This window comes from Streptomyces sp. NPDC090083, from assembly GCF_044747445.1.
Classification (GTDB): Bacteria; Actinomycetota; Actinomycetes; order Streptomycetales; family Streptomycetaceae; genus Streptomyces.
This window is the reverse complement of record NZ_JBIVED010000007.1, coordinates 1-56,027: the sequence shown is the minus strand read 5'-3', so window position 1 is coordinate 56,027 and position 56,027 is coordinate 1. Positions and strand designations below refer to the sequence as shown.

At 71.1% G+C, this 56,027-nt stretch carries 55 protein-coding genes and 2 riboswitches (1 of these 57 running past the window's edge); of the genes, 19 read left to right on the top strand and 36 right to left on the bottom strand.

The features are described 5' to 3' along the window. From ACIPTO_RS24580 to ACIPTO_RS24565, 4 genes are all read left to right on the top strand, one after another. Nucleotides 1-976, top strand: the final stretch of a protein-coding gene (locus ACIPTO_RS24580; protein ID WP_401195595.1) for a YhgE/Pip family protein. Its footprint begins 1,109 nt before the window's first position; 976 of the gene's 2,085 nt are visible here — the last part of the coding sequence; its start codon lies beyond the left edge, outside the window; it ends in the stop codon at nt 974-976. Nucleotides 977-1,038: 62 nt separating this feature from the next. Continuing rightward, entirely contained in the window at nt 1,039-1,668 is a 630-nt protein-coding gene (locus ACIPTO_RS24575; RefSeq protein WP_401195592.1) for a TetR/AcrR family transcriptional regulator, read from the top strand. Nucleotides 1,669-2,036: 368 nt separating this feature from the next. Next, a complete protein-coding gene (locus ACIPTO_RS24570; RefSeq protein ID WP_401195589.1) occupies nt 2,037-2,675 on the top strand; it encodes a DUF4126 domain-containing protein in 639 nt (212 codons plus the stop codon). A 45-nt stretch (nt 2,676-2,720) separates the two neighbouring features. Beyond that, a complete protein-coding gene (locus tag ACIPTO_RS24565; RefSeq protein ID WP_401195587.1) occupies nt 2,721-4,232 on the top strand; it encodes a phytoene desaturase family protein in 1,512 nt (503 codons plus the stop codon). A gap of 58 nt (nt 4,233-4,290) precedes the next feature. On the opposite strand, the gene ACIPTO_RS24560 is transcribed toward ACIPTO_RS24565, so the two are convergent. From ACIPTO_RS24560 to ACIPTO_RS24535, 6 genes are all read right to left on the bottom strand, one after another. Then, nucleotides 4,291-5,292 carry a hypothetical protein gene (locus tag ACIPTO_RS24560; protein WP_401195584.1) on the bottom strand — a complete coding sequence of 334 codons (1,002 nt, stop codon included), beginning with the start codon at nt 5,290-5,292 and terminating at the stop codon, nt 4,291-4,293. A 56-nt stretch (nt 5,293-5,348) separates the two neighbouring features. Then, nucleotides 5,349-6,272: a methylenetetrahydrofolate reductase [NAD(P)H] gene (gene metF / locus ACIPTO_RS24555; RefSeq protein ID WP_401195581.1), complete on the bottom strand. Its 924-nt coding sequence runs from the start codon at nt 6,270-6,272 to the stop codon at nt 5,349-5,351. 110 nt (nt 6,273-6,382) lie between these two features. Further along, a complete protein-coding gene (thiE, locus tag ACIPTO_RS24550; RefSeq protein WP_366319892.1) occupies nt 6,383-7,042 on the bottom strand; it encodes a thiamine phosphate synthase in 660 nt (219 codons plus the stop codon). 91 nt (nt 7,043-7,133) lie between these two features. Beyond that, complete coding sequence (locus ACIPTO_RS24545) at nt 7,134-7,505, bottom strand: Rv2175c family DNA-binding protein (protein ID WP_366319894.1); 372 nt, start codon at nt 7,503-7,505, stop codon at nt 7,134-7,136. Nucleotides 7,506-7,569: 64 nt separating this feature from the next. Beyond that, nucleotides 7,570-8,799 (bottom strand): NAD(P)/FAD-dependent oxidoreductase, encoded by a 1,230-nt coding sequence (locus tag ACIPTO_RS24540; protein WP_401195578.1) that lies wholly within the window; start codon nt 8,797-8,799, stop codon nt 7,570-7,572. Nucleotides 8,800-8,843: 44 nt separating this feature from the next. Then, nucleotides 8,844-9,182, bottom strand: coding sequence for a hypothetical protein (locus ACIPTO_RS24535; protein WP_401195575.1), 339 nt, complete (start codon nt 9,180-9,182; stop codon nt 8,844-8,846). A gap of 50 nt (nt 9,183-9,232) precedes the next feature. Continuing rightward, nucleotides 9,233-9,344: riboswitch (TPP riboswitch) on the top strand. Between ACIPTO_RS24535 and thiO the strand changes: the two genes are divergently transcribed. The 5 genes from thiO (at nt 9,342) to ACIPTO_RS24510 (ending at nt 14,566) form a co-directional block, all read left to right on the top strand. Continuing rightward, a complete protein-coding gene (gene thiO, locus ACIPTO_RS24530) occupies nt 9,342-10,505 on the top strand; it encodes a glycine oxidase ThiO (protein WP_401195573.1) in 1,164 nt (387 codons plus the stop codon). (Overlaps the previous riboswitch by 3 nt.) Next, a complete protein-coding gene (gene thiS / locus ACIPTO_RS24525; protein WP_366319902.1) occupies nt 10,502-10,702 on the top strand; it encodes a sulfur carrier protein ThiS in 201 nt (66 codons plus the stop codon). The genes thiO and thiS overlap by 4 nt, the downstream gene beginning before the upstream one ends. Nucleotides 10,703-10,705: 3 nt before the next feature. Continuing rightward, entirely contained in the window at nt 10,706-11,500 is a 795-nt protein-coding gene (locus tag ACIPTO_RS24520) for a thiazole synthase (protein ID WP_401195571.1), read from the top strand. 158 nt (nt 11,501-11,658) lie between these two features. Further along, on the top strand, nt 11,659-13,629 hold the full coding sequence (gene pknB, locus ACIPTO_RS24515) for a Stk1 family PASTA domain-containing Ser/Thr kinase (RefSeq protein ID WP_401195569.1): 1,971 nt from the start codon (nt 11,659-11,661) through the stop codon (nt 13,627-13,629). Between the two features lie 34 nt (nt 13,630-13,663). Then, entirely contained in the window at nt 13,664-14,566 is a 903-nt protein-coding gene (locus ACIPTO_RS24510; RefSeq protein ID WP_401195566.1) for a deoxyribonuclease IV, read from the top strand. A gap of 3 nt (nt 14,567-14,569) precedes the next feature. On the opposite strand, the gene ACIPTO_RS24505 is transcribed toward ACIPTO_RS24510, so the two are convergent. After that, entirely contained in the window at nt 14,570-15,184 is a 615-nt protein-coding gene (locus tag ACIPTO_RS24505; protein ID WP_366319910.1) for a sulfite oxidase-like oxidoreductase, read from the bottom strand. Between the two features lie 159 nt (nt 15,185-15,343). Here ACIPTO_RS24505 and bfr point away from each other — a divergent pair, with 159 nt between their 5' ends. Further along, the gene (bfr, locus tag ACIPTO_RS24500; RefSeq protein WP_019062355.1) at nt 15,344-15,820 is read left to right on the top strand and encodes a bacterioferritin; all 477 of its coding nucleotides are present in this window, start codon (nt 15,344-15,346) and stop codon (nt 15,818-15,820) included. Nucleotides 15,821-15,823: 3 nt separating this feature from the next. Here bfr and ACIPTO_RS24495 read toward each other — a convergent pair whose 3' ends face one another. Further along, nucleotides 15,824-16,066: a (2Fe-2S)-binding protein gene (locus ACIPTO_RS24495; RefSeq protein WP_366319912.1), complete on the bottom strand. Its 243-nt coding sequence runs from the start codon at nt 16,064-16,066 to the stop codon at nt 15,824-15,826. 135 nt (nt 16,067-16,201) lie between these two features. Then, nucleotides 16,202-17,554, bottom strand: coding sequence for a class II 3-deoxy-7-phosphoheptulonate synthase (locus ACIPTO_RS24490; RefSeq protein ID WP_366319914.1), 1,353 nt, complete (start codon nt 17,552-17,554; stop codon nt 16,202-16,204). 96 nt (nt 17,555-17,650) lie between these two features. On the opposite strand from ACIPTO_RS24490, the gene ACIPTO_RS24485 reads away from it, so the two are divergent. Beyond that, the gene (locus ACIPTO_RS24485) at nt 17,651-17,707 is read left to right on the top strand and encodes a trp operon leader peptide (RefSeq protein WP_073735655.1); all 57 of its coding nucleotides are present in this window, start codon (nt 17,651-17,653) and stop codon (nt 17,705-17,707) included. 105 nt (nt 17,708-17,812) lie between these two features. Beyond that, nucleotides 17,813-19,708, top strand: coding sequence for an anthranilate synthase family protein (locus ACIPTO_RS24480; RefSeq protein WP_401195561.1), 1,896 nt, complete (start codon nt 17,813-17,815; stop codon nt 19,706-19,708). Here the strand turns inward: ACIPTO_RS24480 and ACIPTO_RS24475 are convergent. The 5 genes from ACIPTO_RS24475 to ACIPTO_RS24455 form a co-directional block, all read right to left on the bottom strand. Further along, nucleotides 19,660-20,655, bottom strand: a complete 996-nt coding sequence (locus ACIPTO_RS24475; protein ID WP_366319918.1) for a 2-hydroxyacid dehydrogenase — start codon at nt 20,653-20,655, stop codon at nt 19,660-19,662. The genes ACIPTO_RS24480 and ACIPTO_RS24475 overlap by 49 nt on opposite strands. A 71-nt stretch (nt 20,656-20,726) precedes the next feature. Continuing rightward, on the bottom strand, nt 20,727-21,755 hold the full coding sequence (locus ACIPTO_RS24470) for a 6-phosphofructokinase (RefSeq protein WP_366319920.1): 1,029 nt from the start codon (nt 21,753-21,755) through the stop codon (nt 20,727-20,729). Nucleotides 21,756-21,876: 121 nt separating this feature from the next. After that, nucleotides 21,877-22,554, bottom strand: coding sequence for a response regulator transcription factor (locus tag ACIPTO_RS24465; RefSeq protein WP_366319922.1), 678 nt, complete (start codon nt 22,552-22,554; stop codon nt 21,877-21,879). Further along, entirely contained in the window at nt 22,551-23,777 is a 1,227-nt protein-coding gene (gene macS / locus ACIPTO_RS24460; RefSeq protein ID WP_401195557.1) for a MacS family sensor histidine kinase, read from the bottom strand. Before macS ends, ACIPTO_RS24465 begins: the two co-directional genes overlap by 4 nt. Before the next feature lie 32 nt (nt 23,778-23,809). After that, nucleotides 23,810-24,595 (bottom strand): lysophospholipid acyltransferase family protein, encoded by a 786-nt coding sequence (locus ACIPTO_RS24455; RefSeq protein ID WP_401195555.1) that lies wholly within the window; start codon nt 24,593-24,595, stop codon nt 23,810-23,812. A gap of 220 nt (nt 24,596-24,815) precedes the next feature. Here ACIPTO_RS24455 and ACIPTO_RS24450 point away from each other — a divergent pair, with 220 nt between their 5' ends. Then, nucleotides 24,816-25,628, top strand: a complete 813-nt coding sequence (locus ACIPTO_RS24450) for an alpha/beta fold hydrolase (RefSeq protein ID WP_366320003.1) — start codon at nt 24,816-24,818, stop codon at nt 25,626-25,628. Further along, nucleotides 25,621-26,247, top strand: a complete 627-nt coding sequence (locus ACIPTO_RS24445) for a hypothetical protein (RefSeq protein WP_366319928.1) — start codon at nt 25,621-25,623, stop codon at nt 26,245-26,247. Before ACIPTO_RS24450 ends, ACIPTO_RS24445 begins: the two co-directional genes overlap by 8 nt. Nucleotides 26,248-26,297: 50 nt before the next feature. Here the strand turns inward: ACIPTO_RS24445 and ACIPTO_RS24440 are convergent, their stop codons facing one another. The 6 genes from ACIPTO_RS24440 to ACIPTO_RS24415 all read right to left on the bottom strand — a co-directional run bounded on the left by ACIPTO_RS24440 (nt 26,298) and on the right by ACIPTO_RS24415 (nt 31,947). After that, nucleotides 26,298-27,044: an endonuclease/exonuclease/phosphatase family protein gene (locus ACIPTO_RS24440; protein ID WP_401195552.1), complete on the bottom strand. Its 747-nt coding sequence runs from the start codon at nt 27,042-27,044 to the stop codon at nt 26,298-26,300. A gap of 513 nt (nt 27,045-27,557) precedes the next feature. Next, a complete protein-coding gene (locus ACIPTO_RS24435) occupies nt 27,558-28,511 on the bottom strand; it encodes an ROK family glucokinase (RefSeq protein ID WP_366319932.1) in 954 nt (317 codons plus the stop codon). A 163-nt stretch (nt 28,512-28,674) separates the two neighbouring features. Next, on the bottom strand, nt 28,675-29,193 hold the full coding sequence (locus ACIPTO_RS24430; RefSeq protein ID WP_366319934.1) for a DUF5304 family protein: 519 nt from the start codon (nt 29,191-29,193) through the stop codon (nt 28,675-28,677). A gap of 115 nt (nt 29,194-29,308) precedes the next feature. Next, nucleotides 29,309-30,478: an ArsA family ATPase gene (locus ACIPTO_RS24425; protein ID WP_401195548.1), complete on the bottom strand. Its 1,170-nt coding sequence runs from the start codon at nt 30,476-30,478 to the stop codon at nt 29,309-29,311. Nucleotides 30,479-30,625: 147 nt separating this feature from the next. Then, nucleotides 30,626-31,069 (bottom strand): SRPBCC family protein, encoded by a 444-nt coding sequence (locus tag ACIPTO_RS24420; RefSeq protein ID WP_366319938.1) that lies wholly within the window; start codon nt 31,067-31,069, stop codon nt 30,626-30,628. 122 nt (nt 31,070-31,191) lie between these two features. Further along, the gene (locus ACIPTO_RS24415) at nt 31,192-31,947 is read right to left on the bottom strand and encodes a metallophosphoesterase (RefSeq protein ID WP_366320005.1); all 756 of its coding nucleotides are present in this window, start codon (nt 31,945-31,947) and stop codon (nt 31,192-31,194) included. Nucleotides 31,948-32,285: 338 nt separating this feature from the next. Here ACIPTO_RS24415 and ACIPTO_RS24410 point away from each other — a divergent pair, with 338 nt between their 5' ends. After that, entirely contained in the window at nt 32,286-34,082 is a 1,797-nt protein-coding gene (locus ACIPTO_RS24410) for an AMP-dependent synthetase/ligase (RefSeq protein WP_401195546.1), read from the top strand. A 37-nt stretch (nt 34,083-34,119) separates the two neighbouring features. Here ACIPTO_RS24410 and ACIPTO_RS24405 read toward each other — a convergent pair whose 3' ends face one another. Both ACIPTO_RS24405 and ACIPTO_RS24400 read right to left on the bottom strand, forming a co-directional pair. Next, nucleotides 34,120-35,715, bottom strand: a complete 1,596-nt coding sequence (locus ACIPTO_RS24405) for a GMC oxidoreductase (RefSeq protein ID WP_401196136.1) — start codon at nt 35,713-35,715, stop codon at nt 34,120-34,122. A 517-nt stretch (nt 35,716-36,232) separates the two neighbouring features. Continuing rightward, nucleotides 36,233-37,393: a glycosyltransferase family 4 protein gene (locus ACIPTO_RS24400; protein ID WP_401195543.1), complete on the bottom strand. Its 1,161-nt coding sequence runs from the start codon at nt 37,391-37,393 to the stop codon at nt 36,233-36,235. A gap of 131 nt (nt 37,394-37,524) precedes the next feature. On the opposite strand from ACIPTO_RS24400, the gene ACIPTO_RS24395 reads away from it, so the two are divergent. Beyond that, complete coding sequence (locus ACIPTO_RS24395) at nt 37,525-38,760, top strand: glycosyltransferase 87 family protein (protein WP_401195541.1); 1,236 nt, start codon at nt 37,525-37,527, stop codon at nt 38,758-38,760. A gap of 17 nt (nt 38,761-38,777) precedes the next feature. Here ACIPTO_RS24395 and ACIPTO_RS24390 read toward each other — a convergent pair whose 3' ends face one another. From ACIPTO_RS24390 to ACIPTO_RS24370, 5 genes are all read right to left on the bottom strand, one after another. After that, the gene (locus ACIPTO_RS24390) at nt 38,778-39,968 is read right to left on the bottom strand and encodes a hypothetical protein (protein WP_401195539.1); all 1,191 of its coding nucleotides are present in this window, start codon (nt 39,966-39,968) and stop codon (nt 38,778-38,780) included. 30 nt (nt 39,969-39,998) lie between these two features. After that, on the bottom strand, nt 39,999-41,021 hold the full coding sequence (locus tag ACIPTO_RS24385) for an NlpC/P60 family protein (protein WP_401195536.1): 1,023 nt from the start codon (nt 41,019-41,021) through the stop codon (nt 39,999-40,001). Between the two features lie 241 nt (nt 41,022-41,262). Beyond that, nucleotides 41,263-42,297, bottom strand: a complete 1,035-nt coding sequence (locus ACIPTO_RS24380) for an NlpC/P60 family protein (protein ID WP_366319950.1) — start codon at nt 42,295-42,297, stop codon at nt 41,263-41,265. 210 nt (nt 42,298-42,507) lie between these two features. After that, nucleotides 42,508-43,851: an NYN domain-containing protein gene (locus ACIPTO_RS24375; protein WP_401195533.1), complete on the bottom strand. Its 1,344-nt coding sequence runs from the start codon at nt 43,849-43,851 to the stop codon at nt 42,508-42,510. Between the two features lie 38 nt (nt 43,852-43,889). Next, nucleotides 43,890-44,129, bottom strand: coding sequence for a hypothetical protein (locus ACIPTO_RS24370; protein ID WP_019067815.1), 240 nt, complete (start codon nt 44,127-44,129; stop codon nt 43,890-43,892). Nucleotides 44,130-44,288: 159 nt separating this feature from the next. On the opposite strand from ACIPTO_RS24370, the gene ACIPTO_RS24365 reads away from it, so the two are divergent. Together ACIPTO_RS24365 and ACIPTO_RS24360 are read left to right on the top strand one after the other, a co-directional pair. Beyond that, a complete protein-coding gene (locus ACIPTO_RS24365; RefSeq protein ID WP_366319953.1) occupies nt 44,289-45,023 on the top strand; it encodes a rhomboid family intramembrane serine protease in 735 nt (244 codons plus the stop codon). Continuing rightward, complete coding sequence (locus ACIPTO_RS24360; protein WP_366319955.1) at nt 45,020-45,301, top strand: Lrp/AsnC ligand binding domain-containing protein; 282 nt, start codon at nt 45,020-45,022, stop codon at nt 45,299-45,301. Before ACIPTO_RS24365 ends, ACIPTO_RS24360 begins: the two co-directional genes overlap by 4 nt. 54 nt (nt 45,302-45,355) lie before the next feature. On the opposite strand, the gene ACIPTO_RS24355 is transcribed toward ACIPTO_RS24360, so the two are convergent. The 6 genes from ACIPTO_RS24355 to ACIPTO_RS24330 all read right to left on the bottom strand — a co-directional run bounded on the left by ACIPTO_RS24355 (nt 45,356) and on the right by ACIPTO_RS24330 (nt 52,468). Then, nucleotides 45,356-46,717 carry an aminotransferase class V-fold PLP-dependent enzyme gene (locus ACIPTO_RS24355; RefSeq protein WP_401195529.1) on the bottom strand — a complete coding sequence of 454 codons (1,362 nt, stop codon included), beginning with the start codon at nt 46,715-46,717 and terminating at the stop codon, nt 45,356-45,358. Nucleotides 46,718-46,881: 164 nt separating this feature from the next. Next, nucleotides 46,882-46,998: riboswitch (SAM riboswitch) on the bottom strand. 74 nt (nt 46,999-47,072) lie between these two features. After that, nucleotides 47,073-48,137, bottom strand: a complete 1,065-nt coding sequence (trpD, locus tag ACIPTO_RS24350) for an anthranilate phosphoribosyltransferase (protein WP_401195526.1) — start codon at nt 48,135-48,137, stop codon at nt 47,073-47,075. 134 nt (nt 48,138-48,271) lie between these two features. Beyond that, nucleotides 48,272-49,909 (bottom strand): cytochrome bc complex cytochrome b subunit, encoded by a 1,638-nt coding sequence (locus ACIPTO_RS24345; RefSeq protein WP_366319961.1) that lies wholly within the window; start codon nt 49,907-49,909, stop codon nt 48,272-48,274. Further along, a complete protein-coding gene (locus ACIPTO_RS24340; RefSeq protein ID WP_366319963.1) occupies nt 49,906-50,961 on the bottom strand; it encodes a Rieske 2Fe-2S domain-containing protein in 1,056 nt (351 codons plus the stop codon). Before ACIPTO_RS24340 ends, ACIPTO_RS24345 begins: the two co-directional genes overlap by 4 nt. Further along, nucleotides 50,958-51,767, bottom strand: coding sequence for a c-type cytochrome (locus ACIPTO_RS24335; RefSeq protein ID WP_366319965.1), 810 nt, complete (start codon nt 51,765-51,767; stop codon nt 50,958-50,960). The genes ACIPTO_RS24340 and ACIPTO_RS24335 overlap by 4 nt, the downstream gene beginning before the upstream one ends. 80 nt (nt 51,768-51,847) lie before the next feature. Further along, nucleotides 51,848-52,468 (bottom strand): heme-copper oxidase subunit III, encoded by a 621-nt coding sequence (locus ACIPTO_RS24330; RefSeq protein WP_019067823.1) that lies wholly within the window; start codon nt 52,466-52,468, stop codon nt 51,848-51,850. Nucleotides 52,469-52,661: 193 nt separating this feature from the next. On the opposite strand from ACIPTO_RS24330, the gene ACIPTO_RS24325 reads away from it, so the two are divergent. Beyond that, nucleotides 52,662-53,063 (top strand): hypothetical protein, encoded by a 402-nt coding sequence (locus ACIPTO_RS24325; protein ID WP_366319967.1) that lies wholly within the window; start codon nt 52,662-52,664, stop codon nt 53,061-53,063. Between the two features lie 329 nt (nt 53,064-53,392). Here ACIPTO_RS24325 and ACIPTO_RS24320 read toward each other — a convergent pair whose 3' ends face one another. From ACIPTO_RS24320 to ACIPTO_RS24310, 3 genes are all read right to left on the bottom strand, one after another. Then, nucleotides 53,393-54,658 (bottom strand): Ig-like domain-containing protein, encoded by a 1,266-nt coding sequence (locus ACIPTO_RS24320; RefSeq protein WP_366319969.1) that lies wholly within the window; start codon nt 54,656-54,658, stop codon nt 53,393-53,395. A 130-nt stretch (nt 54,659-54,788) separates the two neighbouring features. After that, a complete protein-coding gene (locus ACIPTO_RS24315) occupies nt 54,789-55,187 on the bottom strand; it encodes a cytochrome c oxidase subunit 4 (RefSeq protein ID WP_366319971.1) in 399 nt (132 codons plus the stop codon). Beyond that, nucleotides 55,184-56,027 (bottom strand): cbb3-type cytochrome c oxidase subunit I (locus tag ACIPTO_RS24310; RefSeq protein WP_401195521.1); only part of this gene is annotated, 844 nt, incomplete at its 5' end. The genes ACIPTO_RS24310 and ACIPTO_RS24315, both read right to left, overlap by 4 nt.

Genomic DNA, 56,027 nt, shown 5'->3' with positions numbered 1-56,027 from the left:
ACAGGCCCAGGCGCTCGCCGACCGCGCGCCGCACCTCTCCGAGGACCTCGACGACGCGGTCGCCAAGGTCAACAAACTCAACGACGGGGCCGGGAAGGTCGCCTCCGGCGCCAGGACCCTGCACGCCGGGCTCGGCACGGCCAGCTCCGGCGCCACCGGCCTGGACACCGGCATAGGCAGGCTGCGGACCGGCGCGGTGGACCTCAGCGGCGGCCTGTACAAGCTCGCCGACGGCTCGGGGAAGCTCGCCGGCGGCCTGCACGACGGGGCCGCGCAGATCCCGGACTACGACAAGCGGGACCGCGACCGGCGCACCGGGGTCATGGCCGACCCGGTCCACCTGGCCTCCCAGGACCTGCACAAGGCGCCCAACTACGGCACCGGGTTCGCCCCGTACTTCATCCCGCTGTCCCTGTGGGTGGGCGCGATGGTGGCCTACATGCTGATCGCGCCGATGAACCGGCGCGCCCTCGCCGCGGGCGCCCCGGCCTGGCGGATCGCCCTCGCGGGCTGGCTGCCCGTGGTCGCGGTCGGGGTGCTCCAGACGGTGGCCCTGATGGCCGTGCTGCACTGGGCGATCGGCCTGGAGATGGTGCGGGCGGCCGGCACGATCGGCTTCCTGTTCCTGGTGACGGCGTGCTTCGCGGCCCTCGTGCAGTGGCTGAACGCCCGCTTCGGGGCGGCCGGCAGGATCCTCGTACTCGCCCTGCTGATGCTCCAGTTGACGTCGGCGGGCGGCACCTACCCGGTGCAGACGAGCCCGGGCTTCTTCAACGCGATCCACCCCTTCCTGCCGATGAGCTATGTCGTCGAGGCCCTGCGGAGGCTCATCACGGGCGGTGGCCTCGGACCCGTGTGGCACGCGTGCGTGGTGCTCACCGCGTTCACCGCGGGCGCTCTCGCGCTGACCGCGCTGTCGGCCCGCCGCCGCCAGGTGTGGACGCTGGACCGGCTGCATCCTGAGCTGACCCTGTGAGCGCGCGCAGGACGGCGGCACCCGTGCCCGCGGCGCAGGCCGGGCCTGTGACAATCAGGCCCATGGAAAGCAGCAGCACCCCGTCGGGCGGCAGCACGCGCCGCGAGGCCACCCGGCAGAAGCTCTACGAGGCGGCCGTCACGCTCATCGCCGAACAGGGCTTCTCCGCCACCACGGTGGACGAGATCGCCGAGCGTGCCGGGGTCGCGAAGGGCACCGTCTACTACAACTTCGCGAGCAAGTCCGTCCTCTTCGAGGAGCTGCTGCGACACGGCGTGGGCGTCCTGACCGCCTCCCTGAGAGAGGCCGCCGAGCAGACGGCCCGGGACGGCGGCAGCAAGGTGGACGCCCTGGACGCGATGATCCGCGCGGGCCTCGGCTTCATCGCCCGCTACCCGTCCTTCACCCAGCTCTACGTGGCCGAGCTGTGGCGCACCAACCGCTCCTGGCAGCCCACGCTGATGGTCGTGCGCCAGCAGGTGAACGCGGCCATCGAGGACGTGCTGCACGCGGGCGTGGCGGGCGGTGAGTTCAGCCCCGAGATCGATGTCCGGCTGACCGCCGCCGCACTGGTGGGCATGGTCCTGGTGGCCGCCCTGGATTGGCAGTCGTTCCAGCCGGAGCGCTCCCTGGACGACGTCCACTCGGCGCTGTCCCGGCTGCTCCAGGGGCGGGTCAGCGGCGGGCGCTGACGACGGCACGGACACAGGAGCGCCGGTCCGCCGTGGCCGCGTCCCCCGCGGGCCACCTCGAACCGGCGCTCCCTTGTGCTCCCCGTACGTTCCCCCGTCGGAACCCTGGTCGGCCGGGTTCCCGGGTTCCCCCGTGCCTCGCTCCCGCCGGGACATCCGGCGGAAGGAGCGGCCAAGGGCGCGGGCTCCGTTCCGCCGCCCCGTGCCGGCGGTTCCGGAGCCGCGCCCCTTTCCGTGCCCCTACTCTCTCGTTCGCGCAGGTGGCACCCCATCCGCGCGCGTACTCATCTCACTCCCTAGGTACGGATACTCAGCCGTACGCACTCAGGCCCAGGACGCCGAGTTGCCGAGTGGCTACTATCGCCTCCGTGTCCGTACTCCCCCTGGTCTTCACCAGCGGCTGGGCCAGCGGCATCAACGCGTACGCGGTGGTGCTGCTGCTCGGGATCTTCGGCGCGACCGGGGTGACCGACGCGGTCCCCGAGTCGCTGCAACGCCCTGAGGTCCTCGTCACGGCGGGCGTCCTGTTCCTGTGCGAGGCGGTCGCCGACAAGATCCCCTACGTCGACTCCCTGTGGGACTCCGTGCACACGGTGATCCGGCCGGCCGCGGGGGCGTGGGTCGGCGCGGTGCTCGCCGGGCACAGCGGTTCCCTGAACGACGTGGCGGCGGGACTGATCGGCGGTTCGTCGGCACTGGCCAGCCACGCGGTCAAGAGCGGGACGCGGATGGCGATCAACACCTCGCCCGAGCCGTTCAGCAACGTGATCATGAGCTTCGCCGAGGATCTCGGGGTCGGCGGGATCGTCTCGTTCGCGATGTTCCATCCCGAGGCGGCGGCGATCATCGCGGCCGTCCTGCTGGCGGCCGGGCTCACGGTCCTGCTCTTCCTGGTCTCCCGGATCCGCCGCTTCCTGCGCCGCCGGGCCCAGCGCCGCGAGGAGAAACGCCTCGCCGCCCAGGTGGGAGCGGCCCCCGGACACCCGCCCGACCACGACCCCTGGTGACGCCCCCGGCCGTGACTGTCAGTGGCGGCCGATAGGGTCGCAGGCATGGCACGGATTGCGGTGATCGGCGCCGGCATGGGCGCGATGGCGGCCGCTGCCCGGCTGGCCGTCGCGGGCCACCGGGTGACGGTGTACGAGCGTACGGAGACGTACGGCGGCGCGGTGCGCCGCTTCGAGCGGGACGGGTTCGGCTTCGACACCGGCCCGGGGCTGCTGCCCGTGCCCGCGGTCCACCGCGACCTGTTCATCAAGACCGGCAAGGAGCCGCTGGAGGACCTGGTCGAGCTGGTCCAGGTCGACCCGTCCTCCCGGCACCTCTTCGCGGACGGCACGGCGGTGTCGTTGCCGAACGCCTCCCGCGCGGGCGTCGTCACCGCCCTGGACGAGGCGCTGGGTGACGGCGCGGGCCGGCGCTGGGGCGACTTCCTGGTCCGGGCCCGCGAGGCCTGGGACCGCACCCGCAGGCCCCTCCTGGAGGAACCCCTGTGGCCGAACTGGCCGGTGCTGGCCGGCCAGGAGCCCTATCCCGCGGTCCCGCACAAGAAGCTGCTGCGCACCCGGCGCGCGAGCACCCTCGCCGAGATCGGCACCTGGGAGCTGCGCGACGAGCGCCTGGCCGCCCTCCTGGAGAGCCACGCCCTGGCGTACGGCCTCGATCCCCGCACCGCTCCGGCGAGCGCGGCGGTGCTGCCGTACATGGAGCACGCCTTCGGCACCTGGTATGTGCGGGGCGGCATGCGGGAGTTGGCGCGCGCGGTGTACGAGCGGTGTGTGGCCAGGCGGGTCGAGTTCGTCTTCGGAGCCGAGGTGATCCGGGTCCTGGAGAAGGACGGGCGGGCGGCCGGGGTCGAGCTCGCCGGGGGCACGGTGGCCGACGCCGACCATGTCGTCGCGGACGTGGACCCGGTGCGGCTGCGGGCCCTGACGGACCGTCCACTGGACCAGGACGGCGACGTACAGGCCGACGTGGGCTCATCTCGGCCGGTGCGCTGCACGCTGCTGCTGGCCCTGCGCGGCGCGCGCGAGGCGGGGGCCGCGCACCGTACGGTCGTCCACGCGCCGGACCGCGAGGCCGAGTTGGACCTCCTGGCCTCCCCCGGTGGCGACCCGCCCGCCTGTCCCACGGTGACGGTGCTGCGCCCCGACGACCCCGCGCTGCGGCCGGACGACGCGCACGAGTCCGTGGTGGTGTCGGCCGTGCTGTCGGGCGACGCGGGCTGGGCGGACGCGGAGACGGTCCGGCGGTACACGGACTTCCTCCTCGAAGCCGCCGGACGGGCCGTACCGCGGCTCCGGGAGCGCCTGCTCTGGCACGAGGTGCGTACGCCCGAGCAGACGGAGGGCGAGACGGGCACCCGCTTCGGCGCCGTGCCCGCGCCGTCGCTCGCCGCCGGGCGGGGCCGTTTCCTGCACCCGGCGAACACCACGCGCGTGCCCGGCCTCTACCGGGTCGGCGGCTGGTCGCACCCAGGCGGGGGGCTGCCGCACGCCGGGATGTCGGGGGCGCTGGTCGCCGGACTGATCGTGGAGGGGCCGCAGTTCAGGGGGTCCCAGTAGGCAGGCCCCGGCGGACGACTCCCCGTGAGCGGGCCCGGTGGACGGACCTCAGCAGGCTTCAGAAACGGTACTGCTCGTCGTAGCCGGTGCCCGACTGCGGCTGCTGCCGGGGCTGTTGCTGGCCGTCGCCCTGGTAGGGGTACTGCTGGTCCGGGAGTTCGCCGCCGTAGGTCTCGTCGTTGCGCTGCTGCGGGACCCACACACCGCCGGCCGGGGTCTCGCCGCCGTAGCCGCCGTTGCCGTACTGGTCCTGTGCGTAGCCCTGCTGGGGGTACTGCTGCTGGCCGTCGTAGCCCGTGTCGTAGCCGGTGCCGCCGTACGTCTGGGTGCCGATGTACGGGTCGGAGTAGGCCGCGTACTGCTGCTGGCCGGTGGTGTCGTAGCCGTACTGCTGCTGGTCGTAGCCCGTGTACTGGTCGTAGCCGTAGTTCTGGCCGTCGCCCTGGGCAGCGGCCGCGTAGGCCTGGTCCTGGGTCTGGCCCGCGGCGGCGTACGCCTGGTCCGTGCCCGCGAAGTCGGGGTCGGTGGCGTTCGCGTACGCGGCGGTGTTGTACACGCCGTAGGAGCCGGTGTCGTCCGGGAGGGGCTGCGGCTCGTAGACCGAGGTGGTCTCGGCGGCCGTGGGATTCAGCGGGCGGTTCGGGGTGAAGACGTCGTCGCGGTCGTAGTCGTCGTCCTGGCCGAAGGCCTTGTTCCGGTCGTAGTCCTGGAAGGCGCCGGAGCCCGACCCCAGGCCGGACGCGTCCGGGTTCGGGTCCTGGTCGTCCGGTTCGCCGCGGCGGCGCTTGATGCCGCCCACGCTCGGCCGGCCGGAGACCGCCCAGCCCTCTTCGAAGCCGCGGCGGAACGAGAGGGTGACGTAGGTCTGGCCGACGGCGAAGGCGATGGCGCCGAGGCCGATGACGACGACGGAGGGAATCAGCACACCCAGGACGACGCCCAGGAAGCCGACGAACGCGAGCAGTCGCCAGCGCAGGCGTGCCTTGTACTGCAGCAGCACCTCACCGAGCAACCACAGTGCGACGATGCCGAACGCGATGTAGAGGACCGTCCAGCCCATGTACGCCCCTCTCCCAGTGGCCGCTACGCAGTGTGTCGTATGTCCCGGCGGCCGGTCTAGGCCTGCGGTGGATGGTGCAGGCCCAGGTTCTCGTAGATTTCCAGCGTCGCCGTGGAGCTGTTGAGCGTGATGAAGTGCAGGCCCGGCACTCCTTCGGCCAGCAGCCGGGCGCAGAACTCCGTGGCGAAGTCGATTCCGATCGAGCGTACAGCCGCCGGATCGTCTTTGGCTGTGAGGATTCGCTCTTTCAGGGCGGCAGGGATGTCGGCGTTGCTGAGCTGCGGCAACCGCTCCAGCATTCGCACGCTGGTCACCGGCATGACCTCGGGGATGACGGGGGTCGGGCAGCCCGCGGCCTCGACTCGGTCGCGCAACCGCAGGTACGACTCGGGTTCGAAGAACATTTGCGTGATCGCGTAGTCGGCGCCGGCCCGGCACTTGTCGACGAAGTGCGCGACGTCCGTGTCCCAGTCCGGGGAGCGCGGGTGCATCTCCGGGAAGGCGGCGACGCCGACGCAGAAATCACCGGACTCCTTGATGAGCCGCACCAGTTCGGCCGCGTACGTCAGCCCCTGGGGGTGCGCCACCCAGTCGGCCATGGGGTCGCCGGGCGGGTCGCCGCGCACCGCGAGGATGTTGCGGATGCCCGCGTCGGCGTACTGGCCGATGATGTTGCGCAGTTCGGCGACGGAGTGGTTGACCGCGGTGAGGTGGGCGACCGGGGTCAGCGTGGTGTCGGCGACGATCTGCTCGGTCTCCTTGACGGTGCCCGCGCGGGTCGAGCCGCCGGCGCCGTAGGTCACGGAGACGAAGTCTGGGGCGACGGCCTCGACCCGCCGCAGCGCGCTCCACAGGTTCCGCTCGCCCTTGGGAGTTTTCGGCGCGGAGAACTCGAACGAGTACGTCCTTTTGCCGGTCGCGAGCATGTCACGCACGGTGCGTGCGCGATCGGTCCTGGTGGACGCGGTTCCGAAGGCCATACCCGCAGGTTAGTCAGGGGGCGCCGGACACCCAACCGGAACGGGGAATTTGCCTGTTTTGTCGCCTTGTTGTCCACCCATCGGACAGCCGGAATCGAGCCGTGCGCCCGTCAGGCCTGCCGCAGCCGCTTCGCGAACTCGGCCGCCGCCGCGCCCGGGTCGTCCGCTTCCGTGACGGCCCGTACGACGACGACCCTGCGGGCGCCCGCTTCGAGCACCTCGTCGAGGTTGCCGAGGTCGATGCCGCCGATGGCGAACCAGGGGCGGTCGGTGCCCAGGGCGGCCGTGTACCGGACCAGGCCGAGACCGGGGGCGTGACGGCCGGGCTTGGTGGGGGTGGGCCAGCACGGGCCCGTGCAGAAGTAGTCCACGCCCTCCTGAACGGCCGCCGCGGCGGCCTCGGACTCGGCGTGCGTGGAGCGGCCGATCAGGACGTCCTCGCCGAGGATCGCGCGGGCGGCGGGCACCGGGAGGTCGCCCTGCCCGAGGTGCAGTACGTCGGCGCCCGCGGCGTGGGCGACGTCCGCGCGGTCGTTGACCGCGAGGAGTCTGCCGTGCCGGGCGCAGGCGTCGGCGAAGACCTGGAGGTGCTCCAGCTCCTCGGCGGCCTCCATGCCCTTGTCGCGCAGCTGCACGATGTCGACCCCGCCGGCCAGGACCGCGTCCAGGAACTCCGCGAGGTCGCCCTGGCGTCTGCGGGCGTCCGTGCAGAGGTAGACCCGGGCGTCGGCGAGTTCCGCGCGGGCGGCTGCGGCGGTGGTGTCGGGCATGCGTGTGTCCCCCGTTGTCCGATGTGCGGTGGTGTCGCGTACGGGCCGCGGTGAGCTTCGCCGCGGCCCGTACACCTGGCGGTCGTCCGGGTCAGACGGCGAGCGCCTGGGCGCGGCGCTTCACCTCCGTGCCGCGATTCTCGCTCAGGGCCTGCGCGGGGGTGCCGGGCAGGCTGGGGTCGGGGGTGAAGAGCCACTCCAGCATCTCCTCGTCGGAGAAGCCGTCGTCCCGCAGGAGCGTCAGGGTCCCCGTGAGGCCCTTGACGACCTTCTGCTCGGCCCCGTCGATGAAGGCGGCGGGGACGTGCAGCGCGCGGTTCTCACCACGGCGTACGGCGATGACTTGGCCCTCCTTGACCAGCTGCCGCACGCGGGTCACCTCGACATCGAGCATCTCCGCGATGTCGGGCAGCGTGAGCCAGGCGGGGACGAGAGCATCGGTCTTTGCGTCAATCTCGGTCACGTAAACAGCGTGCCATCCCGGACTGACAGTCGGAAGCCGGGCCGGTCCGACCCGGTGGGACGAACTAGGCGACAGCGGTCTTCATCGGGAGAGAAGCGTCCGCCAGCCGCTCGCGGTCCATGGGGGTCGCCGACTCGATCAGCCGACGGCCCTGGGCCAGGTCACGGGGGCGGCCCACCGCCAGCAGGGCCACCAGGCGGTCCCCGCGCAGCCAGCAGACGCTCCACGCCGGGGTGGACGGGTCGCCGCGCCACAGGACGGTGTCGGCGGACGCGTGATGGCCGGCGTACTGGACGAAGCGGCCGAACTGCTCCGACCAGAAGTACGGCACCGGGTCGTACACCGCCGAGGCCTCCCCGACGATGTTCGCGGCGACCGTGCGCGGCCCCTGGAGGGCGTTGTCCCAGTGGTGGACGAGGAGCCGCTCGCCGTACCTCCCCGAGGGGAAGGAGGCGCAGTCGCCGACCGCGTAGACGTCCGGCACCGAGGTGCGCAGGCGGTCGTCGGCCAGGACCTCGTGGTGCGCGCCCAGGGCGATGCCCGAGCCCGTCAGCCAGGCGGTGGCGGGGCGGGCGCCGATGCCGACCACGACAGCTCCGGCGGGCAGCCGGGTCCCGTCGTCGAGGACCACTTCGCCGGGCTCGACGTGCGCCACGCGTGCGTGCGTCCGCAGGGAGGCTCCTGCGGCGGCGTACCAGGCGGCCATCGGCGCGGCCACCTCGGCGGGCAGCGCCCCCGCGAGCGGCCGGTCCGCCGCCTCCACGACGGTCACCGCACAGCCCGCCTCGCGCGCGGCGGTGGCGAACTCGGCGCCGATCCAGCCCGCGCCGACGACCACGATGTCGTGCTGCCGGGCGAGCACCGGGCGCAGCCGCTCGGCGTCGTCCAGAGTGCGCAGCAGATGGACGCCGGGGACGCCGTCGGCACCCGGCAGCCGGATCGGTTCGGCACCGGTGGCGAGGACGAGGACGTCGTAGGGCACCGGGCCCTCGGCGGTGTCCAGTTCGTGGTCGCCGGGGCGCAGGCCCAGCACCTCGCACCCCAGCCGCACTTCGAGACCGAGCGCCTCGAAGTCGACGTCGAAGGCGGAACCCTCGGCCTTGCCGAGCAGGACGGCCTTGGACAGCGGGGGCCGGTCGTAGGGCTGATGGGGTTCCGCGCCGATCAGGGTGACGCTGCCGGTGAAGCCCTGTTCCCGGAGGGCGACCGCGGTCTGCACCCCGGCCATGCCCGCGCCGACGACGACCACGCGCCGCTCCGCCACTGTGCCCTGGTCCCGCGTCTGCTCGCTCACTCGATCACCATAGACACCTGACGATTTGTCAGTCAGCGGGCGCGTCAGGTGACCTGTTCCACAGTGCTGGTCCCGTTTCCCTCCTGGGACTCCCACTCCCAGGTCTCCTCCAGGCGGACGCGGCCGTCGGGCGACTCGGTCACCAGGGAGACGCAGTGCCCTGAGGACGTCGTCCCGTCCGTCTTCAGCTGGACGTACCGGAAGTCGATCCGGTCCCCCGCGCGCGTGCCGACGAGACGCCCCCGTACGACGTCGCCGCCCGCGTACTCGGCCCAGACCTCGCCGTCCCGCTCGTGGTACGTGAACCGGGTGCGGGTGCCGACCTGCCCCGGGGCCTGGTCGGCGACGGGGGCGAGGACGAGACCGTCGAGCGAACGGACCATGGACGAAGGCTCCCTTACTGGCGCACGGGGCACGGGCTAGGGTGGCCGAGTAAAGCACTCGCGGGAGTCCGGGCGCACCGGGCTGAGAGGGAGGCTGGCGGCCTCCGACCGTACGAACCTGATCCGGGTCATGCCGGCGAAGGGAGGGGCTGGACGCCCATGCCTGCACACACCTCAGACGTCCTCGTCGTCGGGGGCGGGATCATCGGCCTGGTCACGGCCTGGCGCGCGGCCCAGCGCGGCCTCGGCACGGCCGTGGTGGACCCGGAGCCGGGCGGCGGGGCCGCCCAGGTCGCGGCCGGGATGCTGGCCGCCGTCACCGAACTCCACTACGGCGAGCAGACCCTGCTCGCCCTCAACCTGGCCTCGGCCCACCGCTACCCGGACTTCGCGGCCGAGCTGACCGACCTCACCGGCCTGGACCTCGGCTACCGCCGCTGCGGCACGCTGGCCGTCGCCCTGGACGCCGACGACCGCGCCCATCTGCGTGAACTGCACGCCCTGCAGCGGCAGTCGGGGCTGGACTCCGAGTGGCTGTCCGGGCGCGAGTGCCGGCGCCTGGAGCCGATGCTCGCGCCGGGCGTGCGCGGAGGGCTCAGGGTCGACGGGGACCACCAGGTCGACCCGCGGCGGCTGGCGGCCGCCCTGGTGGCCGCCTGCGAGCGCGCCGGGGTCGTCTTCCACCGGACCTGGGCCGAGCGGCTCACGGTCGCGGGGGACCGCGCCACGGGGGTCGTCACGCGGGACGGCGGCACGCTCGCCGCGGACCAGGTGGTCCTCGCGGCCGGCAGCCTCAGCGGGCGTCTGGCGGGCGTCCCCGACGACGTCCTGCCGCCCGTACGGCCGGTGAAGGGCCAGGTGCTGCGGCTGACCGTGCCACAGCGCCACGCGCCCTTCCTGAGCCGTACCGTGCGCGCCCTGGTGCGCGGCAGCCACGTCTACCTGGTGCCGCGCGAGAACGGCGAGCTGGTCGTCGGCGCGACCAGCGAGGAACTCGGCTGGGACACCACGGTGACCGCGGGCGGTGTCTACGAACTGCTGCGCGACGCCCATGAGCTGGTCCCCGGGATCACCGAACTGCCGCTCACCGAGACCCGGGCAGGACTGCGCCCCGGGTCCCCCGACAACGCGCCGCTGCTCGGCCCGACCACCCTGCCGGGACTGCTGCTGGCCACCGGGCACTACCGCAACGGCGTACTCCTCACCCCGGTCACCGGCGATGCCCTGGCGCACGCGCTGAGCACCGGTGGACTGCCGGACGAGGCACGCCCGTTCAGCCCGAAGCGGTTCGCCCGCACGGAACTCCTGGAGCAGCCCGCATGAACATCTCCGTCAACGGCGAGCACCAGGAGATCGCGCCCGGCACGCCCCTGGACGTGCTCGTGCGGACCCTCACCCCGGCTCCCTCCGGAGTGGCCGCCGCCCTCAACGAAACCGTCGTCCCGCGCGCGGAGTGGCCGTCGACCTCCCTCTCCGAGGGTGACCGCGTCGAGGTCCTCACCGCCGTCCAAGGAGGCTGACCCATGGCCGACGACCCCTTCGTCCTCGGTGGTACGTCCTTCGCGTCCCGGCTGATCATGGGTACCGGGGGTGCCCCCAGCCTCGACGTCCTGGAGCGCGCGCTGGTGGCCTCCGGCACGGAGCTCACGACGGTCGCGATGCGGCGCGTCGACGCCTCCGTCCACGGCTCGGTGCTGTCCGTCCTGGAGCGGCTCGGCATCCGGGTGCTGCCGAACACCGCGGGCTGTTTCACCGCGGGCGAGGCCGTGCTGACGGCACGGCTGGCGCGGGAGGCGCTGGGGACCTCGCTGGTCAAACTCGAAGTGATCGCGGACGAGCGCACGTTGCTGCCCGATCCGGTCGAACTCCTCGACGCCGCCGAGACGCTGGTCGACGACGGGTTCACGGTGCTGCCGTACACGAACGACGATCCCGTGCTGGCGCGGAAGCTGGAGGACGTCGGGTGCGCGGCGGTCATGCCGCTCGGGTCGCCGATCGGGTCGGGGCTCGGGATCCGCAATCCGCACAACTTCCAGTTGATCACCGAGCACGCGCGTGTGCCGGTGATTCTGGACGCGGGAGCGGGGACGGCGTCCGACGTGGCGTTCGCGATGGAGCTGGGATGCGCGGGAGTGATGCTCGCGTCGGCGGTGACGCGAGCGCGGGAACCGGTGCTGATGGCGTCGGCGATGCGGAGCGCGGTGGAGGCGGGGCGGCTGGCGTCGCGGGCGGGGCGGATCCCCCGCCGACACTTCGCGTCGGCGTCCTCACCTGCGGAGGGCCTCGCCGCCCTGGACCCCGAACGGCCCGCTTTCTAGGCACCCGCGCCGCACCGCCGTTCCGTCCCCCACCCGTGCGGACGCCCCCGTCGCGGGTGGCCGCGGACACGTGCGATGCGTCACAGGTCCGCTTCAGTACGGCCCCTAAACCGGCCGAAAACGTCATGGTGTCAGCGTCGGCTCGTACACTCACCTGCGTGGATACGACCCTTCATGACCCTCTCGTCGGGCAGTTGCTCGACGGCCGCTATCGCGTCGACGCGCGGATCGCCGTCGGCGGGATGGCCACGGTCTACCGGGCCGTGGACACCCGCCTGGACCGGGTGCTCGCCCTCAAGGTGATGCACCCGACGCTGGCGGCCGACGGGCACTTCGTGGACCGGTTCATCCGTGAGGCGAAGTCCGTGGCGCGGCTGGCGCACCCGAACGTGGTGCAGGTCTTCGACCAGGGCGCCGACCGGACGTACGTCTATCTGGCGATGGAGTACGTCGCCGGCTGCACCCTGCGGGACGTGCTGCGCGAGCGCGGGGCGCTCCAGCCGCGGGCCGCCCTGGACATCCTGGAGCCGGTGCTCGCTGCGCTCGGCGCCGCGCACCGGGCCGGGTTCGTGCACCGGGACATGAAGCCGGAGAACGTGCTCATAGGGGACGACGGCCGGGTCAAGGTCGCCGACTTCGGGCTCGTCAGGTCCGTGGACACCGTCACCAGCACCACCGGGTCCGTGCTCGGCACGGTGTCGTATCTCGCGCCGGAGCAGATCGAGGGCGGCAACGCCGACCCCCGGGTCGACGTGTACGCGTGCGGTGTCGTGCTGTACGAGATGCTCACCGGCCGGAAGCCGCACGAGGGCGACTCGGCCGCGATCGTGCTCTACAAACACCTGCACGAGGACGTCCCGCCGCCCTCGGCCGTCGTGCCGGGCCTGGCGTACGAGCTGGACGAGCTGGTCGCCACCGCCACCGCGCGCACCCCCGACCTCCGGCCGTACGACGCGGTCGCGCTGTTCGGTCTCGTCCGCGAGGCACGCGCGCGGCTGAGCGACGGGCAGCTGGACGCGGTGCCGCCGCAGGCGCTGGCCTCGGAGCATCCGAACGCGGAGAACCGTACGAGCGTGATCCCCCGCTCGCTGACCTCCCCCCTGCCCGGCTCCGCTCGCGCGGGGGGACCCCCGTCGCGTCCGCTGCCGGTCGACGAGGACGGCGGGCCGGGCGACCCGGTCAACCGGACCAGCAGGTTCGAGAGCGGCCCCCCGCTGCCGCCCCGGCCGCGCGACGCGCGGCGGCCCCGGCGCGGTCTGCTGGCGATCGTCGCCGCGCTGCTGCTGGTCATGGGGGTCGGGGCGGGCGTCTGGTACATCAACTCGGGCCAGTTCACGAAGGTCCCGCCGCTGCTGTCGAAGTCCGAGGCGCAGGCGAGGGAGCGGCTCAAGGAGGCCGGTCTCGACGTCAAGAAGGTCGACCACGCCTACAGCGACACCGTCAAGCGCGGCACGGTCATCAGCACCGACCCGGAGTCCGGCGCCCGCATCCGGGACAACGACTCGGTGACCCTGACCATCTCGGACGGCCCGGAGACCGTGAAGGTCCCGGACCTGGCGGGCATCCGCCTGGACAAGGCGCAGAGCACGCTGAAGCGGGACGGACTCGCGGCCGGCATGGTCACCAGGGAGTTCAGCGACGACGTCCCCAAGGGCTCCGTCATCAGCACGAGCCCGGAGGCGGGCACGAAGCGCCGCGCGGGTTCCGCGATAGCCCTGACCGTCAGCAAGGGCAGCGCGGTCGACGTGCCGGACGTCACCGGCGAGGACCTGGACGACGCGAAGGCGGACCTCCAGGAAGCCGGTCTCACGGTGAAGGTGGCGGCCACCGAGGTCACCTCGGAGTACGACGCGGGCCAGGTCGCCCAGCAGACCCCGGCCGGCGACAGCCGGGCCGCCGAGGGCGACACGGTGACGCTGACGCTGTCCAAGGGCCCGGAGATGGTCGAGGTCCCGAGCGTGGTCGGCGCGAGCGTCGACGCCGCGACGAAGCTCCTCGAACAGTCCGGCTTCGAGGTCAAGGAGGACCGCGGTCTGCTCGGTCTGTTCGGGGACACCGTGAAGAAACAGTCCGTGGACGCGGGCCAGCAGGCTCCCAAGGGGTCGACGATCACGATCACCATCCGGTGACGGGGGCGGCCCGCGCGCGTGACACCCTGGCCGGGTGAGCAGCAAGCCCTCCCCCGCCTCCCGCAACCCCGTCGCCCCCGTCATCCGGAACCCCGTCGGCGGCCATGTCCCCGTGGCCGGCGGCCTGCACTCCGTGGGTCTGTCCTACGCGCGCGAGCTGGCCGCCGAGACCGTGCAGGTCTTCGTCGCCAACCCGCGCGGCTGGGCCACACCGGCCGGGAACCCGCGCCAGGACGAGGAGTTCCGCGCGGCCTGCGCGGCGGAGTCGATCCCGGCGTACGTGCACGCCCCGTACCTGATCAACTTCGGCTCGCACACCGAGGCCACCGTGGAGAAGTCGGTGGAGTCCCTGCGGCACTCGCTGCGGCGCGGCCGGGAGATCGGCGCGCTCGGTGTCGTGGTGCACACCGGGAGCGCGACGGGCGGGCGGGAGCGGGCGGTGGCGCTGGCCCAGGTGCGGGAGCGTCTGCTGCCCCTGCTGGACGAGTTGACGCATGACGACGACCCGTTCCTGCTCCTGGAGTCGACGGCCGGCCAGGGTTCCTCGCTCTGCTCCCGGACCTGGGACTTCGGCCCATACTTCGAGGCGCTGGACGCCCATCCGAAGCTGGGCGTCTGCCTGGACACGTGCCACATCTTCGCCGCCGGGCACGATCTGACCGGCCCGAGCGGTATGCACCAGACCCTCGACCTGCTGGTGGACACGGTCGGCGAGGGGCGGCTGAGACTGATCCACGCCAACGACTCCAAGGACGTCGTCGGCGCCCACAAGGACCGCCACGAGAACATCGGCTCCGGGCACATCGGCGAGGACCCCTTCCGGGCCCTGATGACCCACCCGGCGACCGAGGGCGTACCGCTGGTCATCGAGACGCCCGGGGGCAGGGAAGGGCATGCGGCGGACGTGGAGCGTCTGAAGAAGCTCAGGGACGCGTAGGGCTCACAGTTCGGGCCCCTCGCCGGGGCCCTCCTGGTAGGAGTACCGCTGCTCCTTCCACGGGTCGCCCACGTTGTGGTAGCCCCGCTCCTCCCAGAATCCGCGCCGGTCCGCCGTCATGTACTCGACGCCCCGGACCCACTTCGGGCCCTTCCAGGCGTACAGGTGGGGGACGACCAGGCGGAGGGGGAAGCCGTGTTCCGCGGTGAGGAGTTCGCCGTCCTTGTGGGTGGCGAAGATGGTGCCGGCGGCGGCGAAGTCCGTGAGGCGGAGGTTGGCGCTGAAGCCGTACTCCGCCCAGACCATGACATGGGTGACGGAGGGTCCCGGCGGGGCGGTGTCGAGGATCGTGCGGGCGGGGATGCCGCCCCATTCGGCGCCGAGCATGCTGAACTTGGTGACGCAGTGCAGGTCGGCGACCACGGAGTCGTAGGGCAGGGCCGTGAACTCGTCGTGGTTCCAGCAGTGCTTGTCGCCGTCGGCGGTGGAGCCGAAGACCCTGAACTCCCAGCGCTCGGGGCGGAACTTGGGCACCGGGCCGTAGTGGGTGACCGGCCAGCCGCGCTGGAGCCGCTGGCCCGGTGGCAGCTCGGACTGTTCGACCCCTCTCTGACCCATGACTCCATCCTGACAGACCGGGGGCGGTGCACATGACCGGCTCTGGGCGGATTCGGGCAACTCCTACTAAGCATGCACTTACTGGACGACCTCTTCGCGCCGGTGCAATCATGCGGCGCAACCCACCAGTTCCCCCCGTTTCTGGAAGGAGCCTCTGCGATGCAGGGCGACCCCGAGGTCCTCGAGTTCCTGAACGAGCAGCTCACCGGTGAGCTGACCGCGATCAACCAGTACTGGCTGCACTACCGCATCCAGGACAACAACGGCTGGACCAAGCTCGCCAAGTACACGCGTGAAGAGTCCATCGACGAGATGAAGCACGCGGACAAGATCACCGAGCGCATCCTGATGCTCGACGGTCTGCCGAACTACCAGCGGCTCTTCCACGTCCGGGTCGGCCAGACGGTCACCGAGATGTTCCAGGCGGACCGGCAGGTGGAGGTCGAGGCGATCGACCGCCTCAAGCGCGGGATCGAGGTGATGCGCACGAAGGGCGACATCACGTCGGCCAACATCTTCGAGGACATCCTGGAGGACGAGGAGCACCACATCGACTACCTCGACACCCAGCTCCAGCTGATCGAGCAGCTCGGCGAGGCGCTGTACATCGCGCAGCAGATCGAGCAGCCCAGCTAGGGTCTACGCGGCCTCGTCCAGTTCGGCCGCTTCGGGCAGGTCGGCGAAGACCGGCGCGCCCTCTGCCGCGAGATCGCGGCGCGGGCAGCTGCCGCGGCCGAGGATCGCCTGGATCCGGCGGACGCACGAACCGCAGTCGGTACCGGCCTTGCAGGCGGAGGCGATCTGGCGGGGCGTGCAGGCACCGCCACCCGCGTGCTGCTGGACCTGCGCCTCGGTCACCTGGAAGCAGCTGCAGACGTACACGCGGATTCACCTCCCGCCGGAACTCGATAAGGCCAACCTAACCTTACCCGGCCCGAAGGTGCCACAAAAGTGCCGTGGGGCGGGGATCGTATGTGATCCCCGCCCCACGGCACTCTGCTGCAACAGGTGAAACGGTTACTGGTCCCTGTACATCTCGGCGACGAGGAAGGCCAGGTCAAGCGACTGGCTGCGGTTGAGACGCGGGTCGCAGGCCGTCTCGTAGCGCTGGTGCAGATCGTCGACGAAGATCTCGTCGCCGCCGCCCACGCACTCGGTGACGTCGTCGCCCGTGAGCTCGACGTGGATGCCGCCCGGGTGGGTGCCGAGGCCCTTGTGGACCTCGAAGAAGCCCTTCACCTCGTCGAGCACGTCGTCGAAGCGCCGGGTCTTGTGGCCGGAGGCCGCCTCGTACGTGTTGCCGTGCATCGGGTCGGTGATCCAGGCGACGGTCGCGCCGGACGCGGTGACCTTCTCCACCAGCTCGGGCAGCTTGTCGCGGACCTTGTCCGCGCCCATCCGCACGATGAAGGTGAGCCGGCCGGGCTCGCGGTCCGGGTCGAGGCGCTCGATGTACTGCAGCGCGTCCTCGGCGGTCGTCGTCGGGCCGAGCTTGACGCCGATCGGGTTGCGGATCCGGGACGCGAACTCGATGTGCGCGCCGTCCAGTTGGCGGGTGCGCTCGCCGATCCACACCATGTGCCCGGAGACGTCGTAGAGCCGGCCGGTGCGGGAGTCGACACGGGTCAGGGCCGACTCGTAGTCCAGCAGGAGCGCCTCGTGCGAGGAGTAGAACTCGACGGTCTTGAACTCCTCCGGGTCCGTGCCGCACGCCCGCATGAAGTTCAGCGCGCTGTCGATCTCGCGCGCGAGCTGCTCGTAGCGCTGGCCGGACGGGGACGACTTCACGAAGTCCTGGTTCCAGGCGTGCACCTGGCGCAGGTCGGCGTAACCGCCAGTGGTGAAGGCGCGGACCAGGTTGAGCGTGGAGGCGGACGCGTTGTACATCCGCTTGAGGCGCTCGGGGTCCGGGACGCGGGACTTCTCGTCGAAGGCGAAGCCGTTGACCGAGTCGCCCCGGTACGTCGGCAGGGTCACGCCGTCACGGGTCTCGGTGCTCTTGGAGCGCGGCTTGGAGTACTGGCCGGCGATCCGGCCGACCTTCACGACCGGCACGGAGGCCGCGTACGTGAGGACGGCGCCCATCTGGAGCAGGGTCTTCAGCTTGTTGCGGATGTGGTCGGCGGACACCGCGTCGAAGGCCTCGGCACAGTCGCCGCCCTGGAGGAGGAACGCCTCTCCCTTGGCGACGGCCGCCAACCGGGCGCGCAGCTGGTCGCACTCGCCCGCGAAGACGAGCGGCGGATACGACTCGAGGTCCGCGATCACTGCGCGCAGAGCCTCGGTGTCGGGGTACTCGGGCTGCTGCGCCGCGGGCAGGTCTCGCCAGGTGTTGCCAGCGCTGGCGCTGGTCTTAGCGTTCACGGTCACGGCCACAACACTACGGGGTCGTGTCGAGCGGTTTTCGCGCGGCTCGACAGGTGAGACACCCACTCGCTCAGGTGCGCGTGGGGTAGGGTGCGTCGCATGTTCGCGCATTCGACCCGTAACTGGTGGTGGACCGCTCATCCGGCGGCCCACTGACTGCGCGTACTCCCAGTACTCCGCGAAGGCCGCCCGAGGGGCGGCCTTCGGTGTGTCCGGGGTCCGTTCCTCTCCACTCTTCCCACGAGAAGGAACCGAGGACCCATGCATCTGGACGACCTGCTCAGCGATCCCCGCCCGTTCGCCCTGCTGCGCCGTCGCACCCCGGGCCACGACCAGGACGTGATCGAGGTCATGCGCGGCCCGGTCGTCTCCTACGACCGTCTCGCCGACCTCCCGGCCGAGGGCCTGGCCCTGATCCCCTTCCGCCAGATCCGCGAACGCGGCTTCGACGTGCGCGACGACGGCACCCCGCTGGCCTTCCTCGCCCCCGAGGAGTCGTACGAGATCCCGCTCGCCGACGCCCTGGCCCAGCTGCCCGTGCGGGACGTCCGGGTCGAGGGCGGCGGCTTCGACGTCGACGACGAGGCCTACGGCGAGATCGTCGGCCGGGTGCTGCGGGACGAGATCGGGCGCGGCGAGGGCGCCAACTTCGTCATCCGGCGGACGTACGAGGGGGAGATCCCGGGGTACGGCAGGGCCGAGGCGCTGGCGCTGTTCCGGCGGCTGCTGGTCGGCGAGCGGGGCGCGTACTGGACGTTCGTCGTGCACACGGGAGACCGGACGCTGGTGGGCGCGAGCCCCGAGGTGCACGTCCGGATGTCGGGCGGGACCGTCGTCATGAACCCGATCAGCGGGACGTACCGCTACCCGGCCGAGGGCCCCACCCCCGAGCACCTGCTCTCCTTCCTCGCCGACGGGAAGGAGATCGAGGAGCTGTCGATGGTCGTCGACGAGGAGCTCAAGATGATGTGCACGGTCGGCGACATGGGCGGGGTCGTGATCGGGCCGCGGCTGAAGGAGATGGCCCATCTCGCGCACACCGAGTACGAGTTGCGCGGCCGTTCCTCGCTGGACGTGCGCGAGGTGCTGAAGGAGACGATGTTCGCGGCGACCGTCACCGGGTCGCCGGTGCAGAACGCCTGCCGGGTCATCGAGCGGTACGAGCCTCTCGGGCGGGACGGTGCCGGGCGCGGCTACTACGCCGGCGCCCTCGCGCTGCTCGGCCGTGACTCCGGCGGTGCCCAGACCCTGGACTCCCCCATCCTCATCCGCACCGCCGACATCGACCGGGCCGGCCGGCTGCGGGTCCCGGTCGGCGCCACCCTGGTCCGCGGCTCGGACCCGGCGAGCGAGGTCGCGGAGACCCACGCGAAGGCGGCGGGAGTCCTGGCGGCCCTCGGCGTACGACCGTCCCGGCCGCGTGCGGAGGGCGCGCGGCCCCGGCTGGCCGACGACCCGCGGGTGCGGACCGCGCTCGACGGGCGCCGGTCCTCGCTCGCCCCGTTCTGGCTGCGGATGCAGGAGCGGTCCGAGGAGCTGACCGGGCACGCGCTGGTCGTCGACGCGGAGGACACCTTCACGGCGATGCTCGCGCACGTGCTGCGGTCGAGCGGCCTGGAGGTGACCGTGCGGCGGTACGACGAGGAGGGGCTGCGGGAGGCGGTGCTCGCGCACGAGGGGCCGGTGGTGCTGGGTCCCGGGCCCGGCGACCCGTCCGACACGGCCGACCCGAGGATGCGGTTCCTGCGGGCGCTGGCCGCCGACGTCCTGCGGGCCAACCGGCACGGTGTCCTCGGCGTCTGCCTCGGCCACGAGCTGATCGCGGCGGAGCTGGGCCTGGAGATCGTACGGAAGGAGGTTCCGTACCAGGGGGCGCAGACGGTGATCGACCTGTTCGGGCGGGCGGAGACCGTCGGGTTCTACAACAGCTTCGTGGCCCGGTGCGACGACGAGACCGCCGTCGAGCTGGCCGCCCACGACGTGGCGGTCAGCCGGAGCGCGAGCGGTGAGGTGCACGCGCTGCGGGGGCCCGGGTTCGCCGGGGTGCAGTTCCATCCCGAGTCGGTGCTGACGCTCGACGGCGCCGCCGTCGTGCGGGAGCTGGTGGGTCAGCTGCGGGGGACGAGCACGTTCTCGGAGCGGCGGCCCTCCGTGTAGTCGAGGACGTTGCGGACGGTGGCCTCGATGATCTGGCCGACGGCGTCCTCGGTGTAGTACGCCTGGTGGGAGGTGACCAGGACGTTCGGGAAGGTGACCAGGCGGGCCAGGGTGTCGTCGTCGACCGCCTCCAGGGACTTGTCGAGGAAGAACAGGCCCGCCTCCGCCTCGTAGACGTCCAGGCCCACGCCCGTGAAGCGGCCCTCTCGGAGTTCGGCGACGAGGGCCGCGGTGTCGATCAGGCCGCCCCGGCTGGAGTTGACGAGGATCGCGTCGTCCTTCATCAGCTTCAGGGCGTCCGCGTCGATGAGCCGCTGGGTCGCCGGCATCAGCGGGACGTGCAGGGTGACGAGGTCGGACTCGGCGAGGAGCTGGTCCTTGGGGACGTAGGTCATGCCGAGTTCCACGCAGGCCGGGTTCTCGGTGACGTCCCAGCCGAGCAGGCGCGTGCCGAAGCCGTGGGCGATCCGGGTGAACGCCTCGCCGATCCTGCCGGTGCCGAGGACGCCGACGGTACGGCCGCGCAGATCGCGGCCCATCAGGCCGTCGAGCCGGAAGTCGAAGTCGCGGGTGCGGGTCGCGGCGCGGACGATCCGGCGGTTGACGGCCATCGCGAGGGTCCAGGCGAACTCGGCGACGGAGTACGGCGAGTAGGAGGAGACGCGGGCCACCGTGAGGCCGAGGCGTTCGGCGACGTCGAGGTCGATGTTGTTGAAGCCGGTGGAGCGCTGGGCGATGAGCCGGGTGCCGCCGGCCGCGAGGGTCTGCAGGACCCGGGGGTTCAGGTCGGCGTTGACGCTGGTGGAGATGGCCTCGTGTCCGGCGGCGATCGGCGCGGTGTCCTCGTCGAGGAAGACGCTCAGGCAGCGGACCTCGTGCCGGCCGGCGAACGCGCTCTCGATCAGCGGCTTCTCGTCGGCCTGGACGCCGAAGGCGAGGATCTCCACGAACGCTCCCGGTCTGGTGGGTTATGGGCCGAATACGCCGAATATACGGCCCACAACCCACCGGCGCCGGTTCAGCCGAAGAAGACGCCCACCTCGTCGTACAGCGTCGGATCGACCGTCTTCAGCCGGGCCGTGGCCTCCGCGATCGGGACCCGGACGATGTCCGTGCCGCGCAGGGCGACCATCTTGCCGAAGTCGCCGTCGCGGACGGCCTCGATGGCGTGCAGGCCGAAGCGGGTGGCGAGCCAGCGGTCGAAGGCGCTCGGGGTGCCGCCGCGCTGGATGTGCCCGAGGACGGTGGTGCGGGCCTCCTTGCCGGTCCGCTTCTCGATCTCCTTGGCCAGCCACTCGCCGACCCCGGAGAGCCGGACGTGCCCGAAGGAGTCCAGGGTCCCGTCCTTCAGCACGACGTCGCCGTCCTTGGGCATGGCCCCCTCCGCGACGACCACGATCGGGGCGTACGACGCCTTGAAGCGCGAGGTGATCCAGGCGCACACCTGGTCCACGTCGAAGCGCTGCTCGGGGATGAGGATGACGTTGGCGCCGCCCGCGAGGCCGGAGTGGATGGCGATCCAGCCGGCGTGCCGGCCCATGACCTCGCAGACCAGGACGCGCATGTGCGACTCGGCGGTGGTGTGCAGCCGGTCGATCGCCTCGGTGGCGATGCCGACGGCGGTGTCGAAGCCGAAGGTGTAGTCGGTGGCGGACAGGTCGTTGTCGATGGTCTTCGGTACGCCGACACAGGGCACGCCGCTCTCGTCCCAGAGCCGCCCGGCCACGCCGAGGGTGTCCTCGCCGCCGATCACGATGAGCGCGTCGACCTCCTGCGCGGCGAGGTTGTCCTTGATGCGCCGGATGCCGTTCTCCAGCTTGAGCGGGTTGGTGCGGGAGGAGCCGAGGATGGTGCCGCCGCGGGGCAGGATGCCGCGCACGGCGGGGATGTCGAGCCGGACGGTGTCACCTTCGAGCGGGCCTCGCCAGCCGTCCCGGTAGCCGACGAAACCGTAGCCGTACTCCTGCACGCCCTTGCGGACGATGCCCCGGATGACGGCGTTGAGTCCGGGGCAGTCGCCGCCTCCGGTCAGTACTCCGACGCGCATGGAAATATCCCTTCGCCGCGGTTTCCTGTGTGAGCCACGCTAATGGTGATCCAGGTCACAGCGGGATGGGCGGGAAGGTCAATTCGGCTGAATTATGCGGGAGTTGATCTCTCCGTCCCGGTCAGGCGTCGTCGAGGCCACGCTCTATGGCGTACCGGACCAGCTCCACGCGGTTGTGCAGCTGCAGCTTGCCCAGGGTGTTCTGCACATGGTTCTGGACCGTGCGGTGCGAGATGACCAGGCGTTCGGCGATCTGCTTGTAGCTCAGCCCCTTGGCCACCAGGCGCAGCACCTCGGTCTCGCGGTCGGTGAGCTGCGGCGCCTTGGGCTCGTCGCCGCCGGCGGCCGGCGCCGGGTCCGAGGCCAGCCGGCGGTACTCGCCGAGGACCAGACCGGCGAGCCCGGGGGTGAACACCGGATCGCCCACGGCCGTCCGGCGCACCGCGTCCAACAGCTCCTCCGTGGACGCCGACTTGAGGAGATAGCCGGTCGCCCCCGACTTCACCGCCTCCAGCACGTCGGCGTGCTCGCCGCTCGCCGAGAGGACCAGGACGCGCAACGCCGGGTTGGCGCCCACCAGTTCCTTGCAGACCTGGACGCCGGGCATCGCCGGCAGGTTCAGGTCCAGCACCAGGACGTCCGGCGCGGCGGCCCTCGCCCGCCGTACCGCCTGCTCGCCGTCACCGGCGGTCGCGACCACGTCGAAGCCGGACTCGGCCAGGTCGCGGGCGACCGCGTCGCGCCACATCGGGTGGTCGTCCACCACCATGACCCTGATCGGGCCCCGCTGCTCACTCATCGTGTCCCCGCCTTCCCCCGCGCCTTCGGTACCTTCAGCTCGACTTCCGTGCCCTGCCCGGGAATCGACACCAGCTCGGCGCTCCCGCCGAGATCCCGCAGCCGCCCCCGGATCGACAGGGCGACCCCGAGCCGCCCCTCCCCCTCGGCCTGCGCGAGCCGCCCCTCGGGAATCCCGGGTCCGTCGTCCCGCACGGTCACCACGACCTCCCGGGGCTCGTCCTCCACCAGGATCCACGCCCGCGCGTCCGCACCGGCATGCCTGCGCACATTGTCCAGGGCCGCCCCGACAGCCGCCGCCAGCTCCTTCGCCGCGGACGCGGGCAACGGCACCGGCGCCCCGGGCTCGGCGAAACTCACCTTCGCCGCCGCGTACGGCGCGAGCAGCGCCCGCAGATCGACCGGCCCGTCACCGTCCTCGTCCTCCGTGTCCGCCTCCTCCACGGCTCTCACGACCGCGCCCTCGGCCGCGTCCAGGGAGACCCGGGACACCGGCACCAGGCCGCCGGAGACCAGGGTGCGCAGCGCGATCTCCTGCTCGCCCGCCATCCGGCCCAGCTCGCCCGCCTCGCCGCCGAGGACGGCACCGCGCCGCTGGACCATCGCCAGCACCTGGAGCACGCCGTCGTGGATGTCACGGGCGAGGCGCTCCCGCTCCCGGGTGGCCGCCTCGATCTCCAGGGCGCGGGCGAGGGTGCGCTCGGAGGCACGGGCGACCTCGACGACGTAGCCGATGGCGATCGAGGCGACCCAGACGAGGACCACGTTGTGGACGGTGTCGCGGGCCGGGAAGCCGCGCTCGACCAGGTTGGCGACGGCGACCGGGGTGGAGGCGAAGGCGGCCCAGCGCCAGCCGCCCTTGATGGCGTAGGCGAGGACCGAGCCCGCCGTCCATATCGACGGGAGGGTGGGGCCGCCGCTCTGGATGTGGTGGTCGTCGGCCGCGATCGGGGTGAGGACGATGCCGGTCAGCGCGATCGCGAGGTCGACGGCGAGGAAACGCTTGGTGCAGGCGACCGCGCTCTGCACCCGGGGCAGGGTGGCGAGCGTCCAGACGACCAGGACGACGTAGAAGGCGATGGCGATGCCCGGGCGGTCGAACTCGTCGTAGTCGGAGGCGAACAGCCCGATCGCGTACAGCATGGTCAGCACGCGGTAACCGCTGAGCGCCCGCCAGAGCGGCTGCTCGACGGACATCCTGATGACGCGCACCCGCTTGGCCATCTCCCCCACCCCCGACACAGACTCCGGCCCGCCTAGGGGCTGGTCTGCTCCTTCTCCGTCTGCGTGAGCGCGGCCTTGGCCGCCTTCTCGGCCTTGTCAGCCTTGTCGGCCTTCTCGGCTTCCTTGTCGGCCTTCGCCGCGTCCGCGATCCGGCGCTTGGCCGCCGTCGCGTAGATGTCGACGTACTCCTGGCCGGAGAGCTTCATGATCTCGTACATGACCTCGTCGGTCACCGCGCGCAGGACGAAACGGTCGTGCTCCATGCCGTTGTACCGGCTGAAGTCGAGCGGCCTGCCGATCCGGATACCGGGCCTCATCAGCTTCGGCACGACCTTGCCGGGCGGCTGGATCTTCTCCGTGTCGATCATCGCGACCGGGATCACCGGAGCGCCCGTGGCGAGCGCCACGCGCGCGAGGCCACCGGGTTTGCCGCGGTAGAGGCGCCCGTCCGGGGAGCGCGTGCCCTCCGGATAGATACCGAACAGCTCACCGCGCTCCAGAACGTCGATCCCCGCCTTGACCGCGGCCTCGCCCGCCCCGCGCGCGCCGGACCGGTCCACCGGGAGCTGGCCCGCGCCCTTGAAGAACGCGGCCGTCAGCTTGCCCTTCACCCCGGGCGTCGTGAAGTACTCGGCCTTCGCGATGAAGGTGACCTTGCGGTCCAGCACCGCGGGCAGGAAGAACGAGTCCGAGAACGAGAGGTGATTGCTCGCCAGGATCGCGGCGCCCTCGTCCGGAATGTTCTCCAGGCCCTCCACCCAGGGCCGGAAGGCGACCTTCAGCGGTCCCCCGATGGCGACCTTCATCGTGCCGTACAACAACCGAGTGCCTCCCGTGTCTGTCGATCAGACCTTAACCCGGAGCACCGTCAAAGGACCCGACGACCCTGGTCGGTGTCAGTGCGGTCGCGTACGGTTAACCGCACCTGGACTTGTTCACACCCCTCGCAAGCACGTCTCTCCACATCTCTCCCCAGCACGTACCCCTCATGGACACGCGTCTCAAGAACACGCCCCTCTCATGAACAGGAGACCGAAGGTGCCGGTCCTCCCCGGAGCCGAGCCGTACCGCCACGAGGGCGGGGAGGTCGGAGTGCTCCTCTGCCACGGTTTCACCGGTTCCCCGCAGTCGCTGCGCCCCTGGGCGGAGCATCTGGCCGAGCGCGGCCTCACCGTGTCGCTGCCCCTGCTGCCCGGGCACGGCACCCGCTGGGAGGACATGCAGCTCACCGGCTGGCAGGACTGGTACGCGGAGGTGGACCGCGAGCTGCGCGCCCTGCGCGAGCGCTGCTCGCAGGTCTTCGTCGCGGGCCTGTCCATGGGCGGCGCGCTGGCCCTGCGGCTGGCCGCGAAGCACGGCGACGACATCAGCGGTGTCGTGGTCGTCAACCCGGGCATCAAGGTGCACGGCCTCGCGGCCCACTTCCTTCCGGTGGCCCGCCATCTGGCGCGGACGGCGCCGGGCATCGCCAGCGACATCGCGAAGGAGGGCAGCGAGGAGGTCGGGTACGACAAGGTGCCGCTGCACTCCGCGCACTCCCTGCGTATCTTCTTCCGGCTCGTCGACAGCGAGCTGCCGCAGGTCACCCAGCCGCTCCTGCTGCTGCACAGCCCCCAGGACCATGTGGTCCCGCCGGCCGACTCGGCCCGTGTCCTCAGCCGGGTCTCCTCCACCGACGTGACGGAGATCCTGCTGGAACAGAGCTACCACGTCGCGACGTTGGACCATGACGCGGACCGGATTTTCGAGGAGAGCTTCGCGTTCATCGGCCGGCTCGCACCCAGTGTCGGCAAGCAGGCGTCCGACACGGGCCGGGTGAGCGAGCAGGAAGGGACGGCCACAGGTGGCTGAGCACGACTCCGACCGCGAGGGCCTCGAACCGGACGAGCAGGGCGTCCCGTTCGACGAGGAGGCCGCGTGGGCCGCGATCGTCGCCGGGTACGGCGAGGAGCCCAAGGATCCGCCGGGCGCCAAGCCGTTCAAGTCGATCGAGGACCTCGCCCTGCTCGACCCCGAGAAGAACGACGAGCAGCCCACGGCCAAGAAGCAGGACGAGGACGGCACCGGGCCCGCGGCCGGAAGCAAGGACGCCGGTACGGAGGAGCCTCCGGCCGCGCCCGCCAAGCCGCTGGGCAGTTCGGTCTCCTTCGCGCCCGGGGTCGGCGGACCCCGCGACTACACCGCGCCGGCCGCCTCCGAGGACGACTTCGACGAGGACGACGAAGGCCACTTCGTACCGCCGGAGCCGCCGCCGCTGCCGGCCGCCGACACGACGGCCAAGTTCGCCTGGCTCGGGGTGATCGGCGGCCCGATCCTGCTGCTGCTCGCGGTGCTGCTCAGCTGGGACATGACCTGGTGGCTGGCGACCATCGGCATCGGCGGTTTCCTGGGCGGCTTCGGCACGCTGGTGATGCGGATGCGGACGGACGAGGAGGACGGGGACGACCCCGGACGCGGGGCCGTCGTCTGAGGCCCTAGCTCGCGGGCACCTTGTGCGCTGGCTCGCGGGCGACCTGAGCCCTAGCTCGCGGGCACCCTGAGGGCGGCCAGGACCGGGAAGTGGTCCGTGGCCGCCCTCACGTCTGCCTCCGTGACCCCGGGCAGGCCGAGCGGTACGCCGCAGCCGAGTACCTCGATGCCGTGCGAGGCGAAGATCGCGTCGATGCGCTGGAAGGGGTTGCCGGGGGTCCAGGTGTGCTCCTCGCCCCAGGGGGCGGTGGCCCAGCAGTCCTGCAGTTCCTTGGCCAGCCGTCCGAACGTCCGGCCGTCGGGGCGGTCGTTGAGGTCGCCGCCCGCGATCACGTGGTCCACGCCCAGGCCGGCCAGCCGGTCGAGCAGCATGCCGCCCTGCTCGTGGCGCTCGTCCTCGCGCAGGCTCAGATGACAGCTGAGGACGCCCAGCCGGGTGCCGCCGATCCGTACGACCGCGGTCGCGAAGCCGCGGCGGTGTTCGCCGGGGGTCAGCGGGAGGAGTACGTCATCCGCGCGCTCGACGGTCGCCCGGAGCGAGCACAGCAGGGCGGGGCCCGCGGCGGTGCCTCCGCCGCCGAGGACGACCAGGTCGGTCGCGGAGGCCAGGCGGGCCAGCTTCTTGCGCCAGCGGAAGAAACGGGGGGCTTCCTGGATGAGGACGAGGTCCGGGGCGCAGGCGCGGATGATCCGGGCCAGGGCGTCGGTGTCGTCGCGCAGTGAGCGGATGTTGTAGCTCAGGACGCGGATGATCGCTGAACCGTCGGGTTCGGTGCGGGAGTTGGGGAGCGGCGCCATGTGGATCAATCTACGCCTGACAGTGCGGGGGGTGTGGGTGGCGGCGGGTGGGTGTCGGTGGTGGCGGGGTTCCTTGCGCCCCTTGAAGACGACAGACCGGGGGCGTTACGTCCGTGAGCGGCCGACCGTTGGGGGTGGCTGGTCGCGCCGTTCCCCGCGCCCCTTAAAAGACAACCGCCGGGGGCGCCACGTCCGTGAGCGGCCGACCGTTGGGGGTGGCTGGTCGCGCCGTTCCCCGCGCCCCTTAAAAGACAACCGCCCGGAGCGCCACGTCCGTGAGCAGCCGACCGTTGGGGGTGGCTGGTCGCGCCGTTCCCCGCGCCCCTTAAAAGACAACCGCCGGGGGCGCTGCGTTCGTGAGCGGCTTACGGTCGTGTGTGGCCGGTCGCGCCGGTCCTCGCACCCCTTGAAAGACAACCGCCCGGAGCGCTGCGTCCGTGGGCGGCTGGTCGTGCCGGTCCCCGCGCGCCTTGAGTCGGGAACAGGGGCGCGGGGCTCGGCGGCGGTCGGGGTTTACATGATCGGGTCGGGTTCTCTTGCCAGGTCCGCTGCGCCCACCATGCCCGCCTTGTTGCCCAGTTGCGCTGCGATCACGTCGGCGACCGGGCGCCAGTTGCCGCCCACCAGCCAGCGCTTGTAGGACTTGCGGATCGGGTCGAGGACCAGTTCGCCCTCGTCCGAGAGGCCGCCGCCGACGATGAACGCGGAGGGGTCGAAGAGCGAGGCCAGGTCGGCGAGGCCGGCGCCGGCCCAGCGGGCGAGTTCGCGGTACGAGTCGACGGCGACCGGGTCGCCCTGCCGCGCGGCCATGGAGATGTGCTTGCCCTCGATGCCCTCGGGGCTGCCGTCGCCGAGCGAGAGAAGCACCTCCGCGGACTCGGGGGTGGCGTTCGCGCGCTGCTTGGCGTAGCGCACGAGGGCGCGGCCCGACGCGTACTGCTCCCAGCAGCCCTGTGAGCCGCAGCCGCAGAGCAGGCCGTCCGGCACCATGCGGATGTGGCCGAACTCGGCGGCCACGCCGAAGTGTCCGCGGCGCAGTTTGTTGCCGATGATGATGCCGCCGCCGAGGCCGGTGCCGAGCGTGATGCAGATGACGTTGCGGTGGCCCTTGCCGGCGCCGAACTTGTACTCGCCCCAGGCCGCCGCGTTCGCGTCGTTCTCCACGACGACGGGGAGGCCCACGCGGGCCTCGACCTTCTCCTTCAGCGGCTCCTGGCGCCAGTCGATGTTCGGCGCGAAGTAGACCGTGGAACGCTGGCGGTTGACGTATCCGGCGGCACCGATGCCCACGCCGACGATCTCGTGCCCGGCGCGCGCTCCGTCGACCGCGGCGGCGATGGCGTCCACGATGCCCTCGGCCGTGCCCGGGGTCGGCACCTGGTGGGTCGAGAGGATGTTGCCTTCCTCGTCGACCACCCCGGCCGCGATCTTGGTGCCGCCGATATCGACGCCGATGGTGAGTCCCATGAATCCCTCAGTTTCGGTCGAGCCCCGCTACGGCCCACCGTACCCGAGGGCCTGCCGCCGGAATCGCGTCGTTCGGACCGTGGTCACCGACGTCGGCACCGCGGGTCCGCGTGCCGGCCCTCGTCGGCCGGCCGCGAAGCAGATGGCAGGCGGTCGGGGCCCGCTAGTCCAGGTCGATGCGTTCCCCGGGGCCGGAGTCGTCTCCGCCGTCGCCGTGGTCGTTCTTGAGGTCCTTCAGTTCGCGGTCGCGGGACGTCCAGCGCTGTTCCTGGGCCTGGACGGCGGAGCGGTACGCGGCGAGGAGTTCGCCGCCCGCGGCCGCGAGGTGGTCGAAGACGTCCGGGTTGCGTTCGATGACGGGCTCGACGGCGGCCCTCGCCTGCTGGACGACCTGCTTGACCATCTGCTGGGCGGCCGGTCCCGCGACCTGGCCGAGCAGCGGTGACTGGAGGCCGGACAGCTTGTCCGCGACGGTGTCGACGAGCTTGCGCAGTTCCTCGGCGGCCGAGCCGGGCGGCGGGCCGTACTCGGTGCGGCGGCGGGCCTTCTCCGCGGCGAGGTCTTCGGCGGTCGCCGTCGCCCAGGCGTCGGCGTCGGACGCCCGCACCTCGTCGCGCGCCTCGTCCGCTCCGGCCTCGGACGGGTCCGCTCCGGCCTCGGACGGGGGGAGGTCTTCGCTCATGACCGACTCCTGACTACGGTTCGTCCCTACGACGTTACCCGAACGGGCGAACGTGCTTCACGGCTCCGCACCCACCAATCCTCGCCTCACGTCCTCGCCTCGTCTCCTCGCCTCCTCACCGTCCCTGCGGCCACAGGTCCGGGTCGGGGGCGAAGCGGATGCGCAGTTCGCCCTCGCGCAGGGCGGCGCCGGCGACCGTGCAGCGGCGCAGGGCCGACGGCAACGGCACGATCCGGCGGAACCGGCCGACCGTGACGACGAGTTCGTCACCGCGCCGGATCAGGTCGAGTTCGTCGCGTATCGCGCCGGGCAGCGGGATGTGCCAGACCAGCACGCCGTCCTCCGCCAGCCGGTCGGTGACGGGCCACTCGACCGCGGAAGGGGCCTCGTCGGTCCCGGGCACGGCGAGCGCGGCGAGGTCGTCGGTGCCGCGCGGATCGTGGCCGAGGTGGCGGACGGTCCGGACGTCGTACGTTCCCCGCCATTCGTCCAGCGTCTTGCGCTGCTGCGCGTCGAGGCCCGCGAGCCAGCTGTCCTCGGCCGGCTCGGGCAGCACCCGGTTGGCGACCAGCACGTCGGGGCGCAGACCGCGCAGGGCGAGCGCGAGTCCGGCGGCGCGGACGGCCTCGGCACCGGCCGGTCCGGGCTCGGCGACCAGTCGTACGGCCGTGTTCCGGTCGGCGAGGACCGCTTCCACGGCGGCCAGTTCGACGTCCCAGCGGGCGGCCGTGTCGTAGAGCCACTCGGAGGGCATCGGGACGCCGGCGAGGCGGCCGAGGACCGGGCGGAGGGCGCGGGCCGCCTGGCGCTCGGCGGGGAGGAGGCGGCGGAGGTAGCGGCGGAGTTCTTCGGGGAGGGCGAGGAGTGCGAGCGCGTGGGGGGTGGGTGGGAGGTCCACGACGAGGAGGTCGTACTTCTCGGACAGGGCCGCGTCCCTGAGGGCCCGGAGGAGGGCCAGTTCCTCGGCGCCGGGGAGGGGGGTCAGCTCCTCGGCGTCCAGGCGGGCGGCGCCGAGGAGTTCGAGGGCGGTGGAGGCCCGGTCCTGGAAGGCGGTGAGGTCGGCGCGGAAGGACTCCGTGGCGTCGGGGCGCCATGCCGTGAGGTTCTCGGCGGCCGGGGTGGGGGCCGCTCCCGTCACCACGCCCAGGGCGGCGCCCAGCGTGTCCGCGCGGTCGGCGCCCAGGACCAGGGTCCGGGTGCCGGTGCGGGCGGCGGCTTGTGCGGTGGCTGCGGCGAGGGTGCTGCGGCCGCTGCCGCCTGGGCCGGTGATCAGGAGGGTACGCATACGAGTGAACGGTAGTCGCTCGGTGGGGGTCGGGATGCGTCGGCGGGGCTCCGCCCCGGGCCCCCGCCGGCCCTGGAGGGGCCGCGTCCTCGGACGCCGGACGGGCCGCGGTCCGAGGCGCCGGACGGGCCGGCCGTGAGCGCCCGGCTACTTCTCCCCCGACTCCACGCGCTTCTTCAGCCCCGCCAGCGCCCGGTCGATGATGACCTTCTCGGCCTTGCGCTTGATCATGCCGAGCATCGGGATCTTGACGTCGACCGTGAGGAGGTAGGTGACCTCCGTCGCCCCGGCACCGGCGGACTTGAGGATGTAGGAGCCGTCCAGGGAGCGCAGCATCTGGGACTTGACGAGGGTCCAGGAGACCTCGTTGTCGCCGGTCCAGGTGTACGCGAGGGTCTGGTCGTCCTTGATCGCGCCGGCGTCCATGACGAGGCGGACCTCTTCGGCACGGCCCCGTGCGTCGGTCTTGAGGACGTCCGCCTCCTTCACCTCACCGGTCCAGTCCGGGTAGCGGGCGAAGTCGGCGATCACTTCCATCACATCGGCCGGTGCCGCCTCGATCGTGATGCTCGAACTGGTGTGTTCCGCCATCGCTGTGGCTCCTCCAGATGCGGACCGGCAGGGCGTCGTCGTGCGCGTGTGCGTGCAGCGTGAAGGCTACCTCCCCGCCAACCCCCTTACCGCACCCCCTACCTGCGGACATCAGGGGGCGGTCACCAGTCCAGCACCCAGGGCTTGCCGGTCCCCGCGAAGTGGCCGACGTTCACGCACTCGGTGGCCCCGATCCGCATCCGCCGCACGAGCGGCTGGTGGACGTGTCCGAACAGCGCGTAGCGGGGCCGGGTGCGGCGGATGGCGTCCAGGAGGGCGCGGCTGCCGCGTTCGAAGCGGCGCGCGACGGTGTCGTAGACCAGCTCGGGGACCTCGGGCGGGATGTGGGTGCACAGGACGTCGACCTCGCCCACCGCCTCGATCTTGGCCGCGTACTCCTCGTCGCTGATCTCGTAGGGGGTGCGCATGGGGGTGCGGAGGCCGCCGCCGATGAAGCCGAAGGTCCGGCCGCCGATCTCCACGCGTTCGCCGTCGAGGACGGTGGTTCCGGGGGCGGCGTACTCGGGCCAGAGGGCCGGCATGTCGACGTTGCCGTAGGTGGCGTACGTCGGGGTGGGGAAGGCGGCGAACATCTCGGCGTACTGTTTGCGGACCGCCTTCTCGATCAGGGTCGCGCGGTCGCCGCCGACCGAGTCCCAGAGGCGGGCGCCGAGTGCGCGGGCGTCCTCGAAGCGGCGGGCCGTGCGGAGCTCGACGAGACGGTCGGCGTTCTCCTCGCCGAACAGCTCGGGGAAGATCCCGCGCGTGTGGTCGGCGTAGTCGAGGAAGAGGACGAGGTCGCCCAGGCAGATCAGGGCGTCGGCACCCTCACCGGATCTGGCCAGGTCACGGGCGTTGCCGTGCACGTCGCTGACCACGTGGATACGCGTCCCGGAGTTTCCGGGTGGTGTGGGTGCCATGACGATCAAGCGTAGGCGTGTGCGGCAAAGGTGAACAGTGTCGGCCCCGCTTGCCGTTACTGGCCAGTCCAGAAAGGGGTGGACTACTGTGCGCGAGGAAACACCCATCTGTGTGACGCAGCGAACATCTCGCCGGACCCCCCTGTCGTAGGAGCCATACCGGCGGGTAACGTCCGGGCAGTCCAGTCGTGCTCAGGATTTCAACCACCGGGTCCTGACGCACCTGCCCGAGCCGTGGACCGGACCGTCGCATCACACAACGTCGTGGCGCCGGCGCCCTATGAGGAGCAGCAGTCTTGCGCGAGTTCAGCCTTCCGGCTTTGTACGAGGTCCCTGCGGACGGCAATCTGACCGACATCGTCCGCAGAAACGCCGCGCAGCACCCAGATGTGGCCGTGATCGCCCGCAAGGCGAACGGCGGCTGGCAGGACGTGACCGCCACGGCCTTCCTCGCCGAGGTGCACGCCGCCGCCAAGGGGCTCATCGCCTCCGGTGTCCAGCCCGGCGACCGGGTCGGCCTGATGTCCCGCACGCGCTACGAGTGGACACTGCTCGACTTCGCGATCTGGTGTGCGGGCGCCATCACCGTGCCGGTGTACGAGACCAGCTCGCCGGAGCAGGTCCAGTGGATCCTCTCCGACTCGGGCGCGACCGCCGTGATCGTCGAGCAGGACGGACACGCCGCCGCCGTCGAGTCGGTGCGGGCACACCTGCCCGCGCTCAAGAACGTCTGGCAGATCGACGCCGGCGCCGTCGACGAGCTGGACCGCGCGGGCAAGGACGTCACCGACGCGACCGTCGAGGAGCGCAGCTCGCTGGCGAAGGCCGACGACCCGGCGACCATCGTCTACACCTCCGGTACGACCGGCCGCCCCAAGGGCTGTGTGCTGACCCACCGCAGCTTCTTCGCGGAGTGCGGCAACATCGTGGAGCGGCTGCGCCCGCTGTTCCGCACCGGCGAGTGCTCGGTGCTGCTGTTCCTGCCGCTCGCGCACGTCTTCGGGCGGCTGGTGCAGATCGCGCCGATGATGGCGCCGATCAAGCTGGGCCTGGTCCCGGACATCAAGCACCTCACCGATGAACTCGCCTCGTTCCGGCCGACGTTGATCCTCGGTGTGCCGCGCGTCTTCGAGAAGGTCTACAACTCGGCGCGCGCCAAGGCGCAGGCGGACGGCAAGGGCAAGATCTTCGACAAGGCCGCGGACACCGCGATCGCCTACAGCCAGGCGCTGGACACCCCGTCGGGTCCGTCCCTGGGCCTGAAGATCAAGTACAGGACGTTCGACAAGCTCGTCTACAGCAAGCTGCGCGCGGTGCTCGGCGGCAGGGGCGAGTACGCGATCTCCGGCGGTGCCCCGCTGGGCGAGCGCCTGGGTCACTTCTTCCGCGGCATCGGCTTCACGGTCCTGGAGGGCTACGGCCTGACCGAGTCCTGCGCGGCCACCGCGTTCAACCCCTGGGACCGCACGAAGATCGGCACGGTCGGCCAGCCGCTGCCCGGCTCGGTCGTGCGCATCGCGGACGACGGCGAGGTGCTGCTGCACGGCGAGCACCTGTTCAAGGGCTACTGGAACAACGAGGCCGCCACGGCCGAGGCGCTGGCCGACGGCTGGTTCCACACCGGGGACATCGGCACCCTCGACGAGGACGGCTACCTCAGGATCACCGGCCGCAAGAAGGAGATCATCGTCACCGCGGGCGGCAAGAACGTCGCCCCGGCCGTGATCGAGGACCGGATCCGCGCGCACGCGCTGGTCGCGGAGTGCATGGTCGTCGGCGACGGGCGGCCCTTCGTGGGCGCGCTGGTCACGATCGACGACGAGTTCCTGGGCCGGTGGGCGGCCGAGCACGGCAAGCCGGTGGGTTCCACCGCGGCGTCGCTGCGTGACGACCCGGATCTGCTGAGCGCGATCCAGGACGCGGTCGACGACGGCAACGCCGCGGTGTCGAAGGCGGAATCGGTGCGGAAGTTCCGCATTCTTTCCTCCCAGTTCACGGAGGAGTCGGGCCACCTGACGCCGTCCCTGAAGCTCAAGCGCAATGTGGTGGCGAAGGACTACGCGGACGAGATCGAGGCCATCTACCAGAAGTAGACGGGCCGTTGGGACTTCACGAACGTCCCCGGGAGGTTCAGAAGTCCTCGGCGAGGACCCGTTCCAGCGTGCGCTCGGCGAGCGCGGTGATCGTGACGAACGGGTTCACGCCGATGTTGCCGGGCACCAGCGAACCGTCCGTGATGTAGAGCTTCGAATACCCCTTCACCCGGCCGTAGTTGTCGGTCGCGTTGCCCAGCACGCAGCCGCCGAGCGGGTGGTAGCAGAAGTCGTCGGCGAACACCTTGTTGGCCGTGCCGAACAGGTCGTAGCGGTAGATCGTCGCGTTGGCCGCGTTGATCCGGTCGAACAGCTTCTTCGCCATGGCGACCGAGACCGCGCTCTGGGCCGCGGTCCAGCCCAGTTTCACCGTGCCGCTCGCCGAGTCGTAGGTGAACGAGGCCCGTTGGGGGTTCTTGGTGATCGCCAGATAGAGGCTCACCCAGGTCTCGAAGCCGATGGGCAGCGGGGCGATCTCCGCGAAGACCGGGTTGGCGGTGTTGGCCCAGTCGTCGATGCCCATGACCGGCATCGTCGACTGGTTGGCCCCGGTGGTGTCCCAGATGTGGTTGGCGCGGCCCACCATGGTGTTGCCGTTGGGCCCCCAGCCCGCCCCGACCGTCGCGTCGAGCGCGGGCAGCGTGCCCGTGTCCCGGGCGCGGACGAGGAGTTCGGTGGTGCCGAGGCTGCCGCCGCCGAGGAACAGATAGGTGCAGCTGTACTGCTTGGTCTCGACGACCGCGCCGGTGTTGTCGATCCGGTCGACGGTCAGGACGTACGACCCGTCGCTCGCCCGGGTGATCGCCCGCACCTTCTCCAGGGTGTGGATGGTGACCTTGCCGGTGCCGAGCGCCGCGGCGAGGTAGGTCTTGTCGAGGCTCTTCTTGCCGTAGTTGTTGCCGTAGATGACCTCCTGGGCGAGCGCGGACCTGGTGGCGGTGCCGGCCGCCTCCTGCTGCATGTAGCCGAAGTCGTAGACGTTGGGCACGAAGGTGGTCTTCAGGCCCGCGTTGGTGGCGGCCTTCCGTGAGGTACGGGTGAACTGGTACCACTCCGTCGACTCGAACCAGGTGGGGTCGACCGTGTTGACGCCGAGCATGGTGCGGGCGCGCGGGAAGTACGTGCCGTACATCTGGGTGGCGTCGACGGTGGGGAACTGCTCGGTGAAGTACGACTGGAGCGGGGTGACGGCCATGCCGCCGTTGACCAGCGAGCCGCCGCCGACGCCGCGGCCCACGTAGACGGACATGTTGTCGTAGTGCACGCGGTCCAGGACGCCGGGGTACAGGCCGATGTCCTTGTTGACGACGTCCAGCCACAGGAAGGTGGCGAGCGGGGCCTCGGTGCGGGTCTTGAACCACATGGAGCGCTGGTCGGGGGCGGCGGTGGAACAGAAGACCTTGCCGTCCGCGCCCGGGGTGTTCCAGAGGCGGCCCATCTCCAGCACGAGGGTGGTGATCCCGGCCTGTCCGAGCCGGAGCGCGGCGACCGCGCCGCCGTAGCCGGAGCCGATGACGATCGCGGGGGCGGTCTGGACCGCCGCGGGTTCGACTGCGTCGGGCTGTGCGGCCTGGGCGGACTGGAGGCTGATACGGGTGAGACCGGCGGCTGCGGCGGTCTGGAGGGCGATCATGCCCAGTATGTGACGTCTCGTCAGCTGATGCTGCGTCAGTTTTGCTGTCATGCGCGCAGCATGTGCGGATTATTCGATTCCGCCAAGGGGCTGCGCCGGTTTTGTGGTGCGGTGGGTGAGTGGGTGCCGAGTGCGGGTGCGGGTCGGTAGGGGCTGGGTGCGCGGTTCCTCGCGCCCCTCAAAAGCGGGGGTGTGACGCCGGCGGCCCCGTCGAGCGGGCCTGTTCCAGGGGCGCGAGGAACCGCGCACCCAGCCCTCACGGACCCGCACCCATTCACCCACCCCTGCCTTTCAGGGGCGCGGGGAACTGCGCGACCAGCCCCCACCGGCCCGCACCCACCCACATACCCACACACCCCCGCCCCTCAGGGGCGCGAGGAACCGCGCAGCCGGCACCCACCAACCCGCACCCATCAACACACCCAGGCACTTCTGGGGCGCGGGGAACTGCGCGGCCAGCCCCCACCGGCCCGCAGCCGCAAGGTCACCGCATCCGGCGCCCCAGATGGCGCCCCGGTCACACCTCTGGTGGCGCCTGGAGCAGTGCCCGGAGTTTTTCCGCCAGGAGGTCCCAGCGCCAGCGTTCCTCCACCCATCGCCGCCCCCGCTCCCCCATGTTCCGCCGGAGTTCCGGATCGGCAAGCAGCGCGACGACGCGGTCGGCGGCCTCCTCCGGCGAGCCGCCCCGGACGACCCAGCCGGTCTCACCGTCGAGCACCGCGTCCGGCGCCCCGCCGGAGTCCCCGGCGACGACGGGCAGCCCGGTGGCGGACGCCTCCAGGTAGACGATGCCGAGCCCCTCCACGTCCAGCCCCCCGCGCCGCGTCCGGCAGGGCATCGCGAAGACGTCCCCGGCACCGTAGTGCGCGGGCAGTTCGGCCCAGGGCACGGCCCCCGTGAACCGCACGGAGTCGGTGACCCCGGTCTCCCGCGCGAGCCGGCGCAGCTCCTTCTCGTACGGCCCGCCGCCCACGACCAGCAGCACCGCGTCCGGCTGCCGGGCGAGGATCCGCGGCATCGCGAGGATCATCGTGTCCTGTCCCTTGCGCGGGACGAGCCGGGAGACGCAGACGACCACGGGCCGGTCGGTGAGGCCGAGCCGCGCCCGGACCTCCGCTCCGCCCGACCCGGGGTGGAAGACCTTCTCGTCGACGCCGGGCGGCAGTTGGACCATCCGCCCGGCCGCCTCGGGACTGAGCGCGGGGGCGATGCGCGAGCGCGTGTACTCACCGAGGTAGGTGATCGTGTCGGTGGACTCCCCGATGCGGCGCAGGAGTTGACGCGAGGCGGGCAGCTGCGCCCACCCCGCCTCGTGCCCGTGGGTCGTGGCGACCAGCCGTTCCGCGCCGGCCTTCCGCAACGCCGGCGCCATCAGTCCGAGCGGCGCCGCCGCCCCGAACCACACCGCCGTACAGCCGTGTTCACGCAGCAGCCCGACGGCCGTACGGGTCGCGGCGGGCGTCGGCAGCAGCATCGTCGTGGTGTCCCGTACGACGGTGAAGGGCTGCTCGGCGTCGAACGCGGCCGTCGCCTCGGCGCCCTCCCGCCCCCGCTTCCATGTCGAGGCGTACACGACGAGCCGTTCGGGCTCCAGTCGTAGCGCCATGTTGTGCAGAAAGGCCTGGATGCCGCCGGGCCGGGGCGGGAAGTCATTGGTCACGATCAGGGTCTTGCGCACGCGGCCGACCCTACCGGCCGCACCGGAGGACGACTCACAGGCCCGCACGGCCGCGCTTCATGGCCATCGCACAGCAGATCGGGAGAACATGTGGCCCACATCCGCAGGCACGGCACGGAACAGGGGCTCAGGTGGAGATCGCGGGCGCGGGACGGCGGCTGGCGCCGCTGCTGGGAACCTGGGCTCTGACCCGGGTCGTGCTCCTGCTGTTCGTCTTCAAGGTGCTCGTGTTCCCCGGCCCGGACGTCACCAGTGACGTGTCGGTGATCTACCACGGCTGGTACGGGACGCTCCGCCACGGCGGCTTCCCGCTGGACGACGTCACCTGGCAGTACCCGCCCGCCGCCGCCCTCCCGATCCTCTCCCCCGCCCTGCTGGGCTTCCTGGACTACGCGTCGGCGTTCTTCGTGCTCGCCCTCCTCGCCGACCTGACCGTCCTGGTGCTGCTCGGGTACACGGGCCTGCGCCCCGGCCGCACGCTGCGCGGCGCCTGGGTGTGGAGCGCGGGTGTCCCCCTCCTCGGCCCGACCGTGTACGCGCGCTACGACGTGATGGTGACCGCGGTGGCGGTGGCGGCCCTGCTCGCGGGCGCCCGCCACCCCCGCGTGATGGGCGCGCTGGCCGGCTTCGGCGCGCTGCTGAAGGTGTGGCCGGCGCTGCTCCTGCTGGGCGCGGTCAGGCGCCGCGCGTGGGGGGCGGCGGCGCTGACGGTGGTGGCGGTGGGGGGCCTCTTCGCAGTGTCGATGCCGGGCGCGTTCGCCTTCCTGGCCTTCCAGCGCAACCGGGGCACGGAGGTGGAGTCCCTCGGCTCGCTGGTCTTCCACGTGGCCCGCCACTTCGGCTGGCAGGGCCAGGTCCTCCTGAACTACGGCTCGGTGGAGTTCGTCGGGCCGTACGTCGACTGGGTCAGCACGGCCGCCCTGGGGCTGACCGCGATGGCCTTCGGCTGGCTCATGTTCTGGCGTCTGATGGCGGGCCGCTTCCTCCCGCACACCCTCGCGGACGCGGCCTTCGTCGCGGTCCTGATGTTCACGGTCACCAGCCGGGTCATCAGCCCCCAGTACGTCGTCTGGCTGATCGGGCTCGCCGCCGTCTGCTCCTGCTTCCGCGCCAGCCGCATGCGCCGTCCGGTCGCCCTGGTCCTGGCCGCCGCCTTCGTCACGGTGCTGGAGTTCCCGGTCTGGTTCGCCCATGTGGTCGCCAGCGACGCCCTGGGCGTGACGCTGCTGATCGTCCGGGACGGTCTGCTGGTGGCGGCGGCGCTCGTCGCCGCACGCGAGCTGTGGCGGGCGTCGGTCACCTGGGCGGACGTGCCGCCGCTGCCGACCCAGGCGACGCGCTCGAAGGCCACGTCGGCGTCTTCCTGAGGCATGTCCCGTCCGGGTCAGCCGAGTTGGCTCTCCAGGTACTCCCGCCACTCCGCCGTGAACTCCGCGGGCGTCAGCCCGAGCACGCTCTTCAACGCGTCCTCCACCGCTCCCGGCCGCTTCTTGTGGGTGCCGACCGCGCGGTAGAACGCGCCCAGTCGGTCGACCCCCCACCGGTCCTCGATCATCCGGCAGGCCATCCACCCGCCCTCGTACGCCTGGGCGAGCTTCGCCGGGTCGCTGCTGAAGCCGAAGTCCTTGTCGGCGGGGAGGGCGGCGGGGAGGTCGCCGTCCTGGACGGCGCTGTGGAGTTCGGGGGCGGCCTGGGCGGGGGTGCGGCCGGTGCCTCGGTAGCCGATCCAGTCGGCGTAGCCCTCCGAGAGCCAGAGGGGGGTGGCGGAGGTGGTGTGGGCGCGGGTCGCCACGTGGGTCGTCTCATGGGTCAGGACGACCTGCTTGCCCACCGCGCCGAGCATCGCGTACGCCTCCGGGTTGACGATGATCCGGTCGGCGGGCGCGCTGCCCGAGCCGCCCGCCTCGCCCGTCGTCACGGCGGCGATGCCCCGGTAGGAGGCGGCCGGTGAGGCCAGGAGGCCCGCCATGCCGTCCAGGGAGGCGGGGACGAGCACGACGACGTGCCGGGTCCAGTCGGTGCCCCAGGCGCCGGACACGGCCGGTACGGCGTGGTCGGCGAGGGCGCGGTAGTCGGCGAGGCCGTCGGCGGACTGGCCGACGCCCATCACCAGGCTGTGCGCGCCCTTGACGACGCTCACCCTCCCCTGGTCCCACAGCTGCTGGCCGGCCTTCTTCGCGGGCTTGTCGGAGTCGACGTACCACTTGCCGTCGGCGGTCAGGCCGAGGGTGAGGACGCGGCCGACGGTGACGGGCGCGGTGTCGTAGCCCCTGACCTCGTAGCTCAGGTCGGCGTCGGCGGTCGCGGTGGCGCCGGTGCGGTGGAGGGCGGTCAGGCGGTAGGACCAGGAGGCGAAGGGGACGGCGCGCAGGTTCTCGTACGCGGTGCGCGCACCGGTCCGGGTGTACGCCGTCTCGTCGTGGTGCAGGACCGCCGCCGACCGGCTGTCCAGCAGCCGCTGCACATCCGCCCGCGCGCTGTCCGTCGCCGGCTGTCCGCCGCACGCCACCAGCGGGACGAGGAGCAGACCCAGCGCGAACACTCCGGAGCGCGACGCCCGCCCACGACCAGTCACTTCCCGATCGTACGACCCTTTCGCGCCGGTTCAGACCCTCGTGACCGACGAGACGGGCATCATGCCGACCGGGTCGTAGCGCACCGGCGCGCCGGGGTAGGGCGCGTGGATGACCTGGCCGTTGCCGACGTACATGGCGACATGGCTGGCGTCGGAGCGGTAGACGACGAGGTCACCGGGCTGGGCCTGGGAGAGCGGGATCCGGTGGCCGGCGTAGCGCTGTTCCTGGGAGGTACGCGGGAGGTGGACGCCCGCGTGGGCGTACGACCACTGCATCAGGCCGGAGCAGTCGAAGCCGCCGGGGCCGTTGGCGCCCCAGATGTACGGCTTGCCGAGGGCGGTGCGGGCGGCGGCGACAGCGGCGGCGGCGCGGCCCGAGGACGGGACGCCGGCGCCGAGGTCCGGGATGTCCTCGCGGGAGGAGCGGGAGGCCCGGTCGAAGGAGGCGCGTTCGGCGAGCGGCATCCGGTTGAGCAGTTGCCTGGCCCTGGCGAGCTTGCGCTCGACGGTCCGCTTGTGGGTGGCGACGGCCTTGCGGCTGCGCTCCAGCTCGGCGAGGCGCCCGGCGGCCTCGGTGCGTTCCTGGGCGAGTTCGCGCATCGCCTCCTGGAGGTCCTTGAGCTGCTCGGCCTGCTGGGCGGTGATGCGGTCGAGGACGGAGGCCTTGTCGAGGTAGTCGGCCGGGTCGTCGGAGAACAGCAGCGCGACGGTGGGGTCGATGCCGCCGGAGCGGTACTGGGCGCCGGCGAGTGAACCGAGCGCGTCCCGCATGGTGTTGACGCGTTGCTGCTGCCGGGCGATCCGGTCCTGCGCGTCGCTCACCTGCCGGCGCAGCTGCCCGGCGGTCTCGTCGGCCTTGTCGTAGGCCTCGGTCGCCCGCTCCGCCTCGTGGTAGAGCCGGTCCACCTCCGCCTTGGAGTCGTCGTGCGGCGCGGCCACGGCGGAGGTGGCCGGCAGGGCGCCGAGCGCGGCGGCGGCTGCGCTGAGCACGCAGACCGCGGCGGCGGCGCCTCGGTCGAACCCGGACGGTGCAGGGCGGCGACGGGATCCCACGGGGAGTCGCACTCCTTCCGCTGGCGGACACGGACCGCTCCCCCGGAGCGGGGAAACGCGCCAGACAGTAGCTCTGTGAAGGGGTGCGGGCCAAAGACCGCCGCAGGCACACAACGTGACGCCCCGCCTCTGACGCAGGTCATCGGCGGGGCGCGGGGTCAGCCTGGTGTGTCGTGATTCGCCCGTTCGGGCGGTGCGCAGGGGCCGGAGAACGACCCGGGCGCGACCGGATGCGGACGGATCAGATCCGGACGCCGAACTCGAAGGTCATGTTGCCGATCGCCTCGTAGCGGACCACGGCGCCGGTGTGCGGGGCGTGCAGCACCTGGCCGTTGCCCGCGTAGAGGCCGACGTGGTGGAAGTCGCCGTAGAAGATGACCAGGTCGCCGACCTTGAGGTCGCTCTGGCTGTAGATGCGGGTGCCGGCGTTCGCCTGCGCCTCGGAGGTGCGGGGTATCGAGACGCCGGCCTGGGCGTAGGCCCAGGAGGTGAGGCCGGAGCAGTCGAAGGAGGAGGGGCCGGAGGCGCCGTAGACGTACGGGGAGCCGATCACGGACTGGGCGGCGGCGAAGGCGGAGGCCGCGCGGCCGGAGGCGGAACCGGTGTTGCCGAGGTTCACGCGCGAGGTGGAGCGGGAGGCCGCCTGGGCCTGCTCCTGGTCGAGGGCCGCCTTCTCGGCCGCCGTCAGGGTGTTGAGGAGCTTCTGGGCCGTGGCCAGCTTGGCCTTGACCTCGTCCTTCTTCTTCTTGAGCTCGGTGCGGGTGGCGGAGAGGTCCTTGAGCTTGCTGCTCGCCTCCGCGCGCTCCTGGGCGAGTTCGCGCTGCTTGCCCTGGATCTTCGTGAGCGCCTCGACCTGCTGGCTGCTCAACTGGTCCATCGTGGACGCCTTGTCGAGGTAGTCGTCCGGGTCCGAGGACAGGAACAGCTGGATCGACGGGTCGATGCCGCCGGTGCGGTACTGGGCGCTCGCCATGGTGCCGAGGCCGTCGCGGAGCTTGTTCAGCTCCTCCTGGCCGCGGGCGACGTTGTCCTGGATGGTGGAGATCTCCTTCTGGAGCTTCTCCTGCTTCTCCTGGGCGCCGTCGAGCTTCTCGGTGGCCTGCTCGGCCTGCTCGTAGAGGGCGTCGACCTTCGCCTTGACCTCGTCCTTGCTGGGCTTCTCGCTCGGCGCGGCATTCGCGGCCTGGGCACTGAAGGCAACGGCGGCTGCGGCTGCGGTGGTCAGCACAGTCACACGCGTGCGGCTCGGCTGCTTCGGTCGACGATGGGACGCCACGGAGTCGAGCTCCTTCTATTGAGTGATCACCCGTTCGGAGGTTCGAGGCCTGACCCTAGTGACACTCCTGTGATCAGTTCAAATCCTCACACGAAAAAATGCCGTCACTCACAGCATTCTTTGCACATAACCAACGTGCAGTGATGGCCGATTGACGCTACGTTGCGTGACAGTTCGGCCAATTCAGGCATTAAACCTGTACGTTGACGTTCACGACAGTCGCTTCAGGAGTACCGCAGAAGCGACGGGCCGCGCGCCCGCCTTCGCGATGCCGTCGGCCACCTCGCGGTCGGTCGACGCGACGATCACCGGCCGGCCCGGCGGCTCGGCACGCACCAGCTGACGGATCAACTCGTCGGCGGTGACGCCCGGTTTGGAGAACAGCACCCGCACCCCGCGCGGCGGCGCGAGCAGCACGGGCGCGGCCAGCTCGGCCCCGTCGAAGACACAGGTGACCTCGGCGCCGGTCTGCGCGGCGAGCTGCGAGAGCTGCCCCAGCAGCCTCAACCGCTGCTTCTCCAGGGGCATTTGGGGGTAGCCGGTCTTCGTGACGTTGTAGCCGTCGACGACCAGGTGGGCCTGCGGCAGCGCGAGCAACTGGTCGAGGATCGCGGGGTCGTTCTCCGACAGCGCCCGCGCCGCGATGTCCTTCGGGGTCATTCGTCCCGGTTCGACCGCGTCGACGGTCTCGGCGGGCCGCACGGACACCGGCGGCAGCGCCAGCTCGCGGCGCAGCCCCTGAGCCGCGTCCAGCACGGTGTCGAGCAGCAGCCGGACCCGCATGTCCTCGACGCTGCGGCCCTCGCGGGCGGCCTTGCGGGTGGCCTCCAGGGCCGCCTCGGCCTCACCGAGCCGGGCCTTCAGGCGGCGGCTCTCGCTCTCGGCGGCGGACACCTGGGTCTGGCTCTCGGCACGGCCGGCGTCCGTCTCGGCCCGCAGCTTGCGCAGGGCGGCCTCGCCGCGCTTGACGTCACTGTGGGCGGCACGCAGCTTGCGGTGAAGCGATTCCGCTTCCCTCTTCGCCGCGTCCAGCTCGGTGCGCAGCCGCTCGGTCTCGGCCCGGGTCGCGTCCCGCGCCTGCGTCAACTCCTCGCGCAGCCGCTCCAGTTCGGCCCGGCTCTCCTCGTCGGCGCGCTCGGCGTCGGCCCGCAGCGCCTCCTCGCCCGCGGCGGTGACGAGCTTCACCCAGCCGGTGGGGCGCAGAACATAGGCCGCGGCCGCCACATCGAGCGGGTCCGCGGCCGGGGGCGGCGAGCCGGAGTCGAGGGCTGCGGCCAGCTCCGGCTGGGCCTCTCTCAGCTTCTCCCCGATGCGCTGTCTGAACAGCGGATCGGTCTCCAGCGCGGCGGCCATCGCGTTCCCGGCGAACTTGGCGCGCCGGTTGGGGGCGAAGCGGGCGTACTGTCGCAGCTGCGCGGGCAGTTCGGCGACGGTGAGGCCGCCGAAGCCGTCGGAGACGATCTGCACGACCCGCTTGCGCACACCGTCGGGCAGCGGACGGTCGAGCACCTCGGCGGCGCCGTCGCCCGGCCCCCCGCCCGAGTTCTCCACCATCCCTCACACCCCAACCGTCCGTGCGGGGCCTCTCCCTCTCAGGAGCCGGCGCCCGGCCTGTCCACGAGTTCCACCTGATCCACGGCGTTGCACCAGCGGCAGCGCACCGACTCGATGGTCTCACTGACCACCTCGCGCTCCTCCACCTTCGGCTCACCGGCCAGGTCCAGGTGGAGGTACTCCACGACCTTCGACGAGCGCGTCACGTCGAAGCGCGTGAGGTTGCCGCAGAGGGTGCAGCGCCACCGCGTCGAGGCGGTCGGCAGGGGAACCGTCATCGTGGCTGTCCGCTTCCTTCGTTCCAGTTTCCGTGATCGCCGGTTTCCCCGGCGAGTGTGGCTCGTAACCCTACGGCCTGGCGGGTACTCACCGCTCGGCCGTCCACAGCGGCGATTCACCCTGTCCCGTTGCGTCCCGTTACGTCATGCTCTGTAGACATGATCAGCAACTGGGGCCCGGCCCTCGCCAGGACGTTCCGCGGCACATCGGCACCGATGACCTACGCCCTGATCGGCCTGTGCTGCCTGATCTTCGTCCTGGGCCCGGCCTCGGGCTTCGTCCCGTCCTACGGCACCGGGGACACGCTGCTCGCCGCGCAGCGGGCGTACTTCCGCCGCTGGGGCGTGGTCCCGGCCGACCTGTTCGCCCACCCCGCCCGCGAGGCCCTGACCCCCGTCACGGCCCTGTTCATCCACGGCAGCTGGATCCACCTCCTCGGCAACATGCTCTTCCTCTACGTCTTCGGAGCGATGACCGAGGAGCGGCTCGGCCGAGTCGAGTTCACCCTCTTCTACCTGGTCTGCGGGTACCTCGCGCTGCTCGGCTACGCGGTGGCCAACACCGGCTCCGACCAGTCGCTGGTCGGCGCGTCCGGGGCGATCTCGGCGGTTCTCGGGGCGTTCCTGTACCTGTTCCCCCGGGCCCGCGTGACGAGCCTGCTCCCCTTCCTCTTCTTCCTGCCGCTGCGCTTCCCCGCCTGGGTCGTGCTGCCGTTCTGGGCGGCCCTGCAGTGGCTGGCGGCGGGCCGGGCGGCGACGGGACCGGGGGTGGCGTACCTGGCCCACCTGGTGGGCTTCGGGCTGGGGTTCGGCTACGCCTGGGTGCGGTTCGGCCGTACGACTAGAGTTGGGGCCGCCCCAGCAACGGTCCCCGAGGGAGAGAACCAGCCGTGATCACCGCGATCGTCCTCATCAAGACCAGCGTGGACCGGATTCCGGAGATCGCCGAGTCGATCGCCGCGCTCGAATCCGTGAGCGAGGTCTTCTCCGTCACCGGTACGTACGACCTGATCGCGATGGTGCGGGTGCGGGAGCACGAAGACCTGGCCGATGTCATCCCCGGGCGGATCTCCAAGATTCCCGGGGTGGAGGGGACGGACACGCACGTGGCGTTCCGGACGTACTCGCAGCACGACCTCGAGGCGGCCTTCGCCATCGGGCTGGATTCGTGAGGCCTGGCCCCCAGGGGGTGTCCCTGAGGGGGCTTGTCCCTGAGGGGGCCTGACTCACGCCGCCGGGACGCAGCGGCCGTTCTCGGTGCGGTAGTTCCACTTGGCGCCGTCGGTCACCAGTTCCCGCACCGCCGTCACGAAACGCTCCACGTGCTCGTCCGGGGTGCCCGCGCCGAAGCTGACCCGGATCGCGTTGAGGGACTTCTCGCCGGGGGCCGCCTCCGGGGCACCGCATTCGCCCTGGGCCCCGGGGTCGGTGCCCAGCAGGGTGCGGAGCAGGGGGTGGGCGCAGAAGAGGCCGTCCCTCACTCCGATGCCGTACTCGGCGGAGAGGGCGGCGGCGAAGTGGGAGCTGTTCCAGCCGTCGACGACGAACGAGATGACGCCGACCCGCGGGGCGTCGTCGCCGAACAGCGACAGGACCCTGACCTCGGGGACCTCGGCCAGGCCCGCCCGCACCTGCGCGATCAGGTGCTGCTCGCGGGCGACCAGGGTGTCGAGACCGGCCTCGGTGAGCGCCTTGCAGGCCGACGCGATGGAGTAGGCGCCGATGACGTTCGGGGAGCCCGCCTCGTGCCGGGCGGCACTGTCGTGCCACTCCACGTCCACTCCCCCGTCCTCGCGCCGCGTGACCTTGCGGCTGGCGCCGCCGCCCGCGAGGTAGGGGTCGGCGGCCCGGAGCCAGTCGGCCCGGCCGGCGAGGACGCCCGAGCCGAAGGGGGCGTAGAGCTTGTGGCCGGAGAAGGCGATCCAGTCGACGTCGAGGTCCCGCACGGAGACCGGGTGGTGCGGGGCGAGCTGGGCCGCGTCCAGGACGATCCGGGCGCCGTGGGCGTGCGCGGCGGCGGCCAGCTCGCGGACCGGCCACAGCTCGCCGGTGACGTTCGAGGCGCCGGTGACACAGACCAGGGCCGGGCCGTGCGGGTCGCGGGCGGCGAGGGCCCGCTCCAGGGTCTCGACGGCCTGGCCCGGGGTGCGCGGGGCGTCGAGGTAGGTGACCCGGGCGTCCTTCCAGGGCAGCAGCGAGGCGTGGTGCTCGGTCTCGAAGACGAAGACCTGGCAGTCGGCGGGGAGCACCGCGGCCAGCAGGTTGAGGGAGTCCGTCGTGGAGCGGGTGAAGATCAGCTGGTCGTCGGGGCGGCAGTCCAGGAACTCCTCGACCGTCCTGCGGGCGTTCTCGAACAGGTCGGTGGAGAGCTGCGAGAGGTAGCCGGCGCCGCGGTGCACGCTGCCGTAGTACGGGGCGTAGGCGGCGACGTCGTCCCAGACGCGCTGGAGGGCGGGGGCGCTGGCCGCGTAGTCGAGCGCCGCGTAGGTGACCTCGCCGCCCGTGACGAGCGGGACGGTGACATCCCGGCCGAGAACAGGCAGCGGGGCACAAAGGGTGCGGGCGGCGGCAACGGTGGTGACAGACATGGCGAACTCCCGTGAGAGGCAGGCGAATTCACTGCGCGAGCCGACACGGCTACGGCGCAGGAGAAGAAGAAGGGGGTATGCGGAGGCGGGGCTCGACGCCCTATCGCATTCGCTTGCTCACAGAGGGCTCCCTCGATGACCAGGACCCCTGGTGTCTTTCGAGGGGCCCGCGCTTGCCGCAGACCTCGCTGCCTACGGCCTGGTCTTCACCCGGGGCACCCCGCCACGGACGGAGGGTTGCCGGACAGTCGGCCGGGGCCTCATGACTGTCACTCATGACCTGATCGGAAAACCTACGCGAGGTGATCGTCGTCCCGCAACCCGTGTCCGGATCGCGGGACGACGACCCGCTAGGTCACGCGTTGCTCGCCGCCGCCCAGCGCTCCAGCGTGCGCTTCGCGGCCCCGGAGTCGATCGACTCCCGCGCCTTGTCCATCCCGGCCCGGATCCGGTCCGCCAGCGGCCCGTCCCCGGCCTCCAGCGCCACCAGGGCAGCCGCCGAGTTCAGCAGTACGGCGTCCCGCACCGGGCCCGTCTCGCCGTCCAGGAGGCGGCGGGCCACGTCCGCGTTGTACTCGGGGTCGGCACCGCGCAGGGCCTCCACCGGGACGAGTTCCAGGCCCACGTCCCGCGGATCGAAGGCCTCTTCGGTGACCTTGCCGTCGCGGACGTTCCAGACCCGGGAGGTGGCCGTGGTCGTCAGCTCGTCGAGGCCGTCGTCACCGCGGAACACCAGGGCGGAAGAGCCCCGTTCGGCCAGGACGCCCGCGATCAGCCCGGCCATGCGGGTGTCGAAGCAGCCGACCGCCGACGAGGTGACCTTCGCCGGATTGGTCAGCGGGCCGAGCAGGTTGAACGCGGTCGGCACCCCCAGGTCCCGCCGGACCGCGCCCGCGAAACGCATCGTGGGGTGGAACTTGGCCGCGAAGCAGAAGGTGATCCCGGCCTCCTCCACCACCTGCGCGACCCGCTCGGGCGACAGGTCGAGGTTGATGCCGAGCCGCTCCAGGACGTCCGAGGAGCCGCTCGCCGAGGAGGAGGCGCGGTTGCCGTGCTTGACGACCCGCGCACCGGCCCCGGCGATCACGATGGCGGACATCGTCGAGATGTTCACCGTCTTGGCCCGGTCGCCGCCGGTGCCGACGATGTCGACCGCCGGTCCCGGGATGTGCAGCGGCTTCGCGTGGGCGTACATCGTCTCGACGAGCCCGGTGATCTCCTCGACCGTCTCGCCCTTGGCCCGCAGCGCCACCAGGAAGCCCGCGATCTGCGCGTCGGCCGCCTCGCCGCTCATGATCCGGTCCATCGCCCACGCCGTGTCGGCGGTGCTCAGGTCCTGTCCGGCCAGCAGCGCGCTCAGCACGTCGGGCCAGGAACGGGCCGCCGCGGTGTCGCCTCCAGCGGGGGTCACAGCGCTCATACGGCCGCTCCTGAGTGTCGTAGAAACCTGCTCTGCATACGCGTCCCCACCCTATCCAGCGCGGGACACGGCGAAGGGCCCCGTCCGGTGTTCGGACGGGGCCCTTCGACCGTGGCGTGGCGACGCCTCAGCGATCAGTGGTGGCCGTGGCCGCTCGTGATCTCCTTGTACTCCTCGACGGTGGGCTTGGGGATCTGCGACTCCTCGCCGTAGTACGCCTCGCTCAGCTTGGCGCGCAGCTTCTCGGAGCCCTTGACCTTGCGCTCGACACCGTTCTCGTCGGTCGTCGCGCCGATCGCGGCCGGCGCGTACTGCTCGTGCGCGGTGAGCGTGTGCAGCGCGTCCTGGCTGAGCGGCTCGTGGATCTCGACGAACTCACCGTGCGGCAGGCGCTTGATGATGCCGGACTCGCGGCCGTGCAGCACCTTCTCCCGGTCGCGGCGCTGGAGGCCGAGGCAGACCCGCTTGGTGGCGATGAAGACCAGCACCGGCACCACGAAGAAGCCGACGCGCACGAACCAGGTGATCGAGTTGATCGACAGGTGGAAGTGCGTGGCCCAGATGTCGTTGCCGCCACCGACGAGCAGGACGAAGTACCACGAGATCCACGCGGCACCGAAGGCCGTACGGGTCGGGGCGTTGCGCGGGCGGTCCAGGATGTGGTGCTCGCGCCTGTCACCGGTGACCCAGGCCTCGATGAACGGGTAGACCGCGATCGACACCAGGACCAGCGGGAAGATCACCAGCGGGATGAACACGCCCAGGACGAGCGTGTGACCCCAGAAGTTGATCTCCCAGCCCGGCATGACACGGATCAGGCCCTCGGAGAAGCCCATGTACCAGTCGGGCTGGGCGCCCGTGGAGACCATGTCCGGCCGGTAGGGGCCCATCGACCAGATCGGGTTGATCGACGCGATCGCCGCGACGGCCGCGATGACACCGAAGACCAGGAAGAAGAAGCCTCCGGCCTTGGCCATGTAGACCGGCAGCAGCGGCATGCCGACGACGTTGTTGTTCGTCTTTCCGGGGCCCGCGAACTGCGTGTGCTTGTGGTAGAAGACCAGGATCAGGTGGCCGACCACCAGGCCGAGCATGATGCCCGGCAGCAGCAGGATGTGGATCGAGTAGAACCGCGCGACGAAGTCGCCGCCCGGGAACTCGCCGCCGAAGAGGAAGAACGACAGGTACGTGCCGACGATCGGCACGGACAGGACCGCGCCCTCCATGAAGCGGACACCGGTGCCGGAGAGCAGGTCGTCCGGGAGCGAGTAACCGGTGAAGCCGGTGAACATGCCCAGGACGAACAGCAGGAAGCCGAACAGCCAGTTGACCTCACGCGGCTTGCGGAACGCGCCCGTGAAGAACACACGCATCATGTGCACGAACATGCCGGCGAGGAAGATCAGCGCCGCCCAGTGGTGGATCTGCCGGATCAGCAGACCACCGCGCACATCGAAGGAGATGTGCATGGTCGAGTTGAACGCCTCCGACATCAGCTGCCCCTGGAGCGGGACATAGCTGCCGTGGTACGTCACCTCGTTCATCGACGGGTGGAAGAACAGCGTCAGGTACACACCCGTGAGGATGATGATGATGAAGCTGTAGAGGCAGACCTCACCCAGCATGAACGACCAGTGGTCGGGGAAGATCTTGCGCATGTTGGACTTGGCCAGGGAGTAGATCCCCAGGCGCCCGTCCGCCCAGTCGGCGATCTTCTCGCCGGCCGGTGCCTTCTCGCGCGAGCGCGAGTCGGTGTTCGTCGTAGTACTCATCCGCGCTCCCAGAATGCAGGACCGACGGGCTCATCGAAGTCGCCGAGCGCCTCGAGGTAGCCCTCGTCGCTCACGCCGATGCGCAGCTGCGGCAGGGCGTGACCGGCCGGGCCGAAGATCACTCGGGCACCGTCGGAGAGGTCGAAGGTGGACTGGTGGCACGGGCACAGCACGTGGTGCGTCTGCTGCTCGTACAGGGAGATCGGGCAGCCCACGTGGGTGCAGATCTTCGAGAAGGCGACGATGCCCTCGTGCGCCCACTCCAGCTCGCGCTTGTCCTTGATGTTGTCCGGCTGGAGCCGGACGATCATCAGCGCGGACTTCGCGATCTCCGTCTGGAACTCCTCGTCGGTCTCCTCCAGGCCCTCGGGCTTGGCGAAGGTGAGCGAGCCGACGGCCACGTCCGAGGGACGCAGCGGCAGGTTCGTGTTCATGTTGACGAGAAGCTTGCCCTTGGACCACAGCGTGTGGCGGAGCTTCGTCCCCGGCAGCGGACCCAGGTCGCGCAGCAGCATGACACCGGAGAGCGGGAACAGGGCCAGCGCGCCGAACATCGTGTTGCGGATCAGCTTGCGACGGCCGAGCGCCGACTCCCTGGCACCGTCCTTGAAGTCGGCCATGACCTTGGCCTTGACCTCGGGGGGCGCCTCGATCGCGTGCCGCTCGTCGGCGATCTCCACGTCGGACATCAGGGTGCGGGCCCAGTGGACCGCGCCCGCGCCGATGGTGAAGAGCGCTCCGCCGAGGGTCAGACCCAGCGCGAAGTTGAGCGCGCTGATGTGACCGATCGGGAAGACGAAGATCGACTTGTCGGCCGGGATCGCCACGTACGAGGCGATGAAGCCGACCGTGAGGAGCATCGACAGCGTGAACAGGAAGGCGACGACGCGCTCGGACCGCTTGGCGGCCCGCTCGTCGATGTCCTGGACACGGTGCTCGTGCGGGGGCAGTCCCGGGTCGGCGAACGGGTCGTGCTCGTCCGCCACCGACACCGCGCTGTGCGCGTCCTGCTCAGCGGGCAGGTTCTCTTCTGGAATGTCTTTGCTACTCATGACTTCTTGGCCTTTGCGGTCCGAGCGGCGACCCAGACGGCTACCGCGATCAGCGCGCCCAGACCGAAGATCCAGGCGAAGAGACCCTCACTGACCGGACCGAGACCGCCCAGCTCAAGACCGCCGGGGCTCTCGGTGTTGTCGCCGTTGACCGCGTTGAGGTACGCGATGATGTCCTTCTTGTTCTTCGACGACAGCGTGGTGTCGGGGAAGGAAGGCATGTTCTGCGGGCCGGTCTGCATGGCCTCGTAGATGTGCTTCGGAGCGACACCCTCAAGACTCGGCGCGAACTTGCCGTGCGTCAGCGCGCCACCCTTGCCGGTGAAGTTGTGGCACTGGGCGCAGTTGGTGCGGAACAGCTCGCCACCCTTGGCGATGTCCGAACCCTCCGGCCCGTACTCGTTCTTCGTCGGGATGACCGGACCGGCGCCCAGCGAGGCGATGTACGCCGCGAGCTGGTCGATCTCGGCCTGCGAGTAGATGACCTTCTTGGCCGGGATCTGAGCACCCGGCTGCTGCGCCGGCATACGGCCGGTGCCGACCTGGAAGTCGACCGCCGCGGCGCCGACGCCCACAAGGCTCGGACCGTCGGAGGTGCCCTGACCGCCGGTGCCGTGGCAGCTTGCGCAGCCGACGGCGAACAGCTTCTTGCCCTCGTCGATGGCGAGGGACTGGGCGGACTCGTCGGCCTGCGCCTTGCTCGCGGGAGCGAACGCGGCGTACAGCCCCCCAGTTGCCGCCAGCGCGAGGAGTAGGACGACGACCGCCGCCAGCGGATGGCGTCGTCGTGTGGAGAGCTTTTTCACGGATTACCCCGGTGTCAGGATCTTCTGCGTCGATGCTTCTGGAATGTGCGCTTCTTGGCTGCGCGCGGGATCGGGCCCGACTACTTGATCAAGTAGATCGTGGCGAACAGGCCGATCCAGACGACATCGACGAAGTGCCAGTAGTAGGACACGACGATGGCCGCGGTCGCCTGTTCGTGGGTGAACCTCTTTGCCGCGTAGGTACGTCCGAGGACGAACAGGAAGGCGATGAGGCCGCCCGTCACGTGCATGCCGTGGAAGCCGGTGGTCAGGTAGAACACCGAGCCGTACGGGTCGGAGGACAGCGACAGGCCGTCCTTCTTCACCAGCTCCGTGTACTCGAAGATCTGACCGCCGATGAAGATCGCACCCATCACGAACGTGATGATGAACCAGCCCCTGAGCTTCTTCACATCCCCGCGCTCGGCCGCGAACACGCCGAGCTGGCAGGTGAGGGAGGAGAGCACCAGGATCGTGGTGTTGGTCGCGGAGAACGGAAGGTTGAGATGGCTCGCCATCTCCTTCCAGTGATCCGGACCGGTCACCGATCGCAGGGTGAAGTACATCGCGAAGAGGGCCGCGAAGAACATCAGCTCGGAACTCAGCCAGATGATGGTTCCGACGCTGGTGAGGTTCGGCCGGTTGACCGACGGGTGCGCGTGCCCGGTTTCTACTGTCGTTGCTGTCGCCACGACCGACATTATGTCGGTCGCTTATCCCGCCCTCACTCCGGGGGGTGCCGTTCGGAGTGTCCGCAGCGTGTGTACTGCCCGTATGGCCCATCGCAGGGGTGTTCCAACAGGTGTTGACGGGGTGTTCAAAGGAGTAGCATCCGCCGCATCGGTACCCGGGGTTCCCGATCGACACGGTGCTTCTCAGATACGTGGAGGAACAATGCAGCCGACTGCCACGGTGCTCGTCTACAGCGACGACTCCAACACCCGCGAGCAAGTACGGCTGGCCACCGGGCGCAGGCCCGCTCCGGACGCCCCGCTGGTGGAGTTCCTGGAGTGCGCGACGCAGGCCGCGGTCGTGAAGGAGCTGGACCGGGGCGGGATCGACGTCTGTGTCTTCGACGGTGAGGCCGCGCCGATGGGCGGCATGGGGCTGTGCCGCCAGATCAAGGACGAGATCTTCAACTGCCCGCCGGTGCTGGTGCTCATCGGACGGCCCCAGGACGCCTGGCTGGCCACCTGGAGCCGTGCGGACGCGGCGGTGACGCTGCCGGTGGACCCGGTCGAGTTCGCGGCCTCGCTGGCTTCTCTGCTGCGCCACAAGCGGGCCTTGAGCGCCTAGGCCGTGTCCGCAAAGTCCTGTCTGCCGCGCGACGCCATGCACGCTCCCCCACTGCCTGAAGGGCGTGGGAGGTGCCCCCACTCGCCGCACCGGGCGAAAGCCCGAGTACGCCCAGTACGAGGGCTTCCGCCCGGCACGCCGAGAGCACGCACCTGACGCCGCGCGGCCCGCCCTCCGGGCGAACGACAGGACTTTACGGACACGACCTAGCCGGCCTTGAGCGCCCGGCGGGGCGGGGCGCGAGGTGAGCGGCGGCCGCGGGCCCGCTGCGGCCGGTCGCGCCCACGCGGCGGAGCCGCACAGGTCACGGCCCCGCGCCCCTGGGTGGGTCACGCCGACTCGGGACGGAGCCTCGCCGCGTCTTCCGGCCGGGGGCCGTCGGGTGTCCCGCCGACCAGCGCGCTGCCGCTCCGCCAGTTCTTCCAGCCGAGGTTCCAGTCGCCGAAGCCGTTGCCGAAGGGCTCCATGTCGTCGCCGTTCGAGTTGACGACCTTGACGACGTCACCCTCATGGATGGTGTCGAAGAACCACTCGGCGTTGCCGGTGCTCATGCCGGTGCAGCCGTGGCTGACGTTCTCCGAGCCCTGGGAGCCCACCGACCAGGGGGCGGCGTGGACGTACTCGCCGCTCCAGGTGACGCGGGTCGCGTAGTACACGGGGAGGTCGTACGAGTCCGAGGAACCCTCGGAGATGCCGACGGTGGTTCCGCGCATCCGTACGAAGTACTCCTTGCCGAGGACGACCTTGACGCCGTTCCGGGTCTCGAAGCCGGGCTTGCCAGTGGTGACGGGGATCTCGTTGATCTGCTCGCCGTTGCGGTAGACCGTCATCTCGTGGGACGCGGCGTCCGTCACGGCGACGATCTTGTCGCCCGTGGTGAGTTTGAGGTCCTTCGAGGCGCCGCCCCAGAGGCGGTCGCTGATCTTCACGCCGTCGAGGTTGCTGTGCACCTGGATCGTGGCGTGGGCGGGCCAGTAGTCCTTGGGGCGGTAGTGGAGTTCCTTGTCGTCCACCCAGTGCCAGGCGCCCTCCACGGCGGGCACCGAGTCCACTCTCAGGGCGCGTTCCACGATGGCCCGCTGCGCCTTGTCCTTGACGGGCTTGTTCAGTTCGGCGGTGACCGGCTGGCCGACGCCGTACGTGCCCGCGTCCGGGCCGAACGTGACGGTCAGGCTCTTCTTCGTGGTCGGCTTGGTGGTGTCGAAGGTGAGGACCCTGCGGCCGGGGGCGCCGTCCTCGTTCTCCGTGCTCACGCGGACCGTGTAGTGGGCGTTGGCGGCCAGCGGGGAGGTGCTGTGCCAGCGGGTGCCGTCGGCGGCGAGTTCGCCCGTGACGTAGCGTCCCGTGGCGTCCGTGGCCGTGACGTCCGTGATGCGCCCGTCGTCGCCGGAGGCGGTGACCTGGAGGGGCTTGTCGGGGTCGGCCTTCTTCCCGTTGCCGGACGGGCCGTTGAAGGAGATCTGCCCCGCCGCGTCGTACGGCTTGTCCGACAGCGGGTTGCCGCCGTCGGACCCGCAGGCGGTGGCGCCCACGCCGAGGGAGACCACCAGCAGGGTGCAGCCGACGACGGTGCGGGTGCGCGGAGAGTGGCTCATGAGCCGAGGTTATGAAGCTTCGTCAGCCGCGGCGCGGTGGGTCACTCGGACGAGGGACCGGCATTGCGGCATAAGCACGAGCCCGGACCCTCCTGACGGAGTGTCCGGGCTCGTGGGGGTTCAGCGCGTGCTACTGGGTGCGGTTCTCACCGCGGTAGTACTCGAAGACCCAGCCGTACAGGCCGACCATGATGATCGGGGCGGAGAAGTACAGCAGCCACCAGCCGATCGCGATCGCCAGGAAGGCCAGTGCGCCACCGACGCCGAGGGCGAGGGGCTGCCAGCTGTGCGGGCTGAAGAAGCCCACCTCGCCGGCCTCGTCCGCGACGTCGGCCTCCTTGTTGTCCTGCGCGAGGGTGTCGATCCGCCGGGCCGTGAAGCCCAGGTAGAAGCCGACCATGATGCACAGGCCGAAGGCCATGAAGAGGGCCGTGGTACCGGCCGCCTCCTTGGACCAGACGCCGTAGACGACGGCCATGACCAGCACGAAGACGGCCAGCCACATGAACATCCTGCCCTGGACCTTCACTTGCCCGCCTCCTTGCCGCCGGCGAGGGCCTTGTCACCGTGGTGCGCGTTCTCGAGCTGGTCGAGAGCGGCGATCTCCGGGTGGTGCAGGTCGAACGCCGGGGATTCGCTGCGGATCCGCGGCAGGGTGAGGAAGTTGTGCCGCGGCGGCGGGCAGGACGTCGCCCATTCGAGCGAACGGCCGTAGCCCCACGGGTCGTCGACCTCGACCTTCTTGCCGTACTTGGCCGTCTTCCACACGTTGTAGAGGAACGGCAGGATCGACAGGCCGAGCAGGAAGGAGCTGATCGTCGAGACCGTGTTCAGGGCGGTGAAGCCGTCGGCCGCGAGGTAGTCCGCGTAACGACGGGGCATGCCCTCGGCGCCCAGCCAGTGCTGGACCAGGAAGGTGCCGTGGAAGCCGATGAACAGCGTCCAGAAGGTGATCTTGCCGAGCCGCTCGTCGAGCATCTTGCCGGTCATCTTCGGCCACCAGAAGTGGAAGCCCGAGAACATCGCGAACACGACGGTGCCGAACACGACGTAGTGGAAGTGGGCGACGACGAAGTACGAGTCCGAGACGTGGAAGTCCATCGGCGGCGAGGCCAGGATGACACCGGTCAGACCACCGAAGGTGAAGGTGATCAGGAAGCCGGTGGCCCAGAGCATCGGGGTCTCGAAGGAGAGCGATCCCTTCCACATGGTGCCGATCCAGTTGAAGAACTTCACGCCGGTCGGTACGGCGATGAGGAACGTCATGAAGGAGAAGAACGGCAGCAGGACTCCGCCGGTGACGTACATGTGGTGGGCCCACACCGTCACGGACAGGCCGGCGATGGAGATGGTCGCGGCGACCAGGCCC

Bases quoted from the DNA above. Each gene is read 5' to 3' on its own strand.
- ACIPTO_RS24575 (WP_401195592.1), top strand. From the start codon at position 1,039: ATGGAAAGCAGCAGCACCCCGTCGGGCGGCAGCACGCGCCGCGAGGCC.
- ACIPTO_RS24565 (WP_401195587.1), top strand. From the start codon at position 2,721: ATGGCACGGATTGCGGTGATCGGCGCCGGCATGGGCGCGATGGCGGCC.
- ACIPTO_RS24560 (WP_401195584.1), bottom strand. From the start codon at position 5,292: ATGGGCTGGACGGTCCTCTACATCGCGTTCGGCATCGTCGCACTGTGG.
- metF (WP_401195581.1), bottom strand. From the start codon at position 6,272: ATGGCCTTCGGAACCGCGTCCACCAGGACCGATCGCGCACGCACCGTG.
- thiE (WP_366319892.1), bottom strand. From the start codon at position 7,042: ATGCCCGACACCACCGCCGCAGCCGCCCGCGCGGAACTCGCCGACGCC.
- ACIPTO_RS24535 (WP_401195575.1), bottom strand. From the start codon at position 9,182: ATGGTCCGTTCGCTCGACGGTCTCGTCCTCGCCCCCGTCGCCGACCAG.
- thiO (WP_401195573.1), top strand. From the start codon at position 9,342: ATGCCTGCACACACCTCAGACGTCCTCGTCGTCGGGGGCGGGATCATC.
- thiS (WP_366319902.1), top strand. From the start codon at position 10,502: ATGAACATCTCCGTCAACGGCGAGCACCAGGAGATCGCGCCCGGCACG.
- ACIPTO_RS24520 (WP_401195571.1), top strand. From the start codon at position 10,706: ATGGCCGACGACCCCTTCGTCCTCGGTGGTACGTCCTTCGCGTCCCGG.
- ACIPTO_RS24505 (WP_366319910.1), bottom strand. From the start codon at position 15,184: ATGGGTCAGAGAGGGGTCGAACAGTCCGAGCTGCCACCGGGCCAGCGG.
- bfr (WP_019062355.1), top strand. From the start codon at position 15,344: ATGCAGGGCGACCCCGAGGTCCTCGAGTTCCTGAACGAGCAGCTCACC.
- ACIPTO_RS24480 (WP_401195561.1), top strand. From the start codon at position 17,813: ATGCATCTGGACGACCTGCTCAGCGATCCCCGCCCGTTCGCCCTGCTG.
- ACIPTO_RS24470 (WP_366319920.1), bottom strand. From the start codon at position 21,755: ATGCGCGTCGGAGTACTGACCGGAGGCGGCGACTGCCCCGGACTCAAC.
- ACIPTO_RS24465 (WP_366319922.1), bottom strand. From the start codon at position 22,554: ATGAGTGAGCAGCGGGGCCCGATCAGGGTCATGGTGGTGGACGACCAC.
- macS (WP_401195557.1), bottom strand. From the start codon at position 23,777: ATGGCCAAGCGGGTGCGCGTCATCAGGATGTCCGTCGAGCAGCCGCTC.
- ACIPTO_RS24440 (WP_401195552.1), bottom strand. From the start codon at position 27,044: ATGGCGCCGCTCCCCAACTCCCGCACCGAACCCGACGGTTCAGCGATC.
- ACIPTO_RS24435 (WP_366319932.1), bottom strand. From the start codon at position 28,511: ATGGGACTCACCATCGGCGTCGATATCGGCGGCACCAAGATCGCGGCC.
- ACIPTO_RS24430 (WP_366319934.1), bottom strand. From the start codon at position 29,193: ATGAGCGAAGACCTCCCCCCGTCCGAGGCCGGAGCGGACCCGTCCGAG.
- ACIPTO_RS24425 (WP_401195548.1), bottom strand. From the start codon at position 30,478: ATGCGTACCCTCCTGATCACCGGCCCAGGCGGCAGCGGCCGCAGCACC.
- ACIPTO_RS24420 (WP_366319938.1), bottom strand. From the start codon at position 31,069: ATGGCGGAACACACCAGTTCGAGCATCACGATCGAGGCGGCACCGGCC.
- ACIPTO_RS24405 (WP_401196136.1), bottom strand. From the start codon at position 35,715: ATGATCGCCCTCCAGACCGCCGCAGCCGCCGGTCTCACCCGTATCAGC.
- ACIPTO_RS24375 (WP_401195533.1), bottom strand. From the start codon at position 43,851: ATGGTGGAGAACTCGGGCGGGGGGCCGGGCGACGGCGCCGCCGAGGTG.
- ACIPTO_RS24370 (WP_019067815.1), bottom strand. From the start codon at position 44,129: ATGACGGTTCCCCTGCCGACCGCCTCGACGCGGTGGCGCTGCACCCTC.
- ACIPTO_RS24365 (WP_366319953.1), top strand. From the start codon at position 44,289: ATGATCAGCAACTGGGGCCCGGCCCTCGCCAGGACGTTCCGCGGCACA.
- ACIPTO_RS24355 (WP_401195529.1), bottom strand. From the start codon at position 46,717: ATGTCTGTCACCACCGTTGCCGCCGCCCGCACCCTTTGTGCCCCGCTG.
- trpD (WP_401195526.1), bottom strand. From the start codon at position 48,137: ATGAGCGCTGTGACCCCCGCTGGAGGCGACACCGCGGCGGCCCGTTCC.
- ACIPTO_RS24345 (WP_366319961.1), bottom strand. From the start codon at position 49,909: ATGAGTACTACGACGAACACCGACTCGCGCTCGCGCGAGAAGGCACCG.
- ACIPTO_RS24340 (WP_366319963.1), bottom strand. From the start codon at position 50,961: ATGAGTAGCAAAGACATTCCAGAAGAGAACCTGCCCGCTGAGCAGGAC.
- ACIPTO_RS24330 (WP_019067823.1), bottom strand. From the start codon at position 52,468: ATGTCGGTCGTGGCGACAGCAACGACAGTAGAAACCGGGCACGCGCAC.
- ACIPTO_RS24325 (WP_366319967.1), top strand. From the start codon at position 52,662: ATGCAGCCGACTGCCACGGTGCTCGTCTACAGCGACGACTCCAACACC.
- ACIPTO_RS24320 (WP_366319969.1), bottom strand. From the start codon at position 54,658: ATGAGCCACTCTCCGCGCACCCGCACCGTCGTCGGCTGCACCCTGCTG.